Here is a 56145-nt window from a genome sequence, read left to right on the forward strand (position 1 = left end):
ATCCAGACGCGGCTAATCTGGGCAGTCCAAACATCACCTTGCCGATCAGCCTAGCTCCGGTCCGCCATCCGGCCATCTGTATAACGTCACGACTTGGCGTAGAATGGTCGACTTTGTTCAATGACACCCCGTAAACACATCCCCCTGGCATCAGCCAGGTCGTACGTCGATGTCTTTACCTATCTGATAGAGGGCTTGGTTTTGGCTCAATACGTCTACACCATGCATCGGCTGAGCAAGGTCGTGCCGCCGAAGCGGGAAATCCTGAAGAACATTTCCCTGTCGTTCTTCCCTGGCGCCAAGATTGGCGTGCTCGGCCTCAACGGCTCGGGTAAATCGACCTTGCTGAAAATCATGGCCGGCGTCGACAAAGAGTTCGACGGCGAAGCCCGGCCAATGCCGGAGCTCAATGTCGGCTACCTGCCGCAGGAGCCGCAGCTGGACCCTACCAAGACCGTGCGTGAAGTGGTCGAGGAAGCGGTCAGCGTGATCAAGGACGCCCAAGCGCGTCTGGATGAGGTCTACGCCGCCTACGCTGACCCGGATGCCGACTTCGACAAGCTGGCTGCCGAACAGGCCAAGCTCGAGGCGATCCTGCAGGCTGCCGACGGCCATAACCTGGAGCGCCAGCTGGAAGTCGCCGCCGACGCCCTGCGCCTGCCGGCCTGGGACGCCAAGGTCGAGCATCTGTCCGGTGGTGAAAAGCGCCGTGTGGCCCTGTGCCGCCTGCTGCTGTCGGCCCCTGACATGCTCCTGCTCGACGAACCAACCAACCACCTGGACGCCGATTCTGTGGCCTGGCTGGAGCGCTTCCTGCACGACTTCCCGGGCACCGTGGTGGCGATTACCCACGACCGCTACTTCCTCGACAACGTCGCCGGCTGGATCCTCGAACTGGACCGTGGTGCGGGTATCCCATACGAAGGCAACTACTCGGGCTGGCTGGAGGCCAAGTCGGATCGTCTGGCGCAGGAATCCAAGCAGCAGAGCGCCCACGAGAAGGCCATGAAGGAAGAGCTGGAGTGGGTGCGCAAAGGCGCCAAGGCTCGTCAGTCGAAATCCAAGGCCCGTCTGGCTCGCTTCGAAGAAATGCAGTCGCAGGAATTCCAGAAGCGCAGCGAGACCAACGAGATCTACATCCCGGCCGGTCCGCGCCTGGGCGACAAGGTCATCGAGTTCAAGAACGTCACCAAGGGCTACGGCGATCGCGTACTGGTCGAGAACCTCTCGTTCGCCATGCCTAAAGGCGCCATCGTGGGTGTGATCGGTGGTAACGGTGCCGGTAAATCGACCCTGTTCCGCATGCTGATGGGCAAGGAGCAGCCAGATTCGGGCAGCATCGAGATCGGTGAAACCGTGCAGTTGGCCTGTGTCGACCAGAGCCGCGAAGATCTTGACGGCAACAAGACCGTGTTCCAGCAGATCTCCGACGGTTCCGACCAGATCCGCATCGGCAACTACGAGATCCCGGCGCGCACCTACGTTGGCCGCTTCAACTTCAAGGGCGGCGACCAGCAGAAGTTCGTCAAGGACCTCTCCGGTGGTGAGCGTGGCCGTCTGCACCTGGCCCTGACCCTGAAGGAGGGCGGTAACGTCCTGCTGCTCGACGAACCGTCCAACGACCTCGACGTCGAAACCCTGCGTTCGCTGGAGGAAGCCCTGCTGGACTTCCCGGGCGCCGCCATCGTGATTTCTCACGATCGCTGGTTCCTGGACCGTGTGGCTACCCACATCCTGGCATACGAAGACGACTCGAACGTGGTGTTCTTCGAAGGTAACTACACCGAGTACGAAGCCGATCGCAAGAAGCGCCTGGGCGATGCTGCTGCCCAGCCGCATCGGGTACGGCACAAGAAGCTGGCGCAGTAAGCCGGTTTTAGTTGCACAAAAATGGGGCCCTTCGGGGCCCCATTTTTGTGCCTGTTGCAAGCGCTGCGTTGGAGCGGGGGTTGGCCTGCGATTGCGCTTTAAGGACTACGTGGTCGTTAGTTTCGCTGCTATCGCGGGGCAAGCCCGCTCCCACGATGGTGTCTGTGGTTTTGTATACACTTATATAAAACGCACCAAATAATTTCATAAAAACGACATTTCGCCCTGTTCCAGTGCGATTGCTTCTTGGTAAAGTCGGGAAAAAACCAATAAGTCCAATCCTCTCTTGGTGAGATGTCTAGCATGATCGAATCCGTCGACGACTTCCTCGCGCGTCTGCAACAACGCGACCCTGCCCAACCCGAATTCCACCAGGCCGTGGAAGAGGTCCTGCGCAGTCTGTGGCCTTTCCTCGAAGCCAACCCGCATTACCTGCAAGCCGGTATTCTCGAGCGCATCGTCGAGCCGGAGCGCGCCATCCTGTTCCGCGTGTCCTGGGTCGATGACCAGGGCAAGGTCCAGGTCAACCGCGGTTACCGCATCCAGATGAACAGCGCCATCGGCCCGTACAAGGGTGGCCTGCGTTTCCACCGCTCGGTGAACCTCAGCGTGCTGAAGTTCCTGGCCTTCGAGCAGACCTTCAAGAACTCCCTGACCTCGTTGCCCATGGGCGGCGGCAAGGGTGGTTCGGACTTCGATCCGAAGGGCAAGAGCGATGCCGAAGTGATGCGCTTCTGCCAGGCGTTCATGAGCGAACTGTACCGCCACATCGGTGCCGACCTGGACGTACCTGCTGGCGATATCGGCGTGGGTGCGCGCGAAATCGGCTTCATGTTCGGCCAATACAAGCGCCTGGCCAACCAGTTCACCTCGGTGCTGACCGGCAAGGGCATGACCTACGGCGGCAGCCTGATTCGTCCAGAAGCCACCGGTTACGGCTGCGTGTACTTCGCCGAAGAAATGCTCAAGCGCCAAGGCCTGCGCATCGACGGTCGCCGAGTCGCCATCTCCGGTTCGGGTAACGTCGCTCAGTACGCTGCACGCAAGGTCATGGACCTGGGCGGCAAGGTCATCTCGCTGTCCGACTCCGAAGGCACCCTGTTCTGCGAAGCCGGCCTGAGCGATGCGCAGTGGGATGCTTTGATGGAGCTGAAAAACGTCAAGCGCGGGCGCATCAGCGAGCTGGCTGATCAATTCGGCTTGGAGTTCCGCAAGGGCCAGACCCCGTGGACCCTGGCCTGCGACATCGCCCTGCCGTGCGCGACGCAGAACGAACTGAACGCCGAGGACGCCCATACCCTGCTGCGCAATGGCTGCATCTGCGTGGCCGAAGGCGCCAACATGCCGACCACCCTCGACGCTGTGGATATCTTCATCGAGGCGGGCATCCTCTACGCCCCGGGCAAGGCTTCCAACGCCGGTGGAGTGGCCGTCAGTGGCCTGGAAATGTCGCAGAACGCCATGCGCCTGCTGTGGACCGCCGGTGAAGTGGACAGCAAGCTGCACAACATCATGCAGTCGATCCACCATGCATGCGTGCATTACGGCGAAGAGGCCGATGGCAAGGTCAACTACGTCAAGGGCGCGAACATCGCGGGCTTCGTTAAAGTGGCCGATGCGATGCTGGCGCAGGGTGTGGTTTAACACGCGATTGCGGGACGGCCTCCAGGCGCATGCCTGGGGGCTTTGATTACTTGCGCCGATAGGCTCGTGCCGCGCCCTGATCCTTTTCCTGCTGCCACTCCCGATCACGCTCATCCCAGAAGCGTTCGCGATAGTCGCGCAAATCTTCGCTGCTCTGCATTGCCTGGCACTGCCGGAAGCCATCATCCCAGCCGCTTTCATACTGGCGGTTGTGCAGATAGCGGGGCACATCCTTGCGAAAATCTCCGACCATCAACCCGGCAGCCTGACGGCCGCTGCTGCAGCCATCCTGGAAACCATCGGCATAAGCCGGTGGATAGCCTTGGTTGACCATTTGCTCATGGGTCGACTGGCAACCTGCAAGCAGCAACGCTATCGACAAACCGAGCCAGCACCGCGACATATCCACAACCTCCGAGCAATGTGGAAAGTCTAGGGGCTGGTTTGTCGTGATGCTGTCAAAACGCCGTTAATGCAGCATTGTGGCCTACGCCAACCCGTGGCGGACCGGGCTTGCCCCGCGATGGCGCCAACTCAGTAGTGATACCACTTGAGCTCCAGCATCACCTCGTTCTGCGCTGAAGCCAAATGGCTGAACTCGCGCTTGGCACTCAACCGCAGCCCCAGGTCTGGGCTGATTTCCCACTGCTGATTCAGACTCACACTGCGTCGAACCTCACCATTGGTGAAGTAGTCGCCCTTGGCCTCCAGGGTCAGGTTGCCCAGGCCATTGCGCCACAGCAGCCCCCCATTGAAGCCTGCAGCCGGTGAGATGAATTCGGCGAAGTCGTTGTGATGCTCGACCCGCACCGTACCCAGGGCAAAGCCGAGCAAGCCATCGGCCAATTGCCATGTCCCGCCAGCGCCACCGTTGACGTGACTCACCAGCACTTCGTCATCATGTTTGCCCGGCACCCGCTCAAGCCCCCCGGCCACCTGCCAAGACAGTGGCTTGAGCAGCTCGTTACGCGGTGTCAGCGAGCGAATGGTCGCCAGGTCCAGGCGCTGTACCTGCCAGTCGTTGCCTTCGTATTGGCGCAGCTTGAGCTGAAGAATCTCGATCTGCGCACCCAGCGGGAAGCCGTAGGCGTTGTCGTTGAGGTCGTGATAGGCCATGCGCAAGCCGTACTCGGCATAGGCACGGTCGTCACGGCTGCCCACGCCCAGTTGCCAGGTGCGCGACTGGTGGCCGTTCTCTGGCAGTCCAGGGCGCTCGATCTGCAGCGGCGGCGGTGGGTTGCGGTTGATCGCCCGCAGCAGCTCGAAGCTACGTTTGGCCTGGCCTGGATCGCGCTCCTGGCCGTTGGCACGGTAGCGCTCCAGGCGATACGCCGCGTCCTGCACCAGCGCTTGGCGCTGACGGGGCAGGGCGGTGAAGTCGGGGTTTTGCAGGTGTGCGGTGTCGGCACTTAGCGCCAGCACCTGTTGTTTCTCCTGATGATCGAGCGCATCTGCCCGCGCCAGCAATTCGCGCTCACGCGAGGGGCGGTAGCGCACACCGGAGACCAGCCCCGACTGCTTGACTGCCTTGACCGTATCGGTCGGGATCGCCGTGAGCGGGAACTGCGAAGTCAGGTCCAGCCCTGGTCGGGCTACCTGCAACAACTCCAGTAGGCGATAGGAGCAGTTTTCGTCGAAGAAGAAGTAATCGAACTGGATCTGCTTGAGCTCCCAGACATGCTCGACCATGCGCCCGGTTTCTTGTGGGGTCAGGTCCAGCTGGTACTCCCACAGGTCGCGGTTTTCCAGGCTGCGGTATTCGGACAATTTTTCCTGGTAGGGCATCAGCGCGAACAACCCGGGATAGCCGCCCATCAGCCCTTTCCAGGCATACAGGATGCTGTTGTCGCTGCCTTCGATATAGGCGCCGAAGTTGATCGCGTAGCTCAACAGGGTGGTGTCGTCATCGCGGGTCTTGGCCTGGTCGATGCGCAGCAGGGTGTGGCCGAACATCGACGACGGGCTGTTCAAGTAGGCTGCCGGGAATATCAACACCGCGCTATGCGGGTCGACCGACTGGTACCACTGGCGATACTCCTGGCAATCGGGCTGCGGCAGGTCTTTGAGGTCAAGCTGCTCGCGCAGCCAGCGGGTGCGCGCCGGGAACACGCACTGGGCGTGTTTATCGCCAAGGCTGGCCGGCGCATACAACGCCTGCACGGTGGCCGCCAGCTCACGATCGGGGTGGTGGCCGCCATCCTCGGCAAGGAAGAAGTTTTTATCGTCGACATAGCTGCGCCAGCCGCCAAGCTTGCCGGTCTCATAGTGACCAAGGGCGATCCAGTAGGGCGTCGCCGCCAGCTGTTGCAAGCGTGCCGGGTCAACCTGGGGCGCAGCGTGAAGCTCGGCGCTGGCAAGCAGCGTCAAAAGGGCAAGGCGTTTGAGCATGTCGGGCAACTACGTCTGAATGATGCCGATGGTGGAATGCCAAACCCGCCCCGAAACCGGGGCGGGAAGGGCCGGACTCAAGCCTCGGTGGCGTACTTGGCCAGTTGTGGGTCGCTCTTGAGCACGGCAAGGGTGTTGCTGTGCACGGTTTCGGCGGTGACATCGGCGCTGGAGAAGATCTCGCCGAAGTGCTGGTGGGTGACCGCGGCAAAGTGCGCACGGTCTTCAGGCGCTACACCGAGGACCACAGCATAGGTGGTCAAGGCTTCGCCCTGGCCCTGGGCCATGTCTTCGGAAAGCTCGTTCATCATGCCGTTCATGGCGAACCAGGACTTGCCGCCGTAGGTCAGCGAAGCCTTGGTCGAACAGCCGTTGGTGCCGGAAGTCATACCGAACGTGGCGTTGCCGGATGTGCCGTTGGTGGTGGAAGCCAGGAAGTGGGCGGGAGTGCCGCGCTGGCCTTCGAACAGCATGTTGCCCCAGCCGCAATTCGGGCCGCCTGGCGCTTCGGCCATGGCGTTAAGCGAGACGACGGTGAACAGGGTACCCAGAAGAATCCGTTTCATAGCTTTGTTCTCTTTCTCAGTAGACGTACCAATGGTCAGGGGTTCTGGCAACGCCGTTGCCAGGTCGGGAAAGCAAACCGCCAACCCGCGCAAGGTTGGAGTTTAGGCATGATCCAAAGGTTGCGTAGCTTATTGCGAAAAATTGCATCGCTAATCGCCGTATCCTTGCTGCGACATAAAGTCCCAGTGAGCCTTGCAAGGCGCGGGCAGGCAGCGCCAGAATGCCTCCATCGCCCCGCCGAAGTAAGGAAACCCAATGCCCGATCCTGTCGCTGCGCGCCTGCGTCTTGCGCCTGAAGCCCTGACCCGGCGTTTTTCTCCTGAGCAGTTTGCTTTCACTCATACCGACGATCTGGAGCCGTTTCGTGGAGTCCTGGGCCAGGAGCGTGCTGTCGAGGCCCTGCAATTCGGTGTGGCCATGCCGCGCCCTGGTTACAACGTGTATGTGATGGGCGAGCCGGGCACCGGCCGCTTCTCGTTCGTCAAGCGCTACCTCAAGGCTGAGGGCAAGCGCCAGCAGACCCCGGCTGACTGGGTCTACGTCAATAACTTCGAAGACTCGCGCGAACCCCGCGCGCTGGAGTTGCCGTCGGGCACCGCCAGCGAATTCATCAGCGACATGGGCGGTCTGATCGACAACTTGTTGGCGACCTTCCCGGCCGTGTTCGAACACCCGTCCTACCAGCAGAAGAAAGGCGCCATCGACCGCGCCTTCAACCAACGCTATGACCGCGCCCTGGATGTGATCGAACGGGCGTCGCTGGAAAAAGACGTGGCGCTCTATCGCGATGCCAGCAACGTCGCCTTCACCCCGATGAGCGAGGGCAAGGCGCTGGATGAGGCCGAGTTCGCCCAGCTGCCGGAGGAGGTGCGCGAGCGTTTCCACGAGGATATCGCCGAGCTTGAAGAGCGCCTCAACGAGGAGCTCTCCAGCCTGCCGCAGTGGAAACGTGAGTCGAACAATCAGCTGCGCCAGCTCAACGAAGAAACCATCACCCTGGCGCTGCAGCCCCTGTTGGCCCCGCTGTCGGAGAAGTACGCCGAGAACGCGGCCGTCTGCGCCTACCTGCAATCGGTGCAACTGAACCTGCTGCGCACGGTGGTCGAGCAGTTGGTCGATGACAGCAAGACCGACGCCGTGGCGCGCAAGATGCTCGAGGAGCAGTACGCGCCGAGCCTGGTGGTCGGCCATCACATCAGCGGCGGCGCGCCGGTGGTGTTCGAGCCACACCCGACCTACGACAACCTGTTCGGGCGGATCGAATACAGCACCGACCAAGGCGCGCTGTACACCTCCTATCGCCAACTGCGTCCGGGTGCACTGCACCGAGCCAATGGTGGTTTCCTGATCCTTGAAGCCGAGAAGATGCTCGGCGAGCCCTTCGTCTGGGATGGCCTCAAGCGCGCCTTGCAATCGCGCAAGCTGAAAATGGAGTCGCCGCTGGGCGAGCTGGGCCGGGTGGCCACGGTGAGCCTGACGCCGCAGGTGATCCCGCTCAACGTCAAGCTGATCATCATCGGCTCGCGTCAGCTGTACTACGCCTTGCAGGATCACGACCCAGACTTCCAGGAGATGTTCCGGGTGCTGGTCGACTTCGACGAAGACATGCCGATGGTCGACGAGAACCTGGAGCAGTTCGCCCAGTTGTTGCGCACCCGCACCAACGAGGAGGGGATGGCGCCGCTGACCAGCGATGCGGTGGCGCGCCTGGCCACCTACAGCGCACGCTTGGCGGAGAATCAGTCGCGGCTGTCGGCGCGCATCGGTGACCTGTTCCAACTGGTCAGCGAAGCCGACTTCATTCGCCAGCTGGCCAATGACGAGATGACCGACGCCGGGCATATCGAACGCGCCCTCAAGGCCAAGGCCACCCGTACCGGGCGGGTCTCGCAGCGAGTGCTCGACGACATGCTTGCCGGGATCATCCTGATCGACACCGAAGGGGCAGCGATCGGCAAGTGCAACGGCTTGACCGTGCTTGAAGTGGGCGATTCGGCGTTCGGTATGCCGGCGCGGATTTCCGCCACGGTATACCCGGGCGGCAGTGGCATCGTCGACATCGAGCGTGAGGTCAACCTGGGCCAACCGATCCACTCCAAAGGGGTGATGATTCTCACCGGCTACCTGGGCAGTCGCTACGCCCAGGAATTCCCCCTGGCGATTTCGGCGAGCATCGCCCTGGAGCAGTCCTACGGCTATGTCGACGGCGACAGTGCTTCGCTGGGTGAAGCCTGCACGTTGATCTCTGCGCTGTCGCGCACGCCACTCAAGCAGTGCTTCGCCATCACCGGCTCGATCAACCAGTTTGGCGAAGTGCAGGCGGTCGGCGGGGTCAACGAGAAGATCGAGGGCTTCTTCCGCCTGTGCGAGGCGCGTGGCCTGACCGGTGAGCAAGGGGTGATCATTCCCCGCGCCAACGTCGCCACCCTGATGCTCGATGAGCGCGTGCTGCAAGCGGTGGAGTCGGGGCTGTTCAATGTCTATGCGGTGAGCCAGGCCGATGAAGCGCTGAGCCTGTTGGTCGGCGAAGAGGCCGGTACGCCGGATGACAAGGGCGAATTCCCCGAAGGCAGTGTCAACGCGCGGGTGGTCGAGCGGCTCAGCGAGATCGCCGAGATGATCAGCGAAGAAGACATCAAGGACGCAGAAAAGGAGCGTTTGGAGGAGATGGTGGCCCAGGCTAAGCCTGCGTAAGTCAATAAATCGGCGCTGGCGGCCATGTGCTACCGTTCAGCGCCGGTTTTCCATCTTTTTGCGGCTTTCTTCTATGCTGGAACTTAAGGATGGCTACAGCGTTCAGGATGGAAACAGCCTGGTGATCGAAGGCTGAACTGGGCTTTTCAGAGGGGACGCGGCCATGCGCAACCTCAGCCTCACCCGCCAGTGCCTGGGCCTGGTGACCCGCATCGAATGCAGCATCCGTCCGCTTGCCGGCGACAATGGCATGTGGACGTTGCTGTTCGCCGCCGGCATGGCCGGCGAACAACCCTCGGCAATCAAGGCCCAGGGGCCCTTCCATGGGCCATTGGTGGCTGAGTCCGTGCTCAACGCCATCGTCGACAGCCTCACCTTGCATGGATACCAGGTGGCCGAGGATCCGCAGATCTGGTGTCTGCACTTGCAGGCGCAGCTGCGCAAGATCAACGGCGAGCGCTGTCGAAATCTTGGGGATTATCAATTCCACCCAGAAACCTGATACACCGGGTTGGCCTTTTCGCGGGCAAGCCCACTCCCTCAGGCACGGTGCCGCTGTGAAGATGAGCGCTATCCCTGTGGGAGCGGGCTTGCCCGCGAAAAGCCCGACTTGGTTCCCAGGCCTGGCTACTGCGGCAACCCGCCGCAGGCTTTTGCTGTCACAGGTGGCTGGCTATACTCGCCCTCGCTTTCCGCTCACCTGACGAGTCTCTATCCTCCATGGAACGTATCCTCGAAAACGCGATGTACGCCTCGCGTTGGTTGCTTGCCCCTATCTACTTTGGCCTGTCGCTTGGCCTGCTGGCGCTGGCGCTGAAGTTTTTCCAAGAAGTCCTGCACGTCCTGCCTAACGTCTTCGCCCTGAGCGAGGCCGACCTGATCCTGGTGATCCTGTCACTGATCGACATGTCGCTGGTCGGCGGCCTGCTGGTGATGGTGATGATCTCGGGCTACGAGAACTTCGTCTCGCAGCTGGATATCGACGACAGCAAGGAGAAGCTCAACTGGTTGGGCAAGATGGACTCCTCCTCGCTGAAGATGAAGGTTGCCGCCTCGATCGTGGCGATCTCCTCGATCCACCTGCTGCGGGTGTTCATGGATGCCCAGAACATCTCCACCGACAAGCTGATGTGGTACGTGATCATCCACATGACCTTCGTGATCTCGGCGTTCGTCATGGGCTACCTGGACAAGCTGACCAAGCACTGATCGCGCTGCGCGTTGAGGTTGTACAACCGCCCGTCCGTTGTAAAACGGACGGGCGGTTGCGTTTAAACCTTGTGCTTTTGTTTCAGCTGTACAAAAGATGAGCGATCACGCGTGGTTCCCCCAGCGAGGTGCTCCCATGAACCTGCATGAACTGAACGGTGAGGCCAGGGCGGGCCGGGTCGATGAAGTCAACCTGATCGCCATCGAAGGCGGCGACTATCTGCTAGAGGCCCGTGTGCGCGGGCGTGCCCATCCACTGGCCGACAACCGTGGCGAGCGCTTGCGGGTGCGCTCGGTCGAGGATGCGCGGCATTTGCTGCAGGCCATGCCGCTGCTGTCGATGAACCTGATCCATTGGTCGGTGCAGGACGAAATGTGTGGCATGGGCAATCATCCCGAAGAAGACCTCAAGGTGCCGATCTCGCCGCGCTCGGCCTGGTAGCTGATCTGCTGCGCCGCAGTGTGCTAGGCTGCTCGCCCTTTTGATCAAGGGCGCGGCGTCACTGCGCCCTGCAGCGGAGCAAGCTAATGTCCGAACTCAATCTGTCCACCGACGAAACCCGCGTCAGCTACGGCATCGGCCGTCAGCTGGGTGGCCAACTGCGCGACAACCCGCCACCAGGCGTGAGCCTGGAAGCCATCCTGGCTGGCTTGACCGACGCTTTCGCCGGCAAAGAAAGCCGCGTCAGCGAGGCTGACCTGTCGGCTGCCTTCAAGACCATCCGCGACATCATGCAAGCCGAAGCTGCCGCGAAGGCTGAGCTGGCTGCTGCTGCCGGCCTGGAATTCTTGGCTGAAAACGCCAAGCGTGACGGCATCACCACCCTGGCTTCCGGTCTGCAATTCGAAGTGTTGACCGCGGGCGAAGGCGCTAAGCCGACCCGTGAAGACAACGTGCGTACCCACTACCACGGCACCCTGATCGACGGCACCGTGTTCGACAGCTCCTACGAGCGTGGCCAACCGGCTGAATTCCCGGTGGGCGGCGTGATCGCTGGCTGGACCGAAGCCCTGCAGCTGATGAACGCTGGTAGCAAATGGCGCCTGTACGTGCCGAGCGAGTTGGCCTACGGCGCTCAAGGCGTTGGCAGCATCCCGCCGCACAGCGTACTGGTCTTCGACGTCGAGCTGCTCGACGTTCTGTAAGACCTGTTGCGCCCTTTCGCGGGCAAGCCCGCCCCCACAGGATCACCACTGTTCTCAATACCAGTGGGCCCTTGTGGGAGCGGGCTTGCCCGCGAACGAGGGCGCAGCCCTCGCGCTCTGCTATCAGTTCCAGTCTGTCCCCCCAGGGCGCAACGCCCGGGCATAGCAAAACAGAAACAAATTACGCACCAGCTCCTTGAGCACCCCTGGCTCACTCGAATTCAATCCAGTCATATCCAGGTCACCCTGGTCGCGCAATTCATCCAGCGCTTCTTCCTCAAGCACAGCGCACACTTCGCCGGTCTCGCGGTGGAGAATTCTCAGGTAAGGGTGGGGGCGGTCCAGCCAGGCGTCGATCAGATAAGTCATGGCTATTCTCCTTGGAGAGCAATTTCCAATGAGAATAATTCTTATTATCAGAATAGCAAGGGTCTATTGGCGTTTTTTCGCCAATGGTCACTCGATCCTGTTGCAGGATCTGTTGGGGCCACCGGCTGGCAGCCCCGAAGAAGAGCCGATCAGACCTTGCGCACGAACTCGGATTTGAGCTTCATCGCGCCGATGCCGTCGATCTTGCAATCGATGTCATGATCGCCGTCGCACAGACGGATGTTCTTGACCTTGGTGCCGACCTTGACCACCAGCGACGAGCCTTTGACCTTGAGGTCCTTGATTACGGTGACGGTGTCGCCATCTTGCAGGACATTGCCCACCGAATCCTTCTTCACCACGTCATCGCTGGCCGCTTCGGCTTCGCCGTTGGCCGACCACTCGTGGGCGCATTCAGGGCAGATCAGCTGAGCGCCATCCTCGTAGGTGTATTCGGAGTTGCATTTGGGGCAGGGTGGCAAAGTGCTCACTACGGTTCCTCGGACAGACGGGTAAAAACCCACATTATATAAGGTTTTGTCTGGCAAATGTGCGTTGAGCGTGCAAATGCAATCGCGGGGCAAGCCCGCTCCCACGTAGCGAAGGGCATACATGGCAGCGGGCTTGCCCCGCGATGGGGGTTACGCGATATCAGTGGGTACGAGCGACCGCAAACTCACTCAGCTCGACCAGTGCATCGCGGTATTCGCTGGCTGGCAGCACTTCCAGGCAGGCAATGGCACGAGCGACATAGTCGCGGGCCATCTGCGCGGTGTAGTCGAGGGCGCCAGAGGCTTCCACGGCTGCGCGGATCTGCTCCAGATCATCCAGGCCGCCTTTTTGGATCGCCTGGCGCACCAGGGCAGCCTGCTCGGCAGTGCCTTCGCGCATGGTGTAGATCAGCGGCAGGGTCGGCTTGCCCTCGGCCAGATCGTCGCCGACGTTCTTGCCCAGGGTTTGCGAGTCGCCCTTGTAGTCGAGCAGGTCGTCGACCAGCTGGAAGGCCACGCCCAGGTGATCGCCAAAGGTGCGCAGGGCCTCGCGCTGTTCGTTGCTGGCTTGGGCCAGTGCCGCGGCACTGTGAGTCGACGCTTCGAACAGCATCGCGGTCTTGCCGCGGATGACCTCCATGTACACCTCTTCGGTGGTGCTGGCGTCACGTACCCGCGACAGCTGCAGCACTTCACCCTCGGCGATGACCCGGGTGGCCTTGGAGAGGATCTGCATGACCGGCATCGAGCCCAGCTCGACCATCATTTCGAACGAGCGCGAATAGAGGAAGTCACCGACCAGCACGCTCGGCGCGTTGCCCCACAGGGCATTGGCGGTGGAGCGACCACGGCGCATGCCAGACATGTCGACCACGTCGTCATGCAGCAGGGTGGCGGTGTGCAGGAACTCGATGGTCGCGGCGAGCAGGCGCAGGTCGTCGCCTTCGCGGCCCAATGCCTTGCCGCACAGCAGCACCAGCAGGGGGCGCAGGCGCTTGCCACCGGCGGAAGTGATATAGTCGCCGATCTTCGATACCAGCGGCACGCGCGAGGTCAGCTGCTTCTTGATGATCTCGTCGACGGCGCTGAAATCGTCAGCTACCGCGCGGTAGAAGGTTTGGGGTTGCATCGGCTGCTCCATTGGGGTTGCGCGGCATGCTAGGTCGCGGGTCCCGGTGTGTCAAGGCACGGTGCCTGGCGGCCGGGGGCGGGACTTGCAAGGCAATCTTGGGTTGCGTACAATCGCGCACCCTAACTTTCCTGGGCAGCACCTGCCTTACGCAATTGCGCCGGGCCGTTCCAGCCTTGTGCAGCCATGCCAGCCAATACTCATCATATAAAGAGCTGGGTGAGCAGGATTATCGGAGAAATACCATGTCTTACGCAGTAATCGTTACCGGCGGCAAGCAGTACAAAGTCGCTGAAGGTGAATTCCTCAAGATCGAGAAACTGGAAGTCGCTACTGGCGAATCCGTGACTTTCGATCGCGTCCTGCTGGTCGCCAACGGCGACGACGTTACCATCGGCGCTCCAGTCGTTGCTGGTGCCAAGGTCGTTGCTGAAGTCGTTTCGCAAGGCCGTCACGACAAGGTTCGTATCATCAAGTTCCGTCGTCGTAAGCACCACATGAAGCGTATGGGCCACCGCCAGTGGTTCACCGAGATCAAAATCACCGGCATCCAGGCTTAATTTCCTAGATCCCCTGAATTTATTTGGAGAATTGAACCATGGCTCACAAGAAGGCTGGTGGTAGTACTCGTAACGGTCGCGACTCAGAATCGAAACGCCTTGGCGTGAAGATGTATGGCGGCCAGGTCATCAAGGCCGGCAACATCATCGTCCGCCAGCGCGGCACCCAGTTCCACGCCGGCTACGGCGTTGGCATGGGCAAAGATCACACCCTGTTCGCTAAGATCGAAGGCGTGATCAAGTTCGAGAAGAAAGGCGAGTTCAACCGCCGTTACGTGAGCGTCGTCGCGGGCTAATCGCGCTGTCGCTGGAGAAGCCCCGTCATGCGACGGGGCTTTTTCGTTTGTGGTGAGCCTCTTGCAAAGCTGTTTGCCTGGGCTGCCGGCGTTGGTCTCTGCGTATCGGGGTCGCCGCGCTCATTTTTGCAAGAGCCTCATGTTTTTGAGTCATTTCAGCTCGTCACCTGACGAGAGGCGGTTTTTATGAAGTTTGTTGACGAAGTATCGATCCGGGTCAAAGCCGGTGATGGCGGTAACGGTTGCATGAGCTTCCGCCGCGAGAAGTTCATCGAGAACGGTGGCCCCAACGGTGGCGATGGTGGCGACGGTGGCTCGGTGTTCATGGTCGCCGACGAAAACCTCAATACCTTGGTCGACTACCGCTACACCCGTCACCACGAAGCCCAGCGCGGCGCCAACGGCGGCAGCACCGACTGCACCGGCAAGAAAGGTGAAGACCTGATCCTGCGCGTACCGGTCGGCACCACGGTGATCGACGCTTCGACCCAAGAAGTGATCGGCGACCTGATCGCTCCTGGCCAGAAGCTGATGGTCGCCCAAGGCGGCTGGCACGGCCTGGGCAACACCCGTTTCAAGTCCAGCACCAACCGGGCACCGCGCCAGACCACCCCAGGCAAGCCAGGTGATCAGCGTGACCTGAAGCTGGAAATGAAGGTGCTGGCCGACGTCGGCCTGCTCGGTCTGCCCAACGCCGGCAAGAGCACCTTCATCCGCGCAGTTTCGGCCGCCAAGCCGAAAGTCGCCGACTACCCGTTCACCACCCTGGTGCCGAACCTGGGTGTGGTCAGTGTCGACCGCTGGAAGAGCTTCGTCATCGCCGACATCCCGGGCCTGATCGAAGGTGCCTCCGACGGTGCTGGCCTGGGTATCCGCTTCCTCAAGCACCTGGCCCGTACCCGCGTGCTGCTGCACCTGGTCGACCTGGCGCCGCTGGATGAAACCAGCCCGGCCGATGCCGCTGAAGTGATCGTCAACGAGCTGACCAGCTTCAGCCCGTCGCTGGCCCAGCGCGAGCGCTGGCTGGTGTTGAACAAGTCGGACATGATCATGGACGACGAGCGCGACGAGCGCGTCAAGGAAGTGGTCGATCGCCTGCAGTGGGAAGGTCCGGTCTACGTGATCTCGGCCATCTCCAAGCAGGGCACCGAGCAGCTCAGCCGCGACCTGATGCGCTATCTCGAAGACCGCGCCGATCGCCTGGCCAACGACCCGGCCTACGCCCAAGAGCTGGCCGAGCTCGATCAGCGTATCGAAGACGAAGCCCGTGCTCAGTTGCAGGCCCTGGACGATGCCCGCACCCTGCGCCGCACTGGCGTCAAGAGCGTGCATGACATCGGCGACGATGACGACTGGGATGATGATTTCGAGGACGACGAAGACGGTCCGGAAATCATTTACGTGCGCGACTGACCGGTTGCAGTACACTAAACGCCGCTCAAATGAGCGGCGTTTTGGTATCTACAGATTCGACATAGGTTGGAAGAAGATGCGAAGCAAGGTGACGGGCGCGAAGCGCTGGGTCGTGAAGATCGGCAGCGCCCTGCTGACCGCGGATGGCAAGGGCCTGGACCGCGGCGCCATGGGTGTTTGGGTCGAGCAGATGGTGGCCTTGCGCGAAGCAGGCGTGGAACTGGTGCTGGTCTCCTCTGGGGCCGTGGCGGCAGGCATGAGCCAGCTCGGTTGGAGCAAGCGACCGAGCGCGATGAACGAGCTGCAGGCCGCTGCTTCGCTGGGCCAGATGCGCCTGGTGCAGGCTTGGGAGTCGAGCTTCGGCGAGCACGGCAAGCACACCGCGCAGATTCTTCTGACCCACGACGACCTTTCCGACCGCAAGCGTTACCTCAATGCCCGCAGCACCCTGCGCACCCTGGTTGACCTGGGTGTGGTGCCGGTGATCAACGAGAACGACACCGTGGTCACCGACGAGATCCGCTTCGGCGACAACGACACCCTGGCCGCCTTGGTGGCCAACCTGGTGGAAGCCGACTTGCTGGTGATTCTCACCGACCGCGACGGCATGTTCGACGCCGACCCACGCAACAACCCCGATGCCCAGTTGATCTTCGAGGCCCGCGCCGATGATCCGGCACTGGATGCCGTGGCTGGCAGCACGGGTGGTGCACTGGGCCGTGGCGGCATGCAGACCAAGCTGCGCGCTGCGCGCCTGGCGGCGCGTTCCGGCGCCCACACCATCATCGTTGGTGGGCGTATCGAGCGCGTGCTCGATCGGCTCAAGGCCGGCGAGCGCCTGGGCACCTTGCTGTCACCTGAGCGCGGCATGCTCGCGGCGCGCAAGCAGTGGCTGGCTGGCCACTTGCAGACCCGTGGCACCCTGGTGCTCGACGCCGGTGCCGTACAGGCCCTGCGCGGGGCCAACAAGAGCCTGTTGCCGGTCGGTGTGAAAACCGTCCAGGGCAGCTTCCGGCGTGGCGAGATGGTGGTCTGCGTCGGCCCTGATGGCCAGGAGGTCGCGCGCGGCCTCGCCAACTACAGTGCCCTTGAAGCGCAGAAGATCATCGGCCAGCCGTCCGATGCCATCGAAGCCCTGCTCGGGTATAGCGCAGAGCCTGAGCTGGTGCACCGCGATAACCTGGTTCTGGTCTGAGGAAATGACAGTGTTGAAAAGGCTGATTGCCGTGGCGGCGCTGGCGCTGCCGATGGTCGCGAGTGCCGAGGAAGTTGGCCAGGTGTCCACCGTGTTCAAGTTCGTTGGGCCTAATGACCGGATTGTCGTCGAGGCGTTCGACGATCCCAAGGTCGAGGGCGTGACCTGCTACCTGTCGCGGGCCAAGACCGGGGGTTTGAAAGGTGGTTTAGGCTTGGCCGAGGATCGCGCCGAGGCGTCGATTGCTTGCCGTCAGGTTGGGCCGATCAACTTCAAGGGCGAACTCAAGGATGGCGAGGAAGTGTTCAAGGAACGCACCTCGCTGGTGTTCAAGACCATGCAGGTGGTGCGTTTCCTCGACAAGAAGCGCAATACCTTGGTCTATCTGGTGTACAGCGACCGCCTGATCGAAGGCAGCCCGCAAAATGCGGTGACGGCGATTCCGATCGTGCCGTGGGCGCAGTAAGACTGCGTTGAAATGATCGCGGGGCAAGCCCGCTCCCACGATGCCATCCCGCCATGCTGGGTGGGCTTCGTGGGAGCGGGCTTGCCCCGCGAGGGTTCTACGCCCTGATCAGGCCAATTCTTCGGCCTGATCTTCGCGAACGATGGCCTTCACTTCATCGATGCGGCTGATGTACTTCCAGTCCGACTCGTCGATGTAGATACCATTGGGCCCGCTACCCCCTTCCAGATCGATTGCCACCCGCGCCGACACCTGCGGCTTGACGCTCGCCAGAATCGGCACGAAGCCCAGTTGCTGGCTGGTTTCCAGCAGCGCCGCCTGGTTGCGTTCGTCGATGTCTGCCGCCTCGTCGAGGTAGTAGGGCAGGCGAATACGTCCGGCCAGGTCACGGTCCATCAGGTGCAGCAACAAGTACATGTTGGTCAGCGCCTTGATGGTCATGGTGGTGCCGTTGGAGGCGGCGCCGTCGATGTCGGCGTGGATCACCGGCTGGCTGTTGATCTTGGTGATCTCGAACGCCAGTTCGAACAGGTCCTTGAGGCCCAACTGGTTGTGGTTGGCCGCCACCAGTCGCGCCAGGTACTCCTTGGCTTCTTCGTTCTTGTGATCCTGGTCGGCGCTCTGGGTCAGGTCGAACACCGACAGGGTTTCGCCTTCTTCGTACTGGCCGGCGCTGTGGATGATCTGGTCGATGTGCTTGAGCGCTTCCTTGTTCGGCGCCAGCACCACGCGGAAGCTCTCCAGGTTGGACACCTGGCGCTTGTTGATCTCGCGGTTGAACAGGGCCAGCTGGTGCTCGAGGCTGTCGTAGTCGCTGCGGATGTTGCGCAAGGTCCGGGCGATGTCGGTGACCGCGGCGCGGCGGGCCTTGGCCAGGGTCAGGGCTTCTTCGGTGCGGTGCGAATAGGCGTTGATCAGCAGCTGCAGGCGACGCTCCATATCGTCTTCGCTGTCGAACTTGGCCACGCCCTTGAGGCGTACCTGGGCGTACAGCGCCTCGATCTGGTTGTCGACCCGTTGCAGGCCCTGCCAGCTGTCCTGGTAGTCGTTGAGCAGCGGCAGCAGGTTGTCCATCGAGTCGTCCACCGGCTCCATGAACGGCGTGCCGAACGGAAGGTCGGCCGGCAGCAACTGACGACGACGCAGGGCGTCTTCGAGGGTGCGTTGCTTGGCTTCGAGGTCGGCGATTTGCCGGCCCACCAGTTGCAGCTTGGCCGAGAGCTGCTGAACGCGCTCGGTGAAGGCGTCGCTGGAGCGCTTGAGCTCGTCCTGGGCCGCTTCCAGCTGGCTCAGTTGCTCCAGCTTCTCCGGCTCTTCAGCGCTCAGGGTTTCAGTGCGGCGGAAGTCTTCCAGGGCTTTCTGCGCATCCAGTACCTGCTGGTACAGGGCTTCGGTCTGGGCCTTGCTCGCCGAACGGTCGGCGGCTACTGCTTGCTGAGTCCTGAGCTGCTTGAGCTCGCGATCCAGGCGGTCTTTCTGGTCGCGCAGGGCAGCGCGGTCGGCCAGTGCTTGCAACGCTGGCGGATCGATGTGCGACAGGTCGATGGACAGGCCAGGTGCTTCGAAACGCTCGCCCTTGAAGCTATCGAGCACGGCTTCGAGGGATTTCACCCACAGGTCGCTGTCATCCAGTTCGATGCCGCGCTCGCCCAGCGGCAGGCTGAACAGGGCGCCGTTGAACAGGCGCATCAGGCGGTCGACGTCCTGTTGCGAGAACTCTTCGCGCAGGCGGGCGTAGCTGTTGTTGTCGGCGTGGTCGAGCTGCTGCTTGACCGCTTTGACGCGCTTTTCCAGATCGCGCACGCGCTCGTCGAGGTCTTCGGCAGAGAACTGCCGCGACTGGGCCAGGGCGCCGGCCAGCTCATCGTGGGCGTCCTTGGCAGCGAGCAACTGCTGCTCCAGGACCTTGACGTCGGTGACCAGGGCAAAGCGATGCTTGAGCACCGACAGTTCACCCAGCCAGCGCTGGATGCCGGTGATCTCACGCTCCAGGCGCATCAGCTCCTGGGTGCCGCCGCGCTGGTCGTTTTGCAGGCGATCTTGCTCGGCGCGGTAGTGCTCGGACTGGATCACCAGCTCTTCCTTGCGCGCCATGGCGTAGTCCTGCCAGGTGCCCAGCAGGTTGTCGAGCAGCGGCGACAGGCGATGCAGCTTGCCGCGCAGGATATCGCGCTGGGCCACGCCGCCGGCCAGGGCCTCGACCAGTGGCCCGGCAGCGACCAGGGCGTTGTAGTCGCCTTCCATGCGGCGTACGTCGCGGAAGGCTTCTTCGCAGGCGGCGATGTAGTCGACGCTACCCGAGCGCAGGCTGTGCTCGAAGGCATCGAGGAACAGCTGCTTGAGCTTGGCGGCGGTGATCTCGCGCATGTGCAGCAGGTTGATGAACAGGGCGCGGAAGGTTTTCAGGCTCTGTTCGCTGGTCGAGCGTAGCGGGATCAGGGTCAGGTCCAACGGCACCGAGGTGTGGCCGCCCACCAGCAGTCGACGCAGTTCGTCCGGCTTGAGCTCGTAGGCCTTCAGGCCGTTGCGCTCAAGGTTGGTGAACAGCTCTTTCTGGCGCAGGCAGGTGTCGTCTTTCTGGTAGTGGGCCAGGTCCAGCTCGCCCTGGTAGGCGAAGAACTGGTGACCGAAACCGCCGCCTGGGCCGCGGCCGACCACGCCGATCACGTGCGGGCCGTGCGGCAGGTTCAGTTCGCAGAGGATGTAGCTGGTGTCGCTGGCAAAGTAGAAGCGCCGCGACTGCTCCAGGCTGTACTTGCCGAAGCTCATGTCGGACATGCGCGCCAGGATCGGGAACTGCAAGGCGTTGATCGAGGCGGACTTGCCCAGGTTGTTGGCGCCGTAAACCGACAGCGGGTGTTCCAGAGGGAACAGGCCCAGGCTGTAGCCGGCGGTGTTGAGCAATGCGAAGCGGCGGATGCCGTAGCGTTCCTGGCTCATGCGTCAATCTCCTGTTGCTCTTCGCGGATGGCCCGGGCCAGGGCGTCTTCTTCGCTTTCCTCGCCGTCGAACGGGCTGAGGTCGAGCGGGTCGTCGGTGCGCGCCAGCTCCTCGGGGCTCTCTTCTTCGACCAGTACCGGCGTCGGCAGGGGCAGGTCGCTGTGCAGGGTGGCGGCCAGGTCGCGGTCCTGCTGGACCGACAGGCACACATCGAGGAAGCGGTGCATCGGCGGCAGGAAGCGGTAGATACCACCTTCTTCATGGGCGAAGCCCAGCTGGGTCATGCGCCGCAGGATCTTTTCTTCCAGCTCGTCGACGGTCTGCACTTCGGCCTGGATGAACAGGTCGCGGTATTTCTCCAGCAGCGACGGCAGTTCATCGCGGCCAATGCTGCCGCCATCGAGCACGGCAATTGGGTCGCGGCCCTGGTCGGCCAGGTGCTCGACCAGGATGAAGGTGAACAGCGAGAGGCGCTGGGCGGTCTTGTTGACCTGCGCGGCAGCCAGCTCCGGAACGAAATAGTAGAAGCCGCGGGTATCGCACACCAGCTCGAAGCCCAGGGCCTTGAACAGGGTGCGGTACTGGTCCTGGAAGTTCGACAGCTGGGCGTACAGCTCCGGGTCGCGGCGGCTGACATGGAAGCCCTTGAACAGCTCGCGGAAGATCGGCGCGAGCTGGGACAGTTCGGAAAGATCAAGATGCATTGGCTGGGCTCGCGTTGGATTCAGGCGATGGTGCGGTCAGGGCGAACGAGCGCAGACTCACCCGATGTTCACGGGTGGTGTAGTCACGCCGCTCGAGGCGTTCGCGGCTGAAGCGCTTTTCTCGCGACAGGCGCGAGAACCAGTACAGCAGTTCGTCGGTGGCGCCTTCGGGCTCCTGCTCCAGCAGCCAGACCATCAGGTCGGGCAGGGGCAGGGCGTCCTGGCAGCGTTCGAGCATTTCCTTGACCGTGCGCGGCGCGCGCGGTGCCGGGCCCTTGTTGGTCTTGTGCGCCTTGGGGAAGCGCGCAGGCTTGGGCTCGAAGCGGGCCAGGGCGTAGACGTAGGCCTCGACCTGGCTGGCGCTGCCGAGGAAGGTGCTCTGCGGACGGGTGAACATCGGCATCGCCGCCTGTGGCACGGCGTCGATGCCTTTGCGGCGGATCACCGACAGGGCCAGGGCGGCGCCACGGGTCACGGCGTTATGCCGGCGCGCTTCTTCGCGCAGCGGCAGCAGCAGCTCGCGGGCGTGACGCAGGGTCAGCTGGGCGCTGGTCTGCATCTCGAGGATGCGCGCATGGGTGCGCAGCAACATGTCGTCGTCGACCAGGTGACCGAGTCGCGCCTGTTCGCCGAGCAGGCGCAGCAGCACGGTCTCGACCTTGCGCACGCCTTGCTCGAAGGCGCCGTCGGCGTTGACCAGCTGGATCATCGGCTCGACGTACTCATCCCAGGTCGCCAGGACCTCGGCATAGCGCTGACGCAGGGGGATCTGGCGGTTGCTGGTCTTGGCCCGTTCGGCCACGGCGACCAGCGCCTGCTCGTCGTTGTCGAGCTTTTTGAGGACGTCACGCACACGCATGTCGAGCAGGCGCAGCTGGCGCGCCAAATCGTCGCTGTCGCGGTTGTCGAAGGCGTCCTGGATATGTCCGGCCAGGCGCTCCAGGTGGCGCAGGTAGGCTTCGATCTCCAGGCACAGGCCCAGGCGGTGCTCGCGGCGCAGGTAGGCGAGGAAGTCGTGGATCTGGGCGTTGAGCTCGAAACGGTTCGGGCTTTTCGCCACCGGCACCAGGATATCCAGGCGGATCCACACATCCAGTAGCTGGGTGATGTCCTGCGGGGTGCTTTCCACCTGCTGGCGGCCCAGTTGCTGGCGCAGCTCGATCAGGCTCAGGGTGCCCTGGTCGAAACGCTCGCACAGCGGCTCGATCAATGCCCAGTGTTCGGCTAGGGCGCGCAGGACGCGCTTGGGTTCGATCATTGGCGGGTCGACTCGTTGCCAAGTTAAAAGCGGCGATTGTACTGCATCCGGGGGGGAGGATTTCACCCCTTGGTCTGTAATGAGGATTTGCAGGGCCTGCAGCGCCTTCATCGCGGGGCAAGCCCGCTCCCACGCTGCGCCTACGTATCTGGGCGCTACGTGGGAGCGGGCTTGCCCCGCGATAGCGTCAGTACAGGCAATAAATTTCCGCCAGCCAGTAGCGGCGCAAGCCGGCCAAGGGCGGTAGAATGGCCGACTGACTTCTCCCTGGATGACCGTGCTGTGCTGATCGAGTCCCGCCGCCGCGCCTACCTTTGCGCCATGCAAGTGGTCCATTGGCTGCCGCGCGCCGAACTGCCGTTCGCCGCGCCGTCGCGCCCGGAGCTGCTGTTGCCGCAGGCGCCGGTCGAGGACATCGAGTTCGACGTCCGCCCTGCCGCGCCCAGCGCTACGCCGCCACCAGCTGCGCCACAAGCGCGCTCCGGCGAACGACCGAAAATCGAGATACCTCGCCCAGCCAGCACCGCCAAGCCTGCGCCCAAGGCGGTCGAGGCCGAAGAAACCGCGCCTGTGGTACGCCCGGCACCGGTGCCACCGCCACGTTTTGCTTTGCAGCTGCTGCGCGCCGGCAGTTGCCTGCTGTTGGTCGAGCTTGCCACCGGCCAGCCGTTCCAGAGCCGCGACCCGTCCTACCTGCTGCTCAAGGACATGCTGCGCGCCGCCGGTCTGCCCGATGCGCCGCAAATCATCGGCGAGCCGGTGCGCTGGCCGCTGCTGGTGCGCGGCAATATGGACCAAGGCCCGGAAGCCGCCCGTGATTTCGTCCAGGGTTTTATCCAGGCGCGGCTGGAAGAAACCCCCTGCACCTGCCTGTGGCTGGTCGGCCTGCCAGCGCTGCGCTTTGCCGCTGAAGTTCAGACTGAAGCCTATTACCAAGAACTGAAGGTCGATGGTCTGGGCGATGCCTGGGCCTTGCCTGGCCTTGAACTGTTGATGGACGAGCCGCACCGCAAAGCGGACGTCTGGCAAGCGATGCGCCAGCTGATGGCGCGCTGGAAGAGCGTTGAATGAGTGATTCGATCAGCTTCCGCCCGATGACCGAGGCGGATCTGGATGCCGTGCTTAAGATCGAATATGCCGCGTTCAGTCATCCCTGGACCCGTGGAATCTTCCAGGATGCGCTCAAGTCATATGAAGTGTGGCTGATGTTCGACGGTCAGCAGCAAGTCGGCCATGGGGTGATCAACGTGATCATCGACGAGGCGCATCTGCTCAATATCACCGTCAAGCCGGAAAACCAGGGCCGCGGCTTGGGCCTGCGCCTGCTCGAGCACCTGATGGCACGGGCCTATCAGCTCAACGGCCGCGAGTGCTTCCTGGAAGTGCGCGCCAGCAACCAGTCGGCCTACCGTCTGTACGAACGCTACGGATTCAACGAAGTCGGTCGGCGTCGGGACTACTACCCGATGGCTGGCGGACGCGAAGACGCCCTGGTGATGGCCTGCACTCTGTTCGAAGAGTGACCCCGCAGGGGTAGGTCGAGTCACACAGGCATAACCTGATGAGGCAAGACCATGCACGACCTGCAGGAATTGATCGACAACAACGAGCGCTGGGCGGATGCCATTACCCAGCGCGATCCCGATTTCTTCGCCAAGCTGGCTCGCCAGCAGACGCCGGAATATCTCTGGATCGGCTGCTCCGATGCGCGGGTGCCGGCCAACGAGATCGTCGGCATGCTGCCGGGTGATCTGTTCGTGCACCGCAACGTCGCCAACGTGGTGTTGCACACCGACCTCAACTGCTTGTCGGTGATTCAGTACGCGGTCGAAGTGCTCAAGGTCAAACACATCCTGGTGACCGGCCACTATGGCTGCGGTGGGGTGCGTGCGGCCATGCAGGATCGTCAGTTGGGCCTGATCGATGGCTGGCTGCGCTCGATCCGCGATCTGTACTACGAGAAGCGTGGCGAGCTGGCCAAGCTGGACAGCATCGATGCGCAGGTCGATCGTCTGTGCGAGCTGCACGTGATCCAGCAGGTGGCCAATGTGGCGCACACCAGCATCGTCCAGAATGCCTGGCACCGGGGGCAGGAGCTGTCGATCCATGGTTGCATCTATGGCATCAAAGATGGCCGCTGGAAGAGCCTGGACACCACCATCAGCGGCTTTGCCCAGTTGCCGCCGCAGTACCGCTTGCGGCCTTTGGAGTAAAGCCCCTGAGTATTGCCTGAGCGGCCTTGGCCTGTTCGCGGGCAAGCTCGCTCCCACAAGGACGACACCCATCCCTGTAGGAGCGGGCTTGCCCGCGAACGAGTCGCGCAGCGGCTCGCCGTGCTTAACTGCATCTCAGGCAGCCGACGGATAGGGGGGGGCAGGGATGGAGCGAGCAAGGAAACTGATACTGGCAGCGAGTCTGCTGAGCGCTGCGGTCACCCAGGCCGACGAGCGCGACCTGTGGATGTTCGCCCAATGGGCGGGAGACCATCAGACCCGGCCGTTTCGCCAGATGCTGGTCGATGCTCGCCTCTACGGCATCGTGCCGATCCATCAATTGCTGCGTTCAGCCTCCGATTGGCGCCTGTGCAGGGCTTCACCCTTCGCCGTACCACCCGCCAGCCAGTGGCCGGCGGTACGCTCGACCCTGGCCTTGATCAAGACCCTCGACGACCGGGGCGCGCTGCGTCAATTCGAGGTGGTCTCGGCCTATCGCGACCCGCGCCTCAACGCCTGCGCCGGGGGCGCGGTGGGCAGCGCGCATACCCGGGCGTTCGCTGTCGACCTGCTGTTGCCCGCCTGGGCCGATCCCAATCCACTGTGCAGCTTCTGGCAGCAACACGGCCAGGCCTGGAACATGGGCTTGGGTCGCTATCCGTCGGGGCGCATTCATATCGACACGGCGGGCTATCGAACCTGGGGTGGTGATGGCAGCGCTGGCTCGTCGTTCTGCGCCAAGCCCAAGTGAGTCAGGCAAGCCTGGCATTGGTTGATCACCCATTGCGCGAAGCGTTGCCGTTGGCTGCCGTCTTGCAGCGGTTGCGGGCTGAGCAGGTGATAGGCCGAGCCGTCCCGCAGGAAGCCGAAAGGGGCTTGTAGCTGGCCGCTGTCCAACTCGTCACGCACCATCAGGGCTGAGGCGATCGCCAGCCCTAGGCCGGCGCTGGCGGCCTGGATCGACAGATAGAAATGCTCATAGTCACTGCGCTCGGAATGTCGGGCGTGTTGCTTGCTCAAGCGCAGCCAACTGCTCCAGGCGTCTACCCGGGTGCGGCTGTGCAGCAGGCGTTGGCCATCCAGGCGCTGATCCTGGCCTGGGCGGCAGACCGGGCCGACCCATTCGTCACAGATCTTCAGGCTATGCAGCTGGCGGTCCCAGTGAAAATCATCCCGGCGCAGCGCCAGGTCGATGCCGCCGCGGGCAAAATCCACCGGGCCGCCGGCCGCGACCAGATGCAGCTGGATATCTGGATGGGCAGCGTGAAAGCCAGGCAGGCGGGGGATCAGCCAGCGCATGGCGATGGTCGGCTCGCAGGACAGTACCAGCACCTTGTCTTGCTCTTGTTGCTGCACGCGCTGCACCGCGCTTTGCAGTTGCTCGAAGATCGATTGGGTCGCGGCGTGCAGATTGCGCCCGGCGGGGGTGAGGAAAATCGCCCGGTTGCGCCGCTCGAACAGCGCCACTCCGAGGCTCTCTTCCAGCAGGCGCACCTGGCGGCTGACCGCACCGTGGGTGACGTGCAGGCGCTCGGCGGCGCGCACGAAATTCTCGGTTTGTGCGGCGATGTCGAAGTAGCGAAAGGCGTTGAGTGGGGGTGTTTTCATTTTTTTGTGTCGGCTGTGCGGGCCTCATCGCGGGGCAAGCCCGCTCCCACGGGGGCCACGTCCCCGCGATGATGCCGGTACAGACAAAGAGAATATGTGAATAAAACTAGCAGATTAGTCGCACTATAAATCGATTTTTACCTGTGGATAAGCCTTCGATAATCAGCGCTCTGTGCATTTTCATCGCCTATCGAGGAGATACCCTGTGAATGAATTGATCGCCGTTGCCCTGTTTACCATCCTTGCTGTCATCAGCCCGGGCGCGGACTTTGCCATGGTCACCCGCAGCAGTTATGCACAGGGCCGCAAAGCTGGACTGGCAGCCGCGTTGGGCATTGCACTGGGCGTGCAGGTGCATGTGCTGTACACCGTGCTGGGGATTGCCGTAATCATCAGCCAAAGCCCGGCGCTGTTTTTGGCCATGAAAGTGCTGGGGGCGGGTTACTTGGTCTACTTGGGCTACAAGTCGCTGACCAACACCACGCGGATTTGCCTTGATGGGCTCGGGCAGGATGACAGTGCAAGCCTGTGGATGGCACTGCGCAGCGGCTTTCTGACCAACGCGCTAAATCCCAAGACCATGCTGTTCGTGGTCAGTGCCTATACCCAGGTGGTCCAGCCAGGTAGCCCATTGGCAGTGGACTTCGCCTATGGCGCATTCATGTCCGTGGCCCATTGGCTGTGGTTCAGCCTAGTGGCGGTGTTCTTTTCCAGTGCAGCCTTGCGCAAGGCCATGATCGAGCGGCAGGTGGTGGTCGATCGGCTTATTGGTGTGGCACTGATTGGCCTGGGCTTGGCGGTGATGGTGTCAGGCGTGCGCTGATGGCTTTTGCCCGGACAAAGAAAAAGGGCTTACCTTGCGGTAAGCCCTTTTCGAATTTGGTGGCTACACAGGGACTTGAACCCCGGACCCCAGCATTATGAATGCTATGCTCTAACCAACTGAGCTATGTAGCCAACTGGCGCGCATTATTCTCTTCAAAGGCCCCTCTGTCAACACTCATTTCAAAAAAAATTTACACGCTTTCAAAAGCTTAGCCGGCTAGGGCCGATTCAGCGGACGATCAGCCACTGCCCAAGCAGGCTGTGCAGCTGCAATTGCTGTTCGCGGGCGAGCTGCTCCAGGCTTTCTGCCGGACGATCCAGGTTGAAGTCGCCACTGACGCGGCGATAGGCGGTTTGCTCATCCATCAGCCAGACGCGCTTGCCCTGGTAGCCGGCCAAGCGCTGCAGGACCTGCGCCAATGGCACGTCCTTAGCCAGCAAGTGACCGTTGCGCCAGGCATCGGCGTGCTTGGCGTCGATCTTCTGTACCGGATCGATGCGGCTGTCGGAGAAGGTCACCCGCTCGCCGGCCGACACCATGCGCTGATCGCCCCCCTGAATAACCATCGCCTTGCCATTGAGCACCACCAGTTCGTCGTGCGCGGGCGTGCGGGCGATCATCAGGCGAGTGCCAAACACCTGGATCCGCGCATCGTCGACCTGTACTTCCATTGCCCGGCCATCGAGCATCACCTCCAGATAGACTTGCCCTTGCACCAGATGCAATTGGCGGGTGCGGCCCCGCAGATCGACGTTCATCGCGCTGGCGCTGTCCAGGTGCAGGGTCGATCCGTCGGCCAGGCGCACGCTGCGCCGCTCGCCGCTGGCGGTATGCAGCTCGCTGGCCAGGCGCTGCATCAGCGGCCAGTAGAGGTAGGCCAGGGCTGCCAGCAGCAACAGGAACAGTGCTGCCAAAACCTTGCCCAGATGGCTGCGGCGGGCCTTGAGCAGGCGTGGCCGCGGCCGAGCTGTGGGCGGCTTGAGCTGCTGCCAGTACGCCTCGAGTTCGGCATAGGCACGGGCATTGTCAGGCTCCTGGCACCAGGCGGCGAAGGCGCGGCGTAGCTGCTCGTCGCTACCGGGCTGGCGCAGGCGGGAGAACCACTCCAGCGCCTCGCGTTCGGGATCGGGCTGAAGCTGCAGGGCGGGCATCGGGCTCATGGTCGGGTTGCTCGCGAGAAAGGGCGTAGTCGCGCAATGGTGGCAGGGCAATGTGCCATGGATGCTAAATATATTGAGAACCATTTACAAGTGCGCGGCGGACCGGTGGCAAAAAAGCTAGCTATGTATCTATTTGTTTCCCGATAATCGGATCCCAAACCTGCGGACGGATATTTAGCCCATGGCCATCAGTAGTACCCAGACCACCACCCCTGTGTCGGCTGCCCAAGGCGCCAACCCCTTGGTGATGCGCATCATCGGCTTTTGCGCGCTGGCGCATCTGATCAACGACCTGATCCAGTCGGTGCTGCCGGCTATTTATCCGATGCTCAAGGCCAACTACGACTTGAGCTTCGCCCAGATCGGCCTGATCACCCTGACGTTCCAGATCACCGCCTCGCTGTTGCAGCCGTGGGTAGGTTTTTTCACCGACAAGCGTCCGACCCCTAACTTGCTGCCGCTGGGCACCCTGTGCACGCTGGTGGGGATTGTGATGCTGGCGTTTGTCGGCAGCTTCCCGATGATTCTGCTGGCCTCGGCGCTGGTCGGCATCGGCTCCTCCACCTTCCACCCCGAAACCTCGCGTATCGCCCGCCTGGCCTCGGGTGGGCGCTTTGGCCTGGCCCAGTCGACCTTTCAGGTCGGTGGCAACGCCGGTTCCGCGTTCGGCCCGCTGCTGGCGGCGGCGATCGTCATTCCGTTCGGCCAGAACCATGTCGCCTGGTTTGGCCTGGCAGGGCTGTTCTTCTTTGCCGTGACGTTGATGCTGCGCCGCTGGTACAAGGCCCACCTCAACCAGGCCAAAGCGCGCAAGGCGGTGCAGGCGACCCATGGCCTGTCGCGCCAGCGGGTGATCGCTGCGCTGATCGTGCTCGGCCTGCTGGTGTTCTCCAAGTACTTCTACATGGCCAGTTTCACCAGCTACTTCACCTTCTATCTGATCGAGAAGTTCGAGCTGTCGGTGGCCAGCTCCCAGCTGCATCTGTTCCTGTTCCTTGGCGCGGTGGCGGCGGGGACCTTCTTCGGTGGGCCGATTGGTGATCGCATCGGGCGCAAGGCGGTGATCTGGTTCTCGATTCTTGGGGTGGCGCCGTTCACCCTGGCCCTGCCGTATGCCGACCTGTTCTGGACGACGGTGCTGAGCCTGGTGATCGGCTTTATCCTCGCCTCGGCGTTTTCGGCCATCGTGGTGTATGCCCAGGAACTGGTGCCGGGCAATGTCGGCATGATTGCCGGGATCTTCTTCGGCCTGATGTTTGGCTTTGGCGGGATTGGCGCGGCGCTGCTCGGCTATGTGGCCGACTTGCGCGGGATCGAGTATGTGTATGGGTTGTGCTCGTATCTGCCGCTGTTTGGCTTGTTGGCGGTGTTCTTGCCGTCTACGGGTAAGCGCTGAGATTGTTGGGGCCGCTTCGCGCGGTCCCAACAATTGACGAATCGATCAGCCTTGGCCTAGAGTGCCGCCTCCTCTTTACCTGCGTAGTCGATGCAATGCGCCGTACTCAGCGTCTCCTCCAAGCCCGCCAGCCTGCTGCCCAGGCCTGTCGGCGTGCCTGGCCGAGCGACACGGTGCTCAAGCGGCGACGCAGCGTGCTGTTTGCCTTCACCTTCTCGCCACACCTTGCCCTGAGCTGATCCGCGTGCCTGCGTCCAACGCCTCCCCGGCGTGATTGCGGGCGTTTGCGTGCGAACATTTTTCAGTGATTTCCAGCCGACCGGGCCAGCAAGGCCTGGGTGCGTCGGCTTGCAAGGAGTGGTAATGAACATGCGTTTGCTGGCGGGCCTGTTGTTCGCCGTTTCGGTCGTGGGTTTCAGCCTGGGGGCGAGCCTGCCGCTGGTGTCGTTGCGTCTGCATGAGGCGGGCGCGAGCACCCTTGAGATCGGTATTCTGTCGGCCATTCCAGCAGCGGGCATGATGCTTTCAGCGTTCATGGTCGATGCCTGCTGCCGGCTCCTGACTCGGCGCACCATCTACCTGCTGTGCTTTAGTCTGTGCACCTTGAGCATTGGCTTGCTGGAATGGGCGTTCTCCTCGATCTGGCTGCTGGCCCTACTGCGCCTGGGGTTGGGCCTGGGCATGGGCATTGCGATCATCCTTGGCGAGTCGTGGGTCAACGAACTGTGCCCTGAGCACAATCGCGGCAAGATCATGGCCTTGTATGCGACTAGCTTCACCGGGTTCCAGGTGCTGGGGCCGGCGATGCTGGCGGTGGTCGGCGCCAACAGCCCTTGGGTCACCGGCGTGGTGACGGCCTGCTATGGCCTGGCCTTGCTGTGCATCCTGGTTACCGTGCCGAACGACCATGTACAGCACGAAGATGACGGCGAGAAGAGCTTCACCCTGGCCGGGTTCTTCCGTGTGGCCCCGGCGCTGTGCGTGGCCGTGCTGTTTTTCTCGTTCTTCGACGCCGTGGTGCTGTCGTTGCTGCCGGTATACGCCAGCAGCCATGGCTTTGCTGTGGCGGTGGCGGCACTGATGGTGACCGTGGTGTTCGCTGGCGACATGCTGTTCCAGTTGCCGTTGGGCTGGCTGGCTGACCGGGTCGAGCGGACCGGGCTGCATTTGCTGTGCGGTTTGATAGCGATGGCGATCGGTATCGCTCTGCCGTGGCTGCTCAACCTGACTTGGCTGCTGTGGCCGATGCTGGTGCTGCTGGGCGCGGTTGCCGGTGGCATCTATACCTTGGCGCTGGTGTTGATCGGCCAGCGCTTCAAGGGCCGTGACCTGGTTACGGCCAATGCCAGCGTCGGCTTGCTGTGGGGCGTCGGCAGCCTGGTCGGGCCATTGGTCAGTGGCGCGGCGATGGGGGTTGCCCCGCACGGCTTGCCGATGGCCTTGGCGTTGATGGCAGGGTTGTTCGTGTGCTTTGCCCGGCAGTCGTATCGCCGGGCCGCAAGGCTCAAGGTGGTGGCTGAGTGATGTTTTTGCCGTGAACGAGGGCAGAGCCCTCGTTTGGCTCAGAAAGTCCCGCGCAGCGTTACCGACACATTGCGCGGATCACCCCAGTAATAGCCGGTTGGGGTAGCCGCTACCTGGCGGTAGTACTTTTTGTCGAACAGGTTGTTGGCATTGAGCTGCAGCGAGTAATGCTGGTTGAAGCGGTAGTTGACCATCGCGTTGTAGACTGCATAGCCCGACTGACTCGCCACGGCATCGGCGTTAACCCCGCGCGAGCTGGCAGTCGCCTTGGAGTAGATGTCACTCTGCGCCTGCACGCCGCCGCCGATGGTCCAGGCATCGAGCTCACCCGGCAGGCGATAGCTGGTGAACAGTTTGAGCATGCGCTTGGGGTCGGTAGTGCGCACCGCGTTGCCCTGGTTGTTAGGGTCATTGAGGTATTCGGTGGTGTTGTAGGTATAGCCACCGCTCACGTTCCAGCCGGGCAGCACTTCCCCGGAAATCTCCAGCTCGAAGCCCTGGCTGCGGTTCTTGCCAGCAGCGATCTTGCAATAGCCGGTGTTGCCGCCACAGGGCATGCCGCTGGCTACGTCGTCGATGCCATTGCCAACCTGGTAAATGCGAAAGAACGCTAACGATGCATTCAGCCGGCCATCGTAGAACTCACCTTTGATACCGGTTTCATAGGCTTCGCCCTCGACTGGCTTGAGCACCGAGCCGCTGATGTCGGTGGTGGTTTGCGGGTTGAATATCTCGGTGTAGCTGGCGTAGGTGCTGAAGTTCTCGTTGAGGTCGTAGATCAGCGCGGCGTACGGCACGATCTTGTTGTCGACGCTGAACTTGCCATTACCGCTGGTGTTGTTCTCCTGCTCGTAGTCGTACCAGTTGCTGCGCGCACCGATGATCGCGGTGAGCGGCTCGGCCAGCGAGATACGCCAGGTGGCATAGGCCCCTTCTTGAGTGGTACGGGTGCGCACCGGGTGGGCGGTGATGTCGATGTCCGGTTCAGGCAGGCTGGTCTTTGGGTCCCAGTCGCGGATGTCGAATTGGCCGGAGGCAGTGAAGTTGGTGGCCGAGGCATAGGAGTCGTTGCGGATACGCTCGACCCCAAGCATCAGCTCATGGGTGCGCCCCAGCAGCTCGAACGGGCCGTTGAGGGTGGCGCTGAGGTTGTTCTGGATACTCTCGCCGCCATCGCCCTCGGTGACCTGATAGTTCATCAGGTAGGGGTTGTTGGTCGGGTTGGCGCTGCCCGTGGCACGGCTGAAGTAGGTCTGCTTGAAGCCATGATCATCGAGCTCGAAATGCGTGCGCTGGGCCATCAGCTTGAGCTTCCAGTCGTTGTCGAAGCGGTGCTCAAGCTCAGCGAATGTCTGTAGGTTGCTGCGATCCCAACGGTTCCAGTCCGCGCCCAGGTAGGTGCTGCGGCCCAGCGGCAGCGGCGAGCCGTCGTAGTCGGCGGGCAGGTTGCCCCAGGCGCCAGTGGCGTCCAGCTTGGTCCACTCAAGGCCGGTGGTCAGGGTAGTGCTGTCGTTCAGGTCGAAGGCGAGCACGCCGTAGAACACTTCCTTGCGCTCCATGCGCGAGTCCTGGAAGTGATCCTTGTCGTCATGCACGGCAATGACTCGGCCGCGCACGTTGCCGGTTTCGGTCAGCGGGCCGGAGAGGTCGGCGACGTAGCGCTGGGCATCCCACGAGCCGAGGGTCACGCTGCCTTCGCCCTGGAACTCGGCGGTCGGCCGTTTGCGCACCAGGTTGACCGTGCCGGATGGGTTACCCGCGCCGCGCAGCATGCCGGTCGCTCCTCGCAGGATCTCAGCGCGATCGATGATCGCCGAATCGCTCTGAATGAACGAACCACCCCCACTGCCTTGCACCACGGTGGCGCCGTCATACTGAATGGCGTCGATCGAGTACCCACGCGAGTAGTACTGCACGCGCTCGCTGTCGGTCATGTTGACCACCACGCCCGGGGTCTGCTCGAGCAGATTGGTGAGGTTGGTGATGTTCTGGTCGTCGATGCGTTGGCGGGTCACCACGGTCACCGATTGTGGTGTGCGCCGAATGCTCTGCGGCGACTTGCCGATGGTGACTGCACCGGTGGTGTAGGAGCCGGAGTGCTCGGTGGTCTCACCCAGCTGGTTGCTGGAGATAGTAGTGGCGCCCAGCTCCATGGCATCGCCGACCTGCAAGGCGGGGATCAACAAAAAGCTCTTGTCACTCTCCTGTTGCACCTGCACGTCACTGCCTTGCAACACAATCGACAGGGCCTGGGCGCTGTCATAGTGGCCTTGCACACCGCGGGTGGTCTTGCCTTGCAGGCTGTTCGCATCGAACGACAGGTTCAGGCCACCTTGCCGGGCCATCTGGTCCAGCGCAGGGGCCAATGGGCCAGCGGCAATGTTCCAGTCCAACTGCTGGCTCTGGCTGGCCGCTGCGTGGGCCACCAGCGGCAGCGCGCAGCTGCTCGCCAGGCTCAAGCCGAACACGGCGGCGCGTACGGCGTGGCGTAGCCTGACGTTGCGGGGAGAACAAGGGTGAATCATGAAGCGCTCCTGAAGGTTGTGAAGACCACTTTTCGGGCTTTGTTCCTTCAGGCCGAGCGAGAATGAGATTCCACCTCATTTATTTTCACGTTTTTCATGCAGCCCCGATGCTGACCCAATAGCGCGTGCGGTAGTCGATCCGCAGCGGCAGGCTGCGCGCCAGCAGCTGGAGGATTTGCTCGGTGTCGGCCAGTTGATAGGTGCCGGACACTTTCAGGTCGGCTACTTCAGGTGCGCAGCGCAACAGCCCCGGGCGATAACGCGACAGTTCAGCGGTGAATTCGCTGAGCGGCATCTGCTGCACGCTGAGTACACCCTCGGTCCAGCCCCAGGGATCGCCATGCACCAGCGCCGGCTGGATTGCGCCGGACGCGGCCAGCTGCAGCACTTCGCCTGGTTGCACCTGGCGTAACGGCGCCGAGTTGGGCATCAGGGTGACCTCGCCGCGGCGCACTGCCAGCAACAGGCCTTGAGCGTTTTCGCGCAGTAACAGTTGGCCGTCGTGGGTGCTCAACGCACCGAGTTGGGTGGCGATGATGAAGGGGCGCTTGTCGTTGGCATTGCTGTCCAGCGTCAGCTCGCCGCGAATCAGCGTCAGCAGGCGTTGATCGGCGCTGTAGCGCAAGTCGATGGCGCTGGCGGTGTTGAGCTGGATGCGGCTGCCGTCACTGCCTTGCACGTCACGGCGCTCGCCTGTTGCGGTGCTGCTGTCGGCCAGCAGGGCGGGCAGGCCCAGCGGCTCGCGCGCCGCCCAAGCGAGGCTGCCACCCACCGCCAGGACGGCGAGCAACTTGAGATGATCGCGCCGACTGATCTGCTGGCGCCGGCTGCCTTCGAGGGTGCGCCGGCTGAGGTCGCTGGGCAGGCCGGCGAGTTCGTCGCTCAGCGTGCTCACCCGCTGCCAGGCCAAGGCGTTGTGCGGGTGGCTGGCCAGCCACTGCTGGAACTGCCGCTCGGTGCGCGCACTCGGTTCGTCGAAGCGTAGCTTCACCAGCCAGTCGATGGCTTGATCGACCTGCGCTTGTGCGGGAATGCGCTCAGGCGTCGGCATAGCGCAACCGATAGCAGGTGCCCAGGGCCTTGGCCAAATCACGTTCGATGGTCGCGCGCGAGACATTTAGGCGCAGGGCGATCTGGGCGATGCTCAGGCCATCGAGCTGGGCCAGCAGAAAAGCCTGGCGCACTCGCGGTTTCAACTGGTGCAGGGCTCGGTCGAGACGCTCGAGCGTGTCGAGAATCACCATTCGATACTCTTCGCTGGGCGCCTCGCCTTCTGGCAAGTTGGCCAGGCTCTCTTGATAAGCCCGCTCCAGCGCCCGACGGCGGAACTGATCGATCATCAGGCCACGGGCGATGCTGCTCAGGTAGGCGCGTGGCTCTTTCAACGGCGAAACCTGGCGCGCCCGCAGCAGGCGCACGAAGGTGTCCTGGGCCAGGTCGGCGGCGTTCTCCCGGCAACCGACCCGGGCCTTGAGCCAGCCGCGCAGCCAGGCATGATGGGACTGATAGAGCAGATCGATTTCGGCCGGCTTGAGCGTGTCGTTCATCGGCATCGTGGCAACGGCCCTGACCCTGGAAGTAAGTGCGTTTGTTAATAGTTCTCAATTCTAGGCGGGGTCGATAAGCCAGGGCAACGGTATACCAAGAAATTACCGCGCAAGATTCAGCGTTTCTCCGATAAACGGCTGGGCTAAGGTGATAACGCTGTTCACTTAAGATTTTTGGGCCGCTTTGCGCCCCTTCGCGGGCAAGCCCGCTCCCACAGGTATAGCGCCGGCGGTCCGAGCGGCGCCATGCCTGTGGGAGCGGGCTTGCCCGCGAAGGGGCGCAAAGCGGCCCAAAAGCAGGCGGCAAGGGCTTTGAGTGAACCGTATTAGGGCTAAGATGTGGGTTTTCTGCACTGGGTAGTCGTCGATGATCCTGGCCGATCTTTCACCCGCCGCGTTTCGCGAGGCTGCAGATTATCTCGCGGCGCTCGATCCGCATTGGTCCCAGCACATTGCTGCGACCGGGCCATGCCTGCATCAGGCCACGCCCGGGCGCGAGCCCTATGAAGCGCTGGTGCGAGCGATTGCCTACCAGCAACTGCATGCGCGTGCGGCCGAGGCGATCCTGGGGCGGATGCTGGCGCTGTTTCCTGGTTCGGCGTTTCCCAGCCCTGAACAACTGTTGGCGACCCGCCCCGAGGCGTTGCGTGCCTGTGGTTTTTCGGCGAGCAAGTTGGCGACTGTGCAGGGCATTGCCCAGGCCCGCCTGGACGGTATCGTGCCCAGTCGTGAGCAAGCGCTGGGGCTTGCCGATGAGGTGCTGATCGAGCGGCTGGTGACCTTGCGTGGGGTAGGGCGGTGGACGGTGGAGATGCTCTTGATCTACTGCCTGGAGCGCTCGGACATACTGCCTGTGGATGATTTCGGCGTGCGCGAAGGCTATCGGCGGATCAAGGGCCTGGACAAGGCGCCGACACCCGCCCAGATGAGATCGCTGGCAAGTGTGTGGAGCCCGCACCGGACCGTGGCCGCCTGGTATCTGTGGCGGGCGGTAGGTTGATGGGGCTGCGCTGCCGCGCAGGGAAACAGGGTTCCAGCGTGGGAGTGGGCTTGCCCCGCGATCACCGGCAAAGCCGGTGCCAAACGCTGCATCGCGGGGCAAGCCCGCTTCCACGCTGCCCCAGTCAAATCAAAGAATTATGTTTTGTTCCATGAGAGCGAGCTTGCCTGCGAAGGGCCGCGCAGCGGCCCCATAATCGTGAAGTTTACTCGCAAGAATCGGAGTGAACCCGGCACCGGCAGCTGGCAATCTCACTCCCATCCACCGCCAGGAGCCACCCCCCATGAAGCCCGCCTACGCCACCGACGCCGAGCGCTGGCTCGCCGTGCAAAACCGCGACAACAGCGCAGCCGGGCACTTCGTCTACGCCGTGTGCACCACGGGCATCTACTGTCAACCTGGCTGTAAGTCACGCCTGGCCAAGCGCGAAAACGTCACCTTCTTCGCTGATCCTGGCGCCGCCGAAGCGGCAGGCTTTCGCGCCTGCCAACGCTGCGCTGGAGCATCCCGGCGCAGCGATCTGATCGCCCGCGCCTGTCGCCTGATCGAAGCCAGCGACAGTGCCCCCAACCTCGATCAGCTGGGCATCGAACTGTGCCTCAGCCCGTTCCACCTGCACCGCCTGTTCAAGGCCGAAACCGGCTTGACGCCAAAAGCCTACGCCTCGGCCTTCCGCGCCCAGCGCCTGCGTGATCGCCTGGGCGACAAAACCAGCTCGGTGACCGACGCCATTTACGACGCCGGCTACAACTCCAACAGCCGCTTCTACGAAAGCGCCGGTCAGCGCCTGGGCATGCTGCCCAAGCAGTACCGTGCAGGTGGCCAAGGCGCCAGCATCCGTTTCGCCCTGGGCCAATGCGCGCTGGGTGCCATTCTGGTGGCGCAGAGCCAGCGCGGTATCTGCGCCATTCTCCTGGGTGACGACCCCGAAGCGTTGCTCAATGATTTGCAGGATCAATTCCCCAAGGCGCAACTGATCGGCGCTGATCCCGATTTCGAGCGCTTGATCGCCGTCATAGTGGGGTTCGTCGAGCAACCCGCCCTCGGCCTGGACCTGCCACTGGACGTTCAAGGCACGGCCTTTCAAGAGCGGGTCTGGCAGGCATTGCGTGAGGTCCCGGCAGGCCAGCGCGTCAGCTATAGCGAGATCGCCGAGCGTATCGGCGCGCCCAAGGCGGTCCGCGCGGTGGCGCAGGCCTGCGCTGCCAACCGCATCGCCGTGGCCATCCCTTGCCACCGGGTGGTGCGTCGGGACGGCGATATCAGCGGGTATCGTTGGGGGGTCGAGCGCAAGCGGCAGTTGCTGGACCGAGAGACGGCACTCTCCTGATCACGCGCAGCAGCGTAGAATTCCCCGCCAGTTGTGCTTGTGAACAATAGGGGATTTCAATGAGGCGTGTAAGCCTTGACCGTTTCTGTGTAGGGATTCTGGCCCTACTCTTGTGGGTGGCCACACCGGCTTGGTCGGCGGGTGCCACCCCCGTGGGGCAATTGCTGGCCGGGGAAATGCCTGCGCTGGAAGAAAACGCCAGCCTGGAGCAACTGAGCGACCGGCTCGACCAGATCCGCCAGGGCGTGACCACCAATGCCAATGACGACCAGCTCTCGCAGTTGCGCCAGGCGGCCATGCAGGTGCAGCGCCAGGCCGATGCCCAGGTGGCACTGCGCACGACCGATCTGGAGCGCGTGGAAGACCAGCTCAAGGTGCTCGGGCCAGTGCTGCCGGACGAAGCCGACAGCATCACCCGCCAGCGTCAGCAACTGACCAGCGACAAGAAGGCCTTGCTCGCCCAGCAGCAGACCGCCACCCAGCTGACCCAGTCAGCGCGCGACCTGTCGACCCAGATCGTCAACCTGCGCCGCAGCCAGTTCAACTCGCAGATCACCAGCCGCGCGGCCAGCCCGCTGAGCCCAGCGTTCTGGTCGAGCTTTATCCGACCGACCGACGATGATGTTGCCCGCCTGCGGGCCCTGCGTGGCGAAGCAGCCGATGCCCTGGCCAGTGCCTTCAGCCCTGAAAACCGCTGGCTGTTCATCACCAGCCTGATCGCGGCGCTACTGGTGTGGACCCTGGTAAGGCGGGTACTCGAGCGGCTGTTGGCCGATGCGATGATCCGCTGGTTGCCTGAAGGTCGCCTGCGCCGCAGCGCCCTGGCCCTGAGCGTCAGCCTGGCGACCCTGGGCACCATTTCCGGCTCGGTGTCGCTGGTGCGTTGGGGCCTTGAGACCAGCGCCGAGCTGGGCGCCGACATCGCCAGCCTGATCAACCATGTGTTGACCCTGGTGGTGTTCAGCGCCTTCATCACCGGCCTGGGCCGTGCCATGTTGATGTTGCAGCGTCCCTCTTGGCGTTTGCCGCCGATCCCGGATGAGGTCGCCAGTGCGCTGGGTTGGTTCCCGAAACTGCTGGCACTGGCGCTGATGGTGCTGCTCACCCAGGAGCGGATCAACAGTGTGATCGGCACCAGCCTGGCGCTGACCTTGGCCACCAACGGCTTGACCGCCTTGGTGGTGGCGTCGATCTTCTTCGCCGCCTTGGTCCGCTACCGCCGTACCCGTCGCCTGCATAAGCTCGAGCGACCGCCAGGCCTGGCCGGGCTGATCCCGTTCGTCATCGTCGTATGGTTGGCGCTGACCGTGTTGGCGCTGCTGACCGGTTACCTGACCCTGGCTTACTTCCTCACTGCCAAGCTGTTGTGGATCAGCGTGGTCGCGACCTGTGCCTACCTGCTGGTCACGGTGTTCGGCGACCTCTGTGAAACCCTGCTTTCACCACGCCAGCCGGGCGGCTTGGCGCTGGCCTCGGCACTCGGCCTAGCCCAGCGTCACCAAGCCCAGGCCAGCACCATCCTGGCCGGGATCGGCCGCACCTTGCTGTTGTTCGCCGCCGCGCTGCTCGCGCTGATGCCGTCGGGCACCAGCCCGGGTGAGCTGCTGATGAGCCTGGCCGATTGGGATGGCAGCGGCGGTAAGGTGCTCGGTAACCTCAACATCGTCCCGCAGGATATCTTCCTGGCCTTGGCGATGTTCTTCGGTGGTCTGTTCGCCATTCGTGTGGTCAAGCGTTGGCTGAGCGAGCGCCTGTTGCCGGAAACCGACATGGATGCCGGCATGCGCGCGTCGTTGGTGACCCTGGTCGGTTACCTGGGCTTCCTGTTCCTGGCGATGCTGGTGATGTCGACCCTGCGCATCAACCTGACCAGCCTGACCTGGGTGGTCAGTGCGCTGTCGGTCGGTATTGGTTTCGGTTTGCAGCAGATCGTGCAGAACTTCATTTCTGGCTTGATTCTGTTGACCGAACGCCCGGTCAAAGTGGGCGATTGGGTCAGCCTTGCCGGGGTCGAAGGCGACATCCGCCGCATCAACGTGCGCGCTACCGAGATCCAGATGTCCGACCGCTCCACGGTAATCGTGCCGAACTCGCAGTTCATTTCGCAGAACGTGCGTAACGTGACCATGGGCAATGCGCTGGGGGTAGTGAGCATTACCCTGACCTTGCCGTTGGAGACCGACGCCAGCCAAGTGCGCGAGCTGTTGCTCAATGCCTACCACGAGCATGAGGCGATCCTCGATGCACCGACCCCATCGGTGACCTTCAGGGACCTCACCACCAGTGGCATGGTGCTGAGTGTCAGCGGCTACGTGGCCAGCCCACGGCAGGTGTCGGGAGCGCGCAGTGATCTGCTGTTCACTGTGCTGGGGCGCCTGCGAGACGAAGACATTCCCTTGTCGTCGCCGCAGAGCATGGTGCTGGTGCAAGAAGGCCAGCGGCCGGCCGACGAGCCTGCTGCGCAGTAAGTCAGTGTTTCAGCGTTGAGACTGAGCGCCGCACGAGCGGCGCTCAGTCTCATGAACGCAGCACATTTAGCGGCCTGCGCTTAGCCCAGACACCGCGTCACATGCTTGACCGACTGATACGCCGCCAACCCCCAAGGCCCAAGCTCACGCCCGATCCCGCTGCCCTTGGTGCCGCCCCATGAGGTTTCAACGAACACCGCCTGCACCGAGTTGATCCACACATGGCCAACTTCCAGCGCATCGGCCACGCGTTCGGCGCGTTGCAAGTCGGCTGAGCAAACGGTGGCGACCAAGCCAAAACGGCTGTCGTTGGCCTGGGCAATGGCTTGCTGTTCAGTGCTGAAACGCCGAGCGCACAACACCGGACCAAAGATCTCTTCCAGCCACAGCCGGCTGTGTTCAGGCACATCGACATACAGCGTGGGGCTGGCGAACCAGCCATCGCGATCGAGCACCTTGCCGCCCGCCAGGCACTGCAAACCCTCTTCCCGTGCAGTGGCAAAGTAGCCGGCAACCTTCAGCCATTGCGCCTGGCTGGTCAGCGGCCCCATCTGTACCTCTTCAGTCAGGGGATTACCTACGTGCATCGTCTCCAGCGCCGCTTGCAAGCGCGCCAGCAGTGCATCGGCAATGCCGTCCTGGACCAGCAGGCGCGAGGTCGCCGAGCACATCTGTCCGGCGTTCCAGGTGATACCGGCAACGATCCATTGCACCGCCTGGTCGACATCGCAATCGTCGAACACGACGATCGCCGACTTGCCGCCCAGCTCCAGCGTCACCGGCCGACACTGCGCCGCGCTGGCGCGCATCACCTGGCTGCCAACGCCATTGCTGCCGGTGAACGACAGCTTGTCCAAGCCGCTGTGGCTGCTCAGTGCCGCACCGGTTTCGGCCTTGCCGTTGACGATGTTCAGCACGCCTGCCGGCAGGCCAAGTACGTCGGCGATCTGGCCGTAGGCTTGCTCGATCAGCGGGGTGACTTCCGAGGGCTTGAGTACCACCGTGCAGCCAGCTGCCAGGGCAGGCGCGAGCTTCCAGGCGCTGGTCACCAGCGGGAAGTTCCACGGCACGATCAGGCCCACCACGCCGACCGGCTCCAGGCGCGTGCGCGCCCTGAAGCCAGGTACTGTCAGCGGCACCTCGCGGTTCTTCTCTGGGAGTTGCTCGGCAAGATCGGCGTAGTAGGCGAAAGTCGCCACGGCATCGTCCAGATCGATCTCAGCCTCATGGCGCGGCTTGCCGTTGTTGCGCATCTGCAAGGCGATCAGTGGGTCGCGGCGCGCGCCGAGTTGCTCGGCGAAACCGCGCAGCAGCGCCGCCCGTGCAGTGGCAGAGGTTTGCTTCCAAGCCGGCAGGGCGCGGCGGGCGGCCGCCACCGCCTGGTCGACTTGCGCAGTACTGGCCGACATCAGCTCGGCGAAGGGCAAGCCCAGCGCTGGCTCATGCACCGTGATGCAGTCGTTGCCTTGGCCTTCGACCCAGCGGCCGTCGATGTAATGAGGAGTGGTCATGGGCGAATTCCAGTCAGGCCATTTCGGCAGCAGAGGTTACCGGGATGTGTGGGCTGCTTTTGCAGCGCACCCAGCGCGGCCCGAGAGGGCCATACACGCCAGCAGGTTCAGGGAACAGGTTGAGCAGCAGCAGGTACAGCACAGCGGCGATTCCCAGGGTTACTGGCAGGCTCAGGTCGATGCCCCCGGCCAGTTCGCCAAGCGGACCGACGAACTGCCCCGGCAGGTTGACGAAGCACAGGCCGACCGCCGCGCTCGGCAGCCAGGCCCCCATGCCGCGCCAGTTCCAGCCATGCAGGAACCAGTAGTGACCGCCACGTTGGCCGCGGGTGAACACCTGCAGATCATCGGCGTGGTAGAAGCCGCGACGGGTGATAAGACCGAGGATCATGATCACCATCCAGGGGCTGGTGCAGGTGATGATCAGCACGGCGAAGGTCGACACGCTCTGCACCAGGTTGAAGGCGAAGCGGCCCAGGAAGATGAAGCCGATGGCTGCCACGCCAATCAACAAGGTGGCACCTGCGCGGCTGAGCAGTCGGGGGAATACGCTGGACATGTCCAGGCCGGTGCCATACAGGGCGGTGGTGCCGGTAGACATGCCGCCGATTACCGCGATCAGGCACACCGGCAGGAAGAACCAGCTCGGCGAAATGGCCAGCAGCCCGCCCACGTAATTGTTGGCGGCGATGTAGTCTGGCGCCTGGCTGGCCACCAGGGTGGCGGTGCACAGGCCAAACAGGAACGGGATCAAGGTGGCCGCCTGGGCGGCGATCACCGCCAGCATGATGCGCGCCTTGGGCGTCTCGCGCGGGATGTAGCGCGACCAGTCGCCGAGAAACGCGCCAAACGACACCGGGTTGCTCATGGCCAGGATCGCCGCACCGACGAAGGCCGCCCAGAAGCCTGCCTGGCCGAGATTGACGCTACCGGCAAAGCCCGCGTCGAAAGGCCCGGCGAAGGCGAAGAGGCCCAGCAGGAACAACAGGCTGGAGGCCCACACGGCGATCTTGTTGACCCACAGCATGAAGCGGAAACCAAAGATGCACACCACCAGTACCAGCACCGCGAACAAGCCATAGGCCAGGCCCAGGGTCAGATCGGTTTCCGGCAGCCCGGCCAGGCGCTTGGCGCCGCCAACCAGGGCATCGCCCGAGCTCCACACCGACAGCGAGAAGAACGCCACGGCAGTGAGCAGTGACAGGAACGAGCCGACGATACGCCCGTGCACGCCGAAGTGCGCGCCGGACGACACCGCATTGTTGGTGCCGTTGAGCGCGCCGAACAGGCCCATCGGGGCGAGGATCAAGGCGCCGATGCCGACCCCCAGCAGAATCGCCCAGACGCCGGCCTGGAATGACAGGCCGAACAGCACCGGGAAGCTCCCCAGTACCGCAGTGGCGAAGGTATTGGCGCCGCCGAAAATCAGGCGGAACAGGTCAAGCGGGGTGGCGTCGCGTTGATCGTCGGGGATCTGTTCGACGCCATTGGTCTCGATACCAGTCGAGTGGCTCATGATGATGCTCCAGCGCGGTTGTTGTAGGTCGGCGCAGTGCGCGGACCCTCTTGTGGGTGCGTTGGCAGTGGCGGCAGGGCCGCAAAGGCTAAAACGGTTTCAGGCTTGGCTAACCACTGAAAGGTGTTCATGGCAGGCCAGCCAGCGCTCATCCTGGCGGCGGAAAACGATGGTCTCGCGCTCGTTCAGCGCGTGCTCTTCACCCGCGATGCGAATGCGCGTGGCGACATTGTGGATGAAGATCGCCAGCTCACCTTGCAGGCTGATGTGGACGTTGCTCGACTGGCACGCGAGCACGGCAAAACCTTCGGCTTGCCACTGGGCCCAGAGCTGTTCATAAGCGCGGCGTGACAGCAGGGGTTGCGCCAATGTGTGGAAAAGAAAGGTGGCGTCTTCGCTGAAGCAGGCGAAGTAGCGGGCGCTGTCGTTGCTGGCAAAGGCGGCGACGAGGTCGGCGGCGGCTTGCCGTACCTGGAGTGTCTGGTCCACGGGAGTGGCCTCACGGTTATTGTGATTGTGGTGATGCGATTCTGGTGAGGGAGGGGCGAGGGAAAAATCGCTGTGGGCAAATAATTAGTTCAGAAATCTGTAAACCAAGGGTTTTGCATGCTGCGTGAGAGTTGAGACAGGTGGGTGGTAGTGGCAATATGCCTTGCGCCCCGCTAGGGCGTTTCCCTTCTTGAAGCGAGCTGGCCTGTCAGTAGGCGGGTGGCATGGAGTGCTGCGCATGAATGAGTTGAATAGAAGCCTATCGGACGCAATGCCTGAGGCGACCTTCGTCTCGGACGTTGACGAGGATAACCCCGCACGTATTTCGGCCTTCTTGCTGACATGGACCCCGGATCCCGCCTGGCAATCGCAGAGCGTTTCTGTTGGCACCCGAGAAGAGATTCAGCTCGATTGCTACTTACTCCAACCCCAGGTTGGGGATCGGGTGTATTTGGTATCGCCTGGTGCCACGCCGGGCATTGTCGCTCGCGGCACCGTCGCTCAGGCAGGCGCCAACCGCTTGCACATTGCCATAGAAGAGCGGCGTCCGGATTGCGCGCGTGGTTTGCTGCCTCTTGAGTTGTTGACTGAGGCTTTGGCAATGCGAAGCTGGAGTCCGACCATTACCGGCACAGGCCTCCCGCAGTCCAGAGCAGAGGTGTTGGACGAGCTCTGGCGCAATGGGGCTGGCAAGCATAGCTTGCGGCAGTTCATTGAATGGAGTTCGGCAGACGATGCCTCATCACAGCCTAAATGGTTGCGCAGCTATGAGGCAGCCACCCAATACGCAGAAGGGCTCAGCCAGCGCCGAGTGATGCTCGACCGTTCGGCTCTGGAGCAATTGTGGATTGACCGCAACAACGGCATATCCAGTTTGAAGCAAGGGGTGATGTCATCTGAGGAGTTCAATGATCAGTTCCCTTTGATCGAAGCCATGACCCTGAAGATCATGGCAGCGCCCACCCCGGAAACTTACGACAGCATTCTTCAACAATGGCGCGATAGCGTGCGTGCCGGGCATTTCCATACCAATCGACCGGCAATGATCAGCCGGGTGTTTGCCGCATTCGCGCCGCAACTTTATACCAGCATCCTCACCGATAAAGACTGTCAATTGTTATTGGCAGGGCTCAAGTCGAAGTTCCAGCTCGGCGCGGGTGCAGGCCTGGGTGGATGGTGTGAGCTCAACCGACAGATCAAACAATGCTTGCAAGCGGCGCAGGTCAACCCAAACGACGTATTGGAAAACAATATTGCCATGTGGCAGTTGCTCGCAGCCTTCAAGGGCGGCAAGCCGGTAGCGCTTGAAGCCGAGCCTCAATCGCTGGATGCAAGGCAATGCGCGAATGCACCGCTCAACCAGATTCTGTTCGGCCCGCCGGGTACCGGAAAAACCTATCACACTGTCAATGAAGCGCTGGCCATCCTTGAGCCTGAATTACTCACGCGCCCTGGTGTTACTCGCCAGGCGTTGACCGAGGCATTCAACGGATATGTGAAAACCCAGCAAGTCGTGTTCTGCACGTTCCACCAGAGCTTCAGCTACGAAGACTTTGTGGAGGGCATACGCGCCGACAATGAGGATGGGCAGCTGGTTTATCGGATTGAACCGGGGATTTTCAAGGCGCTCTGCAGCAACGCCGCGGCGGACATCGATATCGACAATGATCCGTTTGAACAGGCCTTCACCCGACTGAAGGAAAAGTTGAGCAGTGGCGGACAACCGCTGACCGCACAGACGGTGAGAAATCACTCATTTGACTTCGACTATGTGGGCGGTGAAACCTTCCGGGTGTTTCCTGCTGTGTCTGCCGATCAGAAGATGCCCTATCGTGCATCCCTGAGCGATCTCCGACGTCTATACCGAACCGGTGACAAGAGCTACATGCATAACGCGTCCTATGTTCAGGGCATCCTGCGCTACTTGCAGAATGAATGTGGGCTCGCGGAGTTTGCCCCGTCCCAGGAACAACCTCGTCAGCGGCGCAACTATGTTCTGATTATCGATGAGATCAATCGCGGCAATATTTCTCGGATCTTTGGCGAGCTGATTACCCTGCTGGAAGAATCCAAGCGCGCAGGCCAGGCGGAGGCCTTGTCGGTCAGGCTGCCTTATTCGAAAGATGCCTTCAGCGTGCCTAGCAATGTGCACGTGATCGGCACCATGAACAGTGCTGATCGCTCGTTGTCCGGGCTTGATATCGCATTGCGCCGTCGTTTCGCTTTCAAGGAGATGTTGCCCCGGCCGGATATCCTGGCGCATGTGCAGGTGGAGGGGATTGCAATCTCCACACTGTTGGAGGTGATGAACAAGCGCATCGAAGTCTTGCTCGATCGTGACCACTGCCTGGGCCATGCTTACTTCCTTCCCCTCGAGCAGAGCCCCACGCTTGAGTGTTTGGCGCACATCTTCCGTAAGCAGATTGTGCCGTTGCTTCAGGAGTACTTCTTTGAGGATTGGGAGCGGATCAGCTGGGTGTTGAATGACCAGCACGCCAACGCTAGCGGTTCTCAGCCCTTCATCGAGCGCCCGGCAAGTCAGGCTGATCTTGCTGAGCTGTTTGGCCGCGACGTGGCGGCGAAGGTGGATGACCGGCGCTGGCTGCTCAACAGCGAGGCGTTTAGTCAGCGCGACAGCTATCTGAACATTTTGGGCTGAGCGGGTGAGCGTTGCCGTGATCACTATTCGTGAGTACGCCCTGCTCACCACAGAGCGCGTCGAGCCTTCATTGGATCTTGCCCAGGTAACTCCGAGTGCTTTTGACTGGCTGTGCGAGTTGAGTGCCGGTTTCAGCAAGCGCGGCGCGCGCTTGTTACAGGTAGAAGGACGACGTTGGTTACGCTGGGATTCCTACGTGGGCATCCTGGAGACCCCCTGCGGTGTGCGCATCGAGATCTTGCCAAAACACATCGAGCAGGGTGATTGCCTGCTTGGAAGTCGACAACTGCTGCGTAAGTTGATCCAAACCGCGCTGCATCTGACCCCCAGGCAAACTTCACTTACCAGCCTTGAATTATTCGATGCGCCACTGAGCGAGTGGGTGATGGGGCAGTTTCTCGATCAGTTGGACTATTTGCTCAAGCGCGGCATTCGCTTTGACTACCAGCGGATCGAAGAAGAACAGCGCTTCTTGCGTGGTCAGCTAGACATGGTCAAACAGATGCGTCAGCCACCCGGTCGACAGCATTACTTCCAACTGCGCCATGACGTTTATCTGCCTGATCGCGCCGAAAATCGCCTGCTTAAACTGGCGCTGCTGCAGGTCGCAAGCACCACACAAAATGCGCGCAACTGGCGGCTGGCCAACGAGCTGCGCGGATTGTTCGAGGAGGTCCCTGCCAGCAAGCACGTGAAGAGTGACTTGCTGGCCTGGGGCAAGGATCGATTGATGGCGCATTATCGTGACGTCAAGCCGTGGTGCGAGCTGATCCTCAATCAGCAGATGCCCATCGCTGTGGCGGGGCAGTGGCAGGGCTTGAGCATGTTGTTCCCGATGGAGAAGCTGTTCGAGCACTTCGTAGGTGACTGGTTGCAGCGGCAATTATCGACACAGGCGACGTTGAGTTGTCAGGCCGACGGCAAGTACCTGTGCGCGCATGGCCAAGGGCAAATGTTCGGGCTGAGGCCAGACTTCCTTATTGATAGCTGTTCAACGCGCTGGGTGCTAGATACCAAATGGAAGCGCCTGCGCAGCGACGCTCATGGCGACAATTATCAGCTGCAACAAAGCGATTTCTATCAGCTATTCGCCTATGGGCATAAGTACAGAGATGGACAGGCGCCGAGGCTGGTGCTGATCTATCCGTATTGGTCGGGCTTGCAGAAAGCGTTGCCGGTATTTGACTACGGTGCCGATCTGCATCTGTGGGTACTGCCGTTCGATCTGGAGAACGAGTATTTGCTGGGTAGCAATCTGGCTGGGTTGCCGCTGCGCACGCAGGCTGATAGCTGCTCTGATTACCCTCTCACCACTCATTGATCGCTTGCGCTGGCCCGGTGGGGTCTAGTCGCGGGCCACGAACTTCGATCGCCGACTCAGCGTCAGGGAACAACCGCCGAAGCGCCACCCATCGTTCACGCAATGGAACTCTGAGGGTGCGCCAATGGGGCTACCGACCGGTTCGCCCGGCCTTTACCGTTACGCCTGTCGTGCGCTCAGCCTGTTTGGCGAGCGCATTTAATTCAGGTCGCCGACTGACGGTCGTCTCACTCAGCCTGCGTTGCCTACTCTCATAATCCCCACTGTGGACCTGTGGGTCGCGGCCCGACCGCATTGGCCAGGATGGCCGGTTCTCCAACAAGAGGAGAGAACGATGAGCAATTTCTCGCAAGCTGCCAACTTCGAAGGCCAGATCCCCCGGATCGATCCTGACAATGCCACGATGCTGCTGATCGACCACCAGAGTGGCCTGTTCCAGACGGTCAAGGACATGCCCATGACCGAGCTGCGGGCCAACGCCATCACCCTGGCCAAAGTCGCCAGCCTGGCCAAGATTCCGGTCATCACTACCGCCTCCGTGCCCCAGGGGCCCAACGGCCCGCTGATTCCAGAGATTCACGAGGCCGCTCCGCACGCCCAGTACGTCGCGCGCAAGGGGGAGATCAATGCCTGGGACAATCCCGAGTTCGTGGCCGCCGTGAAGGCGACCGGGCGCAAGCAACTGATCATCGCCGGCACCATCACCAGTGTCTGCATGGCCTTCCCCAGCATCAGCGCGGTAAATGCCGGTTATCAGGTGTTCGCTGTCATCGACGCCTCAGGCACCTACTCGAAGATGGCCCAGGAAGTGACCCTGGCGCGGGTGGTCCAGGCTGGCGTGGTACCGATGGACACCGCAGCGGTTTGCTCGGAGGTGCAACGCACCTGGAACCGTCCGGACGCCGCCCAGTGGGCTGAGGCCTACAGCGCAGTATTCCCGCACTACCAGCTGCTGATCGAGAGCTACATGAAGGCCCAGGCCGTCGTCAGCCAGAACGAGCAGTTGGATTCGCAACGTAGCTGACCCCGCGCGGGGCGCGTTTTCCCATCCACGCAAGGAGATCCACCATGGCATTTCAATACAAGCGTCTGGACAAGAACAACGCAGCGGTACTGCTGGTCGATCACCAGACCGGCTTGCTGTCGCTGGTGCGCGACATCGATCCGGACCGCTTCAAGAACAACGTGCTGGCGCTGGCTGACCTGGCCCAGTACTTCAAGCTGCCGACAATTCTCACCACCAGTTTCGAAAGTGGCCCCAACGGCCCGCTGGTGCCGGAGCTCAAGGCGCAATTTCCGGATGCGCCCTACGTGGCGCGGCCCGGCAATATCAATGCCTGGGACAACGAGGACTTCGTCAAGGCGGTCAAGGCCACCGGCAAGAAGCAGCTGCTTATCGCTGGGGTGGTGACCGAGGTCTGCGTGGCCTTCCCGGCGCTGTCGGCACTGGAGGAGGGCTTCGAGGTGTTCGTCGTGACGGACGCCTCGGGTACCTTCAACGAGCTGACCCGCGATTCGGCCTGGCGGCGCATGGAAGCCGCTGGGGCACAGTTGATGACCTGGTTCGGCGTGGCCTGTGAGTTGCACCGCGACTGGCGCAACGATATCGAGGGGCTGGGGACGCTGTTCTCCAACCACATTCCCGATTACCGCAATCTGATGACCAGCTACAGCACACTCACCGAGTCCAAGTGACGCAAGAGCCGGGCCTCTGCAAGGAGGCCCGGGTCGGCACCACGACGGGCACCACAATCCTTGCGTAAAGGCGGATGATGTACGCGTGAGTCGTGGACGAGTGATGCCGATGTTTGACCTGAACGACCTGTATCTTTACGCCAAGGTGGTGGAGCACGGCGGGTTTGCCCCTGCCGGACGCATCCTGGACTTGCCCAAGTCACGCTTGAGTCGTCGCGTGGCCAAGTTGGAGGAGCGCCTGGGCGTGCGCCTGATCCAGCGCTCGACACGGCAGTTCGCGGTCACCGAAGTGGGCCTGGAGTATTACCACCATTGCCTGGGCATGCTCGAACAGGCGATCGCCGCCGAGGATGCGATCGAGCGCAATCGCCTCGAGCCACGCGGCATCGTCCGCCTTGCCAGCAGCACGGCGCTACTGGATTCGCGCCTGGCGCCGATCCTGGCGCGCTTCATGGCCCAGTGTCCGGTGGTGGAACTGCTGGTGAAAAGCTATAACCGGCGGGTCGACGTCATCGGCGAGGGCTTCGATCTGGTCTTGAGCGTGCGCCACCAGCCGCTGCAAAGTAGCGAGTTGATCATGCGCCGGCTGGCGCCGAGTCGGCATTGCCTGGTGGCTGCCCCGAGCCTGCTCGCTGAACATGGCCAGCCGCAAACCCCCGCGCAACTGCCAGCGCTGCCAAGCCTGTGCTGGGGCATCAATGTGCACGACTACACCTGGGATCTGGTCGGGCCGCAGGGCACCGAAGCCTCTATCGAGTTTCGTCCACGGCTGGTCTCGGACGATCTGGCCGTGTTGCGCGAAGGTGTCCTGGCCGGTGTTGGCGTAGCGCTGCTGCCTGAGGAGGCGGTCAGCGAATACCTGGCCAACGGCCGGCTGGTGCATGTGCTGGAGGGCTGGGCCCCACGCGAAGGCGAGGTGGTGGCGCTGTTCCCTTCGCGGCGTGGTCTGATGCCGGCGGTGCGCAAGCTGATCGACTTTCTCGCCGAGGCGTTCGAGCAGGAGCAGCTTGGGCCGTTTGCTGCGAATACCTCGGCGGTTGAGTCTGTCAGCCCTGTGCCATCTCGCGCTCGCTGAACGCGGGTTTATCTCGCTTCGAGGTGCTCGCCGACCAGGCCGCCAATACCGCAGCCACTGCGGTCAGCAGGGCACCCGCCCAGGGTGTGGCGGTGAGGCTTGCGCCCGTGATCACCAGGCCGCCGACCGCTGTGCCCACACCCACTCCCAGGTGCATGGCAGACAAGTTAAGGCTCATGCCTGCCGGGAAAGTCTGCGCCCCGCGGCTGGCGAGGTAGCTTTGCACCACCGGCGAGACCATCCAGCTCACACAACCCCAGAGCATCATCATCGGAAGGAACAGCCACGGCGTTGCCGCGCCCAAGGGGAGCATCAGTAGGCTGGCCAGGTACAGCAATGGGGTAAGCAAAATGGCTCGGTTGGCGCCCAATCGGTCGGCCATCCAGCCGCCGACATAGCCCCCCGAGACGCCTGCAATGCCGAAGGCGGCAAACACTGCAGGCAGCCATTGGGTGGGGATCTGCCCAACCTGCAGGGCGTATGGGGCAAGGTAGGCGAAGACGGTGAAGTGTCCGGCGATCATCAGCAGCGAGACCAGCTGAGCGGCGAGCAGGCGCCCGTTACCCAGGTGCTGCAGATACATCCGCGGCGCAACCCGCTCACTGCCCTCAAGCGCGGGCAGCGCTCGCCATGTCAGCAGTAGCACGGCGCAGGCGAGCAGCGCCAGGCCAATGAAAACGCCGCGCCAGCCGAGGGCGTCGCACAACAGCATGCCGACTGGCACACCCAGCACCAGCGAGCCACTGATACCCATGAAAATCACGCCGATGGCCCGACCTCGCAGGGCGTCGGGCACCATGCGGGTGGCCATCAGGGTGCAAGTCAGGCAGGTCAGCGCGCTGGTCGCCGCCATGCCGATGCGAGCGGCGACCAGCAGGCCGTAGCCAGGGGCCAGGGCTGCGATCAGGTTGAATATTGCGAACAGGCCCAGCGCCGCGCACAGCAGGCCGCGCAACGGGAAGCGGCGGGTCAGCAGGGGTGAGAAGGGGGCTGCTGCGGCGAATGCCAGGGAGAAGACTGTAGTCAGTTGCCCGGCGACGCCCAGCGGCACGTCGAGCCCGTCGACCAGGGCCGGCAAGATGCCGATAGTGATGTTTTCTGCCATGCCGGTGACGAAGGTCGCCAGGGCCAGAAGCCAGATGCGTGCGCTCATGTGTGCTCCGATGTGCAAGCCGGTGTGGGCCGGACCTGCTGGCCCGACGGTCGACCGGCAGAGGGTCAAGACCATCGGGTTTCGAGGCAGCGCTTCGGTTATCCCGCTTCAGTTACGCCTTCAGTGTAGTGCTTTGCGTGAGGGCGTCGCGTATTACAGCCGAATCAGACGTTGAAGCGGAAGTGCATCACGTCGCCATCTTTGACGATGTAGTCCTTGCCTTCCAGACGCCATTTGCCGGCTTCTTTTGCACCGCCTTCACCCTTGTACTGGATGAAATCGTCATAGGCCACCACTTCGGCGCGGATGAAGCCTTTCTCGAAGTCGGTGTGGATCACGCCGGCCGCTTGCGGGGCGGTGGCGCCGACACGTACGGTCCAGGCACGTACTTCCTGCACGCCGGCAGTGAAGTAGGTTTGCAGGTTGAGCAGTTCGTAACCTGCGCGGATCACCCGGTTCAGGCCAGGCTCTTCCAGGCCCAGGGCCTCGAGGAACATGTCTTTCTCTTCGCCGTCGTCGAGTTCAGCGATCTCGGCTTCGATCTTGTTGCACACCGGCACCACCACTGCGCCTTCTTCTTCGGCGATGGCGCGGACTACGTCCAGGTGCGGGTTGTTGTCGAAGCCGTCTTCAGCGACGTTGGCGATGTACATCACCGGCTTGCTGGTCAGCAGGTGGAAGCCACGGATCACGGCTTTCTCGTCGTCAGCCATGTTCTTCATCAGGCTGCGCGCAGGCTTGCCTTCGGTGAAGTGTGGGATCAGTTTTTCCAGGATGGCTTTCTGCGCCAGGGCATCCTTGTCGCCGCCCTTGGCGTTACGGGCAACCTTCTGCAGTTGCTTCTCGCAGCTGTCGAGGTCAGCGAAGATCAGCTCCAGGTCGATGATCTCGATGTCGCGCTTGGGGTCGACGCTGTTGGAAACGTGAATCACGTTCTCGTCTTCAAAGCAGCGCACCACGTGGGCAATGGCGTCGGTCTCGCGGATGTTGGCCAGGAACTTGTTGCCCAGGCCTTCACCTTTGGAGGCACCGGCTACCAGGCCTGCGATGTCGACGAACTCCATGGTGGTCGGCAGGATGCGGTTAGGCTTGACGATCTCGGCCAGGGCCGCCAGGCGCGCATCGGGCATCGGCACGATGCCGCTGTTCGGCTCGATGGTGCAGAAGGGGAAGTTCTCAGCCGCGATGCCGGATTTGGTCAGCGCGTTGAACAGGGTGGACTTGCCGACGTTGGGCAGGCCGACGATGCCGCAATTGAAACCCATGGAAATTCCCCTCTAGGTAATATCAGGCCTTCTGGCCGTGCAGCTCGCGCATGGCCTTGGCGAAGTCGCCGGCGAGCACGTCCGGCAGCACGCCGAGGGCAAAGTCGATGCTGGCGTCGAGCTTGTCCTGTTCAGCGCGCGGTGCGCGGCCGAGGACGAAGTTGGAGACCAGCTTGGCGTCACCTGGGTGGCCGATGCCGAGCCGCAGGCGATGGAAGTCGTTCTGGTTGCCGAGCTGCGCGATGATGTCGCGCAGGCCGTTATGCCCGCCGTGGCCGCCGCCCTTCTTGAGCTTGGCGACGCCGGGAGGCAGGTCGAGTTCGTCATGAGCCACCAGAATCGCTTCCGGCTTGATCCGGAAGAAATTGGCCAAAGCCGCCACGGACTGGCCGCTACGGTTCATGTAGGTGGTGGGGATCAACAGACGAACGTCGTTGCCCTGATGGCTGAATTTAGCCGTCAGGCCGAAATATTTGCGGTCAGCAGTCAAGGAGACACGCTGGGCGCTAGCAATGCGTTCAACGAAAAGAGCCCCTGCGTTATGCCGGGTCTGTTCGTATTCGGGGCCGGGGTTACCCAGGCCAACGATCAACTGGATGGCGGTCACGTAGGGGCTCTTCCTTGGAGTTGGTGGGTTACAGCGCTGAGCACTGTAACCCGGTCAACACCGGCGTGCCGAGTAGATTACTCAGCAGCGCCTTCTGCAGCTTCCGGCGCAACACGCGGAGCGTGAACGTTGGCAACAGCTTTGTCATCACCGTGGGCCAGAGCGACGAACTCTACGCCTTTCGGAGCTTTCAGGTCCGACAGGTGGATGATGGTGCCGATTTCAGCGTTAGCCAGGTCGACTTCGATGAACTCTGGCAGGTCCTTGGCTTCGCAGGACACTTCGATCTGCGACTCAACGTGCGAGATCTCGCCGCCTTTCTTGACCGGTGCTTCTTCGTTGATGAAGTGCACTGGAACAACAGCAGTCAGCTTCTGGCCAGCAACGACGCGAATGAAGTCAGCGTGCATGATGAATTGCTTGGCTGGGTGACGCTGCATGGCTTTAACGATGACGTTTTGCTTGGTGCCGTCAACGTTCAGCTCGATCACGTGGCTGTAGGCAGCTTCGTTTTCGAACAGTTTGGCGATTTCCTTGGCCACGATGGTCAGGGATTGCGCTTCTTTACCGCCACCGTAGACAACGGCAGGGATGCTGGCGGAGTGACGCAGGCGGCGGCTCGCACCTTTCCCCAGGTCAGTACGCGCTTGAGCGTTCAGGATGAAATCAGTCATTTTGTTTCTCCAAAATAGCCATCTCCCGCAGGCGTTTGCGACCAGCGCCAAACGGGGTGGGCAAAAAAGCCCCGCCCCAACAGCGAGTGTTGGGGCGGGGCGCTTTTCGTCAACGTGTGTTCCGCTTAGCGAAACATCGCGCTGATCGATTCTTCGTTGCTGATGCGGCGGACCGCTTCAGCGACAACCGGTGCGATATCCAACTGGCGGATACGGTCACAGGCTTGAGCAGCGGCGGACAGCGGGATGGTGTTGGTCACCACCAGCTCATCCAATACCGACTTCTCGATGTTCTCGATCGCTCGGCCAGACAGAACAGGGTGCGTGCAGTAGGCGTAAACCTTGGCAGCGCCGTGCTCTTTCAGGGCCTTGGCCGCGTGGCACAGGGTGCCGGCGGTGTCGACCATGTCGTCTACCAGGATGCAAGTGCGTCCTTCGACGTCGCCGATGATATGCATCACTTCGGAGTGATTGGCCTTTTCACGGCGTTTGTCGATGATACCCAGATCGACACCCAGCGACTTGGCAACAGCACGTGCACGCACGACGCCGCCGATGTCTGGGGAGACGATCATCAGGTTCTCGAAACGCTGGTCTTCGATATCGTCGACCAGTACGGGCGAGCCGTAGATGTTGTCGACAGGAATATCGAAGAAACCCTGGATCTGGTCAGCGTGCAGGTCGACGGTGAGAACACGGTCGATACCCACGACAGTGAGCATGTCAGCGACAACTTTGGCGCTGATGGCTACACGTGCCGAACGCGGACGGCGGTCCTGGCGGGCGTATCCGAAGTAAGGAATCACGGCAGTGATTCGGGAAGCTGAGGAGCGGCGGAAGGCGTCGGCCATCACTACCAGTTCCATCAGATTATCGTTGGTCGGAGCGCAGGTCGGCTGAATAATGAAGACGTCTTTACCGCGGACATTTTCATTGATCTCAGTGCTGATCTCGCCGTCGGAGAATTTACCGACAGAGACGTCACCGAGAGGGATATGCAGCTGACGTACGACACGCCGAGCCAGATCGGGGTTAGCGTTCCCCGTAAAGACCATCATCTTGGACACGCGCAGTACCTGAAGGCTGAGGGTATACCTGGATGAGTATAAGGAAAATGGCAGGGGCGGCTGGATTCGAACCAACGCATGGCAGGATCAAAACCTGCTGCCTTACCGCTTGGCGACGCCCCTGTATCTGTTGCTGCGAGTGCTTGGCACTCGACTTCTAGAGCAGACTTTGTAGCTGTTGATGCAACATCGAAATATTGCTTCCTTTCGCCACAAACCCTGTTTGGGTCTCTGAAAGAAGGGCCAGAACTTTATCAGCTTCGGCTTTGCTTGGGAAGGCCCCAAACACACAACTTCCAGTGCCGGTCAGTCGAGCTTCAGTGTATTTACCCAGTAGATTCAACGCATTGCGAACTTCTGGATAACTTTGCTCTACCACCGGTTGGCAGTCATTTCGACTGTTTCCCTCGGGAACGGGGCGCATCTTAAGGGGGAGGGAATCACGTGTCAACTGCGGATGTGAAAAAATTTCCGCTGTGCTGACAGACACTTGCGGCACCAGCACGACATACCACGGCTGTTCTGGATCGACCGGGGTCAGCTGTTCACCGACGCCTTGGGCGAACGCTGCGTGACCGTGGACGAACACTGGCACGTCGGCGCCCAGGCTCAGGCCCAGCTGGGCCAGGCGATCGGCATCCCAGCCGAGTTGCCACAGATGGTTCAGGCCCAGCAAGGTGGTGGCGGCATCGGAACTGCCGCCGCCGATGCCGCCGCCCATGGGCAGGATCTTGTCCAGCCAGATGTCGACGCCCAGCGTACAGCCTGATTGCGCTTGCAGTTGGCGGGCGGCGCGCACGATCAGGTTACTGTCGTGGTCGACCCCGTTAATTGCGGTTTGCAAACGCACCTGGCCGTCCTCGCGCACGGCGAAGGTCAGGTGGTCGGCGTAGTCGAGGAATTGGAAAACGGTTTCCAGCTCGTGATAGCCATCTGCGCGGCGACCGATGATGTGCAGCCAGAGATTGAGCTTGGCCGGGGCAGGCAGGGTGAGCTTATCCACAGATCAATGCCCCAGCTGGCGTGGTTGCCAGTCTTTGACCACCAGGGTCACGTCGATATCTTTGCCGTGCAACTTGAGGCGCTCGGGTAGCCAGTAGCCGTTTTGCTCGGTGTAGCTCAGGTACTGCACCTGCCAGCCGTCTTGGCTGAGGCTGGCCAGGCGGCTGTCATCGCCC

General features: G+C 62.2%; 52 protein-coding genes and 2 tRNA genes (1 of these 54 cut by a window edge). 28 read left to right on the forward strand and 26 right to left on the reverse strand.

What is annotated here, in order from left to right:
• Nucleotides 1-201 precede the first annotated feature (201 nt).
• Both ettA and gdhA read left to right on the forward strand, forming a co-directional pair.
• On the forward strand, nucleotides 202-1869 hold the full coding sequence (ettA, locus tag ACI2JX_RS14385; RefSeq protein ID WP_186554239.1) for an energy-dependent translational throttle protein EttA: 1668 nt from the start codon (nucleotides 202-204) through the stop codon (nucleotides 1867-1869).
• A gap of 303 nt (nucleotides 1870-2172) precedes the next feature.
• Complete coding sequence (gene gdhA / locus ACI2JX_RS14390) at nucleotides 2173-3513, forward strand: NADP-specific glutamate dehydrogenase (RefSeq protein WP_186554238.1); 1341 nt, start codon at nucleotides 2173-2175, stop codon at nucleotides 3511-3513.
• Between the two features lie 46 nt (nucleotides 3514-3559).
• On the opposite strand, the gene ACI2JX_RS14395 is transcribed toward gdhA, so the two are convergent.
• The 3 genes from ACI2JX_RS14395 to ACI2JX_RS14405 all read right to left on the reverse strand — a co-directional run bounded on the left by ACI2JX_RS14395 (nucleotide 3560) and on the right by ACI2JX_RS14405 (nucleotide 6467).
• Complete coding sequence (locus ACI2JX_RS14395) at nucleotides 3560-3916, reverse strand: hypothetical protein (RefSeq protein ID WP_404690338.1); 357 nt, start codon at nucleotides 3914-3916, stop codon at nucleotides 3560-3562.
• Nucleotides 3917-4047: 131 nt separating this feature from the next.
• Nucleotides 4048-5901 carry a DUF4105 domain-containing protein gene (locus ACI2JX_RS14400; RefSeq protein WP_264234694.1) on the reverse strand — a complete coding sequence of 618 codons (1854 nt, stop codon included), beginning with the start codon at nucleotides 5899-5901 and terminating at the stop codon, nucleotides 4048-4050.
• Between the two features lie 77 nt (nucleotides 5902-5978).
• Nucleotides 5979-6467: a DUF3015 domain-containing protein gene (locus ACI2JX_RS14405; protein WP_186554236.1), complete on the reverse strand. Its 489-nt coding sequence runs from the start codon at nucleotides 6465-6467 to the stop codon at nucleotides 5979-5981.
• 256 nt (nucleotides 6468-6723) lie between these two features.
• On the opposite strand from ACI2JX_RS14405, the gene ACI2JX_RS14410 reads away from it, so the two are divergent.
• The 5 genes from ACI2JX_RS14410 (at nucleotide 6724) to ACI2JX_RS14430 (ending at nucleotide 11517) form a co-directional block, all read left to right on the forward strand.
• Nucleotides 6724-9162, forward strand: a complete 2439-nt coding sequence (locus ACI2JX_RS14410) for a Lon protease family protein (RefSeq protein WP_368972158.1) — start codon at nucleotides 6724-6726, stop codon at nucleotides 9160-9162.
• Nucleotides 9163-9325: 163 nt separating this feature from the next.
• Nucleotides 9326-9664 (forward strand): hypothetical protein, encoded by a 339-nt coding sequence (locus tag ACI2JX_RS14415; protein WP_084297418.1) that lies wholly within the window; start codon nucleotides 9326-9328, stop codon nucleotides 9662-9664.
• A gap of 218 nt (nucleotides 9665-9882) precedes the next feature.
• Nucleotides 9883-10371, forward strand: a complete 489-nt coding sequence (locus ACI2JX_RS14420) for a TIGR00645 family protein (RefSeq protein WP_186554234.1) — start codon at nucleotides 9883-9885, stop codon at nucleotides 10369-10371.
• A gap of 136 nt (nucleotides 10372-10507) precedes the next feature.
• On the forward strand, nucleotides 10508-10813 hold the full coding sequence (locus ACI2JX_RS14425; protein ID WP_186554233.1) for a DUF6482 family protein: 306 nt from the start codon (nucleotides 10508-10510) through the stop codon (nucleotides 10811-10813).
• A gap of 86 nt (nucleotides 10814-10899) precedes the next feature.
• Nucleotides 10900-11517 carry an FKBP-type peptidyl-prolyl cis-trans isomerase gene (locus tag ACI2JX_RS14430; protein ID WP_186554232.1) on the forward strand — a complete coding sequence of 206 codons (618 nt, stop codon included), beginning with the start codon at nucleotides 10900-10902 and terminating at the stop codon, nucleotides 11515-11517.
• Nucleotides 11518-11640: 123 nt separating this feature from the next.
• Here the strand turns inward: ACI2JX_RS14430 and ACI2JX_RS14435 are convergent, their stop codons facing one another.
• The 3 genes from ACI2JX_RS14435 to ACI2JX_RS14445 all read right to left on the reverse strand — a co-directional run bounded on the left by ACI2JX_RS14435 (nucleotide 11641) and on the right by ACI2JX_RS14445 (nucleotide 13506).
• Entirely contained in the window at nucleotides 11641-11886 is a 246-nt protein-coding gene (locus tag ACI2JX_RS14435; protein WP_186554231.1) for a hypothetical protein, read from the reverse strand.
• A 149-nt stretch (nucleotides 11887-12035) separates the two neighbouring features.
• Entirely contained in the window at nucleotides 12036-12377 is a 342-nt protein-coding gene (locus tag ACI2JX_RS14440; RefSeq protein ID WP_264234696.1) for a zinc ribbon domain-containing protein YjdM, read from the reverse strand.
• A 160-nt stretch (nucleotides 12378-12537) separates the two neighbouring features.
• Nucleotides 12538-13506: a polyprenyl synthetase family protein gene (locus tag ACI2JX_RS14445; protein WP_264234697.1), complete on the reverse strand. Its 969-nt coding sequence runs from the start codon at nucleotides 13504-13506 to the stop codon at nucleotides 12538-12540.
• Between the two features lie 245 nt (nucleotides 13507-13751).
• Between ACI2JX_RS14445 and rplU the strand changes: the two genes are divergently transcribed.
• From rplU to ACI2JX_RS14470, 5 genes are all read left to right on the forward strand, one after another.
• On the forward strand, nucleotides 13752-14066 hold the full coding sequence (gene rplU, locus ACI2JX_RS14450; protein ID WP_011532169.1) for a 50S ribosomal protein L21: 315 nt from the start codon (nucleotides 13752-13754) through the stop codon (nucleotides 14064-14066).
• Between the two features lie 38 nt (nucleotides 14067-14104).
• Entirely contained in the window at nucleotides 14105-14362 is a 258-nt protein-coding gene (rpmA, locus tag ACI2JX_RS14455; RefSeq protein WP_101316402.1) for a 50S ribosomal protein L27, read from the forward strand.
• Between the two features lie 186 nt (nucleotides 14363-14548).
• The gene (gene cgtA, locus ACI2JX_RS14460) at nucleotides 14549-15775 is read left to right on the forward strand and encodes an Obg family GTPase CgtA (RefSeq protein WP_264234698.1); all 1227 of its coding nucleotides are present in this window, start codon (nucleotides 14549-14551) and stop codon (nucleotides 15773-15775) included.
• Nucleotides 15776-15851: 76 nt separating this feature from the next.
• Nucleotides 15852-16970 carry a glutamate 5-kinase gene (gene proB, locus ACI2JX_RS14465; RefSeq protein ID WP_186554227.1) on the forward strand — a complete coding sequence of 373 codons (1119 nt, stop codon included), beginning with the start codon at nucleotides 15852-15854 and terminating at the stop codon, nucleotides 16968-16970.
• Between the two features lie 4 nt (nucleotides 16971-16974).
• On the forward strand, nucleotides 16975-17436 hold the full coding sequence (locus tag ACI2JX_RS14470; RefSeq protein WP_186554226.1) for a CreA family protein: 462 nt from the start codon (nucleotides 16975-16977) through the stop codon (nucleotides 17434-17436).
• Nucleotides 17437-17544: 108 nt separating this feature from the next.
• Here ACI2JX_RS14470 and mksF read toward each other — a convergent pair whose 3' ends face one another.
• From mksF to mksB, 3 genes are read right to left on the reverse strand one after another with little or no spacing between them, the layout of a single operon-like run.
• Nucleotides 17545-20376, reverse strand: a complete 2832-nt coding sequence (gene mksF, locus ACI2JX_RS14475; RefSeq protein ID WP_186554225.1) for an Mks condensin complex protein MksF — start codon at nucleotides 20374-20376, stop codon at nucleotides 17545-17547.
• Nucleotides 20373-21080, reverse strand: coding sequence for an Mks condensin complex protein MksE (gene mksE / locus ACI2JX_RS14480; RefSeq protein ID WP_186554224.1), 708 nt, complete (start codon nucleotides 21078-21080; stop codon nucleotides 20373-20375). The genes mksF and mksE overlap by 4 nt, the downstream gene beginning before the upstream one ends.
• The gene (gene mksB, locus ACI2JX_RS14485) at nucleotides 21070-22338 is read right to left on the reverse strand and encodes an Mks condensin complex protein MksB (RefSeq protein WP_264234700.1); all 1269 of its coding nucleotides are present in this window, start codon (nucleotides 22336-22338) and stop codon (nucleotides 21070-21072) included. Before mksB ends, mksE begins: the two co-directional genes overlap by 11 nt.
• A gap of 282 nt (nucleotides 22339-22620) precedes the next feature.
• Here mksB and ACI2JX_RS14490 point away from each other — a divergent pair, with 282 nt between their 5' ends.
• From ACI2JX_RS14490 to ACI2JX_RS14505, 4 genes are all read left to right on the forward strand, one after another.
• Nucleotides 22621-23409: an energy transducer TonB gene (locus ACI2JX_RS14490; protein ID WP_264234701.1), complete on the forward strand. Its 789-nt coding sequence runs from the start codon at nucleotides 22621-22623 to the stop codon at nucleotides 23407-23409.
• A complete protein-coding gene (gene rimI, locus ACI2JX_RS14495) occupies nucleotides 23406-23861 on the forward strand; it encodes a ribosomal protein S18-alanine N-acetyltransferase (RefSeq protein ID WP_264234702.1) in 456 nt (151 codons plus the stop codon). Before ACI2JX_RS14490 ends, rimI begins: the two co-directional genes overlap by 4 nt.
• 51 nt (nucleotides 23862-23912) lie before the next feature.
• Nucleotides 23913-24551 (forward strand): carbonate dehydratase, encoded by a 639-nt coding sequence (gene can, locus ACI2JX_RS14500; RefSeq protein ID WP_404690339.1) that lies wholly within the window; start codon nucleotides 23913-23915, stop codon nucleotides 24549-24551.
• Between the two features lie 166 nt (nucleotides 24552-24717).
• Nucleotides 24718-25302, forward strand: coding sequence for a D-Ala-D-Ala carboxypeptidase family metallohydrolase (locus tag ACI2JX_RS14505; protein ID WP_404690340.1), 585 nt, complete (start codon nucleotides 24718-24720; stop codon nucleotides 25300-25302).
• On the opposite strand, the gene ACI2JX_RS14510 is transcribed toward ACI2JX_RS14505, so the two are convergent.
• The gene (locus ACI2JX_RS14510) at nucleotides 25242-26159 is read right to left on the reverse strand and encodes a LysR substrate-binding domain-containing protein (protein ID WP_404690341.1); all 918 of its coding nucleotides are present in this window, start codon (nucleotides 26157-26159) and stop codon (nucleotides 25242-25244) included. The genes ACI2JX_RS14505 and ACI2JX_RS14510 overlap by 61 nt on opposite strands.
• 205 nt (nucleotides 26160-26364) lie before the next feature.
• Between ACI2JX_RS14510 and ACI2JX_RS14515 the strand changes: the two genes are divergently transcribed.
• On the forward strand, nucleotides 26365-26982 hold the full coding sequence (locus tag ACI2JX_RS14515) for a LysE family translocator (protein ID WP_404690342.1): 618 nt from the start codon (nucleotides 26365-26367) through the stop codon (nucleotides 26980-26982).
• A 57-nt stretch (nucleotides 26983-27039) separates the two neighbouring features.
• On the opposite strand, the gene ACI2JX_RS14520 is transcribed toward ACI2JX_RS14515, so the two are convergent.
• Together ACI2JX_RS14520 and ACI2JX_RS14525 are read right to left on the reverse strand one after the other, a co-directional pair.
• Nucleotides 27040-27116, reverse strand: a tRNA-Met gene (locus ACI2JX_RS14520).
• A gap of 96 nt (nucleotides 27117-27212) precedes the next feature.
• The gene (locus ACI2JX_RS14525; RefSeq protein WP_404690439.1) at nucleotides 27213-28136 is read right to left on the reverse strand and encodes a FecR family protein; all 924 of its coding nucleotides are present in this window, start codon (nucleotides 28134-28136) and stop codon (nucleotides 27213-27215) included.
• Nucleotides 28137-28326: 190 nt separating this feature from the next.
• Between ACI2JX_RS14525 and ACI2JX_RS14530 the strand changes: the two genes are divergently transcribed.
• The 3 genes from ACI2JX_RS14530 to ACI2JX_RS14540 all read left to right on the forward strand — a co-directional run bounded on the left by ACI2JX_RS14530 (nucleotide 28327) and on the right by ACI2JX_RS14540 (nucleotide 31065).
• The gene (locus ACI2JX_RS14530; protein ID WP_404690343.1) at nucleotides 28327-29541 is read left to right on the forward strand and encodes an MFS transporter; all 1215 of its coding nucleotides are present in this window, start codon (nucleotides 28327-28329) and stop codon (nucleotides 29539-29541) included.
• 95 nt (nucleotides 29542-29636) lie between these two features.
• The gene (locus ACI2JX_RS14535; RefSeq protein WP_264234708.1) at nucleotides 29637-29780 is read left to right on the forward strand and encodes a hypothetical protein; all 144 of its coding nucleotides are present in this window, start codon (nucleotides 29637-29639) and stop codon (nucleotides 29778-29780) included.
• A gap of 124 nt (nucleotides 29781-29904) precedes the next feature.
• Nucleotides 29905-31065, forward strand: a complete 1161-nt coding sequence (locus ACI2JX_RS14540) for an MFS transporter (RefSeq protein WP_404690344.1) — start codon at nucleotides 29905-29907, stop codon at nucleotides 31063-31065.
• A gap of 38 nt (nucleotides 31066-31103) precedes the next feature.
• Here ACI2JX_RS14540 and ACI2JX_RS14545 read toward each other — a convergent pair whose 3' ends face one another.
• From ACI2JX_RS14545 to ACI2JX_RS14555, 3 genes are all read right to left on the reverse strand, one after another.
• Complete coding sequence (locus ACI2JX_RS14545) at nucleotides 31104-33590, reverse strand: TonB-dependent siderophore receptor (RefSeq protein ID WP_404690345.1); 2487 nt, start codon at nucleotides 33588-33590, stop codon at nucleotides 31104-31106.
• A gap of 94 nt (nucleotides 33591-33684) precedes the next feature.
• Nucleotides 33685-34641, reverse strand: coding sequence for a FecR domain-containing protein (locus ACI2JX_RS14550; RefSeq protein ID WP_404690346.1), 957 nt, complete (start codon nucleotides 34639-34641; stop codon nucleotides 33685-33687).
• Complete coding sequence (locus ACI2JX_RS14555; protein ID WP_264234712.1) at nucleotides 34628-35143, reverse strand: sigma-70 family RNA polymerase sigma factor; 516 nt, start codon at nucleotides 35141-35143, stop codon at nucleotides 34628-34630. Before ACI2JX_RS14555 ends, ACI2JX_RS14550 begins: the two co-directional genes overlap by 14 nt.
• Before the next feature lie 361 nt (nucleotides 35144-35504).
• Here ACI2JX_RS14555 and ACI2JX_RS14560 point away from each other — a divergent pair, with 361 nt between their 5' ends.
• The 3 genes from ACI2JX_RS14560 (at nucleotide 35505) to ACI2JX_RS14570 (ending at nucleotide 39935) form a co-directional block, all read left to right on the forward strand.
• Entirely contained in the window at nucleotides 35505-36137 is a 633-nt protein-coding gene (locus ACI2JX_RS14560; protein WP_264234713.1) for a DNA-3-methyladenine glycosylase, read from the forward strand.
• Between the two features lie 283 nt (nucleotides 36138-36420).
• Nucleotides 36421-37467, forward strand: a complete 1047-nt coding sequence (ada, locus tag ACI2JX_RS14565) for a bifunctional DNA-binding transcriptional regulator/O6-methylguanine-DNA methyltransferase Ada (RefSeq protein ID WP_404690347.1) — start codon at nucleotides 36421-36423, stop codon at nucleotides 37465-37467.
• A gap of 59 nt (nucleotides 37468-37526) precedes the next feature.
• A complete protein-coding gene (locus tag ACI2JX_RS14570) occupies nucleotides 37527-39935 on the forward strand; it encodes a DUF3772 domain-containing protein (protein WP_404690348.1) in 2409 nt (802 codons plus the stop codon).
• 80 nt (nucleotides 39936-40015) lie between these two features.
• Here the strand turns inward: ACI2JX_RS14570 and ACI2JX_RS14575 are convergent, their stop codons facing one another.
• From ACI2JX_RS14575 to ACI2JX_RS14585, 3 genes are all read right to left on the reverse strand, one after another.
• The gene (locus ACI2JX_RS14575; RefSeq protein WP_404690349.1) at nucleotides 40016-41446 is read right to left on the reverse strand and encodes an aldehyde dehydrogenase family protein; all 1431 of its coding nucleotides are present in this window, start codon (nucleotides 41444-41446) and stop codon (nucleotides 40016-40018) included.
• Between the two features lie 13 nt (nucleotides 41447-41459).
• A complete protein-coding gene (locus tag ACI2JX_RS14580) occupies nucleotides 41460-42962 on the reverse strand; it encodes a cytosine permease (RefSeq protein WP_368971807.1) in 1503 nt (500 codons plus the stop codon).
• Between the two features lie 99 nt (nucleotides 42963-43061).
• Nucleotides 43062-43451, reverse strand: a complete 390-nt coding sequence (locus ACI2JX_RS14585) for a YybH family protein (protein WP_404690350.1) — start codon at nucleotides 43449-43451, stop codon at nucleotides 43062-43064.
• A 238-nt stretch (nucleotides 43452-43689) separates the two neighbouring features.
• On the opposite strand from ACI2JX_RS14585, the gene ACI2JX_RS14590 reads away from it, so the two are divergent.
• From ACI2JX_RS14590 to ACI2JX_RS14610, 5 genes are all read left to right on the forward strand, one after another.
• Entirely contained in the window at nucleotides 43690-46110 is a 2421-nt protein-coding gene (locus ACI2JX_RS14590; RefSeq protein ID WP_404690351.1) for an McrB family protein, read from the forward strand.
• Nucleotides 46111-46126: 16 nt separating this feature from the next.
• Nucleotides 46127-47431 carry an McrC family protein gene (locus tag ACI2JX_RS14595; protein WP_404690352.1) on the forward strand — a complete coding sequence of 435 codons (1305 nt, stop codon included), beginning with the start codon at nucleotides 46127-46129 and terminating at the stop codon, nucleotides 47429-47431.
• A 334-nt stretch (nucleotides 47432-47765) separates the two neighbouring features.
• A complete protein-coding gene (locus tag ACI2JX_RS14600) occupies nucleotides 47766-48455 on the forward strand; it encodes a hydrolase (protein ID WP_186554205.1) in 690 nt (229 codons plus the stop codon).
• Nucleotides 48456-48499: 44 nt separating this feature from the next.
• Nucleotides 48500-49126: an isochorismate family cysteine hydrolase YcaC gene (gene ycaC, locus ACI2JX_RS14605; RefSeq protein ID WP_186554204.1), complete on the forward strand. Its 627-nt coding sequence runs from the start codon at nucleotides 48500-48502 to the stop codon at nucleotides 49124-49126.
• A 109-nt stretch (nucleotides 49127-49235) separates the two neighbouring features.
• Nucleotides 49236-50201, forward strand: a complete 966-nt coding sequence (locus tag ACI2JX_RS14610; RefSeq protein ID WP_368971811.1) for a LysR substrate-binding domain-containing protein — start codon at nucleotides 49236-49238, stop codon at nucleotides 50199-50201.
• Here the strand turns inward: ACI2JX_RS14610 and ACI2JX_RS14615 are convergent.
• The 8 genes from ACI2JX_RS14615 to lolB form a co-directional block, all read right to left on the reverse strand.
• Complete coding sequence (locus ACI2JX_RS14615) at nucleotides 50173-51354, reverse strand: MFS transporter (RefSeq protein WP_404690353.1); 1182 nt, start codon at nucleotides 51352-51354, stop codon at nucleotides 50173-50175. The two genes, ACI2JX_RS14610 and ACI2JX_RS14615, sit on opposite strands and share 29 nt — an antisense overlap.
• 164 nt (nucleotides 51355-51518) lie before the next feature.
• Nucleotides 51519-52619, reverse strand: coding sequence for a redox-regulated ATPase YchF (ychF, locus tag ACI2JX_RS14620; protein WP_186554201.1), 1101 nt, complete (start codon nucleotides 52617-52619; stop codon nucleotides 51519-51521).
• 22 nt (nucleotides 52620-52641) lie between these two features.
• Nucleotides 52642-53226 carry an aminoacyl-tRNA hydrolase gene (pth, locus tag ACI2JX_RS14625; protein WP_264234724.1) on the reverse strand — a complete coding sequence of 195 codons (585 nt, stop codon included), beginning with the start codon at nucleotides 53224-53226 and terminating at the stop codon, nucleotides 52642-52644.
• Between the two features lie 77 nt (nucleotides 53227-53303).
• Nucleotides 53304-53900, reverse strand: coding sequence for a 50S ribosomal protein L25/general stress protein Ctc (locus ACI2JX_RS14630; RefSeq protein WP_264234725.1), 597 nt, complete (start codon nucleotides 53898-53900; stop codon nucleotides 53304-53306).
• A gap of 125 nt (nucleotides 53901-54025) precedes the next feature.
• Nucleotides 54026-54967 (reverse strand): ribose-phosphate pyrophosphokinase, encoded by a 942-nt coding sequence (locus ACI2JX_RS14635; RefSeq protein WP_099773531.1) that lies wholly within the window; start codon nucleotides 54965-54967, stop codon nucleotides 54026-54028.
• Nucleotides 54968-55015: 48 nt separating this feature from the next.
• Nucleotides 55016-55090, reverse strand: a tRNA-Gln gene (locus tag ACI2JX_RS14640).
• Nucleotides 55091-55124: 34 nt separating this feature from the next.
• Nucleotides 55125-55970, reverse strand: coding sequence for a 4-(cytidine 5'-diphospho)-2-C-methyl-D-erythritol kinase (gene ispE / locus ACI2JX_RS14645; protein ID WP_368971813.1), 846 nt, complete (start codon nucleotides 55968-55970; stop codon nucleotides 55125-55127).
• A gap of 3 nt (nucleotides 55971-55973) precedes the next feature.
• Nucleotides 55974-56145: the end of a lipoprotein insertase outer membrane protein LolB gene (gene lolB, locus ACI2JX_RS14650; RefSeq protein WP_186554197.1), read on the reverse strand. The gene runs 446 nt beyond the window's last position; only the last 172 of its 618 coding nucleotides appear in the window; its start codon lies beyond the right edge, outside the window; its stop codon occupies nucleotides 55974-55976.

Source organism: Pseudomonas sp. NPDC088890 (assembly GCF_044900155.1).
GTDB lineage: Bacteria > Pseudomonadota > Gammaproteobacteria > Pseudomonadales > Pseudomonadaceae > Aquipseudomonas > Aquipseudomonas urmiensis.

Coding starts and splice junctions, on each gene's coding strand:
- ACI2JX_RS14555 (WP_264234712.1), bottom strand. CDS start 35,143: ATGCCGATGAACGACACGCTCAAGCCGGCCGAAATCGATCTGCTCTAT.
- ACI2JX_RS14420 (WP_186554234.1), top strand. CDS start 9,883: ATGGAACGTATCCTCGAAAACGCGATGTACGCCTCGCGTTGGTTGCTT.
- gdhA (WP_186554238.1), top strand. CDS start 2,173: ATGATCGAATCCGTCGACGACTTCCTCGCGCGTCTGCAACAACGCGAC.
- ACI2JX_RS14400 (WP_264234694.1), bottom strand. CDS start 5,901: ATGCTCAAACGCCTTGCCCTTTTGACGCTGCTTGCCAGCGCCGAGCTT.
- ACI2JX_RS14580 (WP_368971807.1), bottom strand. CDS start 42,962: ATGAGCCACTCGACTGGTATCGAGACCAATGGCGTCGAACAGATCCCC.
- cgtA (WP_264234698.1), top strand. CDS start 14,549: ATGAAGTTTGTTGACGAAGTATCGATCCGGGTCAAAGCCGGTGATGGC.
- ACI2JX_RS14535 (WP_264234708.1), top strand. CDS start 29,637: ATGCGCCGTACTCAGCGTCTCCTCCAAGCCCGCCAGCCTGCTGCCCAG.
- ada (WP_404690347.1), top strand. CDS start 36,421: ATGAAGCCCGCCTACGCCACCGACGCCGAGCGCTGGCTCGCCGTGCAA.
- ychF (WP_186554201.1), bottom strand. CDS start 52,619: ATGGGTTTCAATTGCGGCATCGTCGGCCTGCCCAACGTCGGCAAGTCC.
- ACI2JX_RS14530 (WP_404690343.1), top strand. CDS start 28,327: ATGGCCATCAGTAGTACCCAGACCACCACCCCTGTGTCGGCTGCCCAA.
- ACI2JX_RS14415 (WP_084297418.1), top strand. CDS start 9,326: ATGCGCAACCTCAGCCTCACCCGCCAGTGCCTGGGCCTGGTGACCCGC.
- ACI2JX_RS14395 (WP_404690338.1), bottom strand. CDS start 3,916: ATGTCGCGGTGCTGGCTCGGTTTGTCGATAGCGTTGCTGCTTGCAGGT.
- ACI2JX_RS14410 (WP_368972158.1), top strand. CDS start 6,724: ATGCCCGATCCTGTCGCTGCGCGCCTGCGTCTTGCGCCTGAAGCCCTG.
- ACI2JX_RS14615 (WP_404690353.1), bottom strand. CDS start 51,354: ATGAGCGCACGCATCTGGCTTCTGGCCCTGGCGACCTTCGTCACCGGC.
- rpmA (WP_101316402.1), top strand. CDS start 14,105: ATGGCTCACAAGAAGGCTGGTGGTAGTACTCGTAACGGTCGCGACTCA.
- ACI2JX_RS14550 (WP_404690346.1), bottom strand. CDS start 34,641: ATGCCGACGCCTGAGCGCATTCCCGCACAAGCGCAGGTCGATCAAGCC.
- can (WP_404690339.1), top strand. CDS start 23,913: ATGCACGACCTGCAGGAATTGATCGACAACAACGAGCGCTGGGCGGAT.
- ACI2JX_RS14430 (WP_186554232.1), top strand. CDS start 10,900: ATGTCCGAACTCAATCTGTCCACCGACGAAACCCGCGTCAGCTACGGC.
- ycaC (WP_186554204.1), top strand. CDS start 48,500: ATGGCATTTCAATACAAGCGTCTGGACAAGAACAACGCAGCGGTACTG.
- rimI (WP_264234702.1), top strand. CDS start 23,406: ATGAGTGATTCGATCAGCTTCCGCCCGATGACCGAGGCGGATCTGGAT.
- ACI2JX_RS14470 (WP_186554226.1), top strand. CDS start 16,975: ATGACAGTGTTGAAAAGGCTGATTGCCGTGGCGGCGCTGGCGCTGCCG.
- ACI2JX_RS14445 (WP_264234697.1), bottom strand. CDS start 13,506: ATGCAACCCCAAACCTTCTACCGCGCGGTAGCTGACGATTTCAGCGCC.
- ACI2JX_RS14610 (WP_368971811.1), top strand. CDS start 49,236: ATGTTTGACCTGAACGACCTGTATCTTTACGCCAAGGTGGTGGAGCAC.
- ACI2JX_RS14540 (WP_404690344.1), top strand. CDS start 29,905: ATGAACATGCGTTTGCTGGCGGGCCTGTTGTTCGCCGTTTCGGTCGTG.
- proB (WP_186554227.1), top strand. CDS start 15,852: ATGCGAAGCAAGGTGACGGGCGCGAAGCGCTGGGTCGTGAAGATCGGC.
- ACI2JX_RS14570 (WP_404690348.1), top strand. CDS start 37,527: ATGAGGCGTGTAAGCCTTGACCGTTTCTGTGTAGGGATTCTGGCCCTA.
- ACI2JX_RS14425 (WP_186554233.1), top strand. CDS start 10,508: ATGAACCTGCATGAACTGAACGGTGAGGCCAGGGCGGGCCGGGTCGAT.
- ACI2JX_RS14525 (WP_404690439.1), bottom strand. CDS start 28,136: ATGCCCGCCCTGCAGCTTCAGCCCGATCCCGAACGCGAGGCGCTGGAG.
- ACI2JX_RS14435 (WP_186554231.1), bottom strand. CDS start 11,886: ATGACTTATCTGATCGACGCCTGGCTGGACCGCCCCCACCCTTACCTG.
- ACI2JX_RS14575 (WP_404690349.1), bottom strand. CDS start 41,446: ATGACCACTCCTCATTACATCGACGGCCGCTGGGTCGAAGGCCAAGGC.
- ACI2JX_RS14590 (WP_404690351.1), top strand. CDS start 43,690: ATGAATGAGTTGAATAGAAGCCTATCGGACGCAATGCCTGAGGCGACC.
- rplU (WP_011532169.1), top strand. CDS start 13,752: ATGTCTTACGCAGTAATCGTTACCGGCGGCAAGCAGTACAAAGTCGCT.
- mksB (WP_264234700.1), bottom strand. CDS start 22,338: ATGATCGAACCCAAGCGCGTCCTGCGCGCCCTAGCCGAACACTGGGCA.
- ACI2JX_RS14630 (WP_264234725.1), bottom strand. CDS start 53,900: ATGACTGATTTCATCCTGAACGCTCAAGCGCGTACTGACCTGGGGAAA.
- ACI2JX_RS14600 (WP_186554205.1), top strand. CDS start 47,766: ATGAGCAATTTCTCGCAAGCTGCCAACTTCGAAGGCCAGATCCCCCGG.
- ACI2JX_RS14560 (WP_264234713.1), top strand. CDS start 35,505: ATGATCCTGGCCGATCTTTCACCCGCCGCGTTTCGCGAGGCTGCAGAT.
- ACI2JX_RS14545 (WP_404690345.1), bottom strand. CDS start 33,590: ATGATTCACCCTTGTTCTCCCCGCAACGTCAGGCTACGCCACGCCGTA.
- ACI2JX_RS14405 (WP_186554236.1), bottom strand. CDS start 6,467: ATGAAACGGATTCTTCTGGGTACCCTGTTCACCGTCGTCTCGCTTAAC.
- mksF (WP_186554225.1), bottom strand. CDS start 20,376: ATGAGCCAGGAACGCTACGGCATCCGCCGCTTCGCATTGCTCAACACC.
- mksE (WP_186554224.1), bottom strand. CDS start 21,080: ATGCATCTTGATCTTTCCGAACTGTCCCAGCTCGCGCCGATCTTCCGC.
- ACI2JX_RS14505 (WP_404690340.1), top strand. CDS start 24,718: ATGGAGCGAGCAAGGAAACTGATACTGGCAGCGAGTCTGCTGAGCGCT.
- ACI2JX_RS14510 (WP_404690341.1), bottom strand. CDS start 26,159: ATGAAAACACCCCCACTCAACGCCTTTCGCTACTTCGACATCGCCGCA.